This is a genomic window from Archangium sp., from assembly GCF_036277355.1.
GTDB lineage: Bacteria > Myxococcota > Myxococcia > Myxococcales > Myxococcaceae > Archangium.
This window is the reverse complement of the sequence record NZ_DASUNC010000122.1, coordinates 1-45594: the sequence shown is the minus strand read 5'-3', so window position 1 is coordinate 45594 and position 45594 is coordinate 1. Positions and strand designations below refer to the sequence as shown.

At 70.1% G+C, this 45594-nt stretch carries 35 protein-coding genes; 19 read left to right on the top strand and 16 right to left on the bottom strand.

The window, feature by feature from the left end:
* The first annotated feature begins 450 nt into the window (after positions 1-450).
* On the top strand, positions 451-2232 hold the full coding sequence (locus VFZ09_RS30425) for a serine/threonine-protein kinase (protein ID WP_329731205.1): 1782 nt from the start codon (positions 451-453) through the stop codon (positions 2230-2232).
* A 107-nt stretch (positions 2233-2339) separates the two neighbouring features.
* Entirely contained in the window at positions 2340-3281 is a 942-nt protein-coding gene (locus tag VFZ09_RS30420; RefSeq protein WP_329731204.1) for a DUF2381 family protein, read from the top strand.
* Positions 3282-3304: 23 nt separating this feature from the next.
* Here the strand turns inward: VFZ09_RS30420 and VFZ09_RS30415 are convergent, their stop codons facing one another.
* Positions 3305-4726, bottom strand: a complete 1422-nt coding sequence (locus VFZ09_RS30415) for a reverse transcriptase family protein (protein WP_329731203.1) — start codon at positions 4724-4726, stop codon at positions 3305-3307.
* 270 nt (positions 4727-4996) lie between these two features.
* A complete protein-coding gene (locus VFZ09_RS30410) occupies positions 4997-5731 on the bottom strand; it encodes a hypothetical protein (RefSeq protein ID WP_329731202.1) in 735 nt (244 codons plus the stop codon).
* 126 nt (positions 5732-5857) lie between these two features.
* Between VFZ09_RS30410 and VFZ09_RS30405 the strand changes: the two genes are divergently transcribed.
* Together VFZ09_RS30405 and VFZ09_RS30400 are read left to right on the top strand one after the other, a co-directional pair.
* Positions 5858-6784, top strand: a complete 927-nt coding sequence (locus tag VFZ09_RS30405; protein WP_329731201.1) for a transporter — start codon at positions 5858-5860, stop codon at positions 6782-6784.
* Between the two features lie 54 nt (positions 6785-6838).
* Positions 6839-8038 carry a tetratricopeptide repeat protein gene (locus VFZ09_RS30400; RefSeq protein WP_329731200.1) on the top strand — a complete coding sequence of 400 codons (1200 nt, stop codon included), beginning with the start codon at positions 6839-6841 and terminating at the stop codon, positions 8036-8038.
* Here VFZ09_RS30400 and VFZ09_RS30395 read toward each other — a convergent pair whose 3' ends face one another.
* Together VFZ09_RS30395 and VFZ09_RS30390 are read right to left on the bottom strand one after the other, a co-directional pair.
* Positions 8039-8935 carry a hypothetical protein gene (locus tag VFZ09_RS30395; RefSeq protein ID WP_329731199.1) on the bottom strand — a complete coding sequence of 299 codons (897 nt, stop codon included), beginning with the start codon at positions 8933-8935 and terminating at the stop codon, positions 8039-8041.
* 123 nt (positions 8936-9058) lie between these two features.
* A complete protein-coding gene (locus VFZ09_RS30390) occupies positions 9059-11926 on the bottom strand; it encodes an aldo/keto reductase (protein WP_329731198.1) in 2868 nt (955 codons plus the stop codon).
* A 37-nt stretch (positions 11927-11963) separates the two neighbouring features.
* On the opposite strand from VFZ09_RS30390, the gene VFZ09_RS30385 reads away from it, so the two are divergent.
* On the top strand, positions 11964-12593 hold the full coding sequence (locus VFZ09_RS30385; protein WP_329731197.1) for a hypothetical protein: 630 nt from the start codon (positions 11964-11966) through the stop codon (positions 12591-12593).
* Positions 12594-12602: 9 nt separating this feature from the next.
* Here the strand turns inward: VFZ09_RS30385 and VFZ09_RS30380 are convergent, their stop codons facing one another.
* Positions 12603-13445, bottom strand: a complete 843-nt coding sequence (locus VFZ09_RS30380) for an SDR family oxidoreductase (RefSeq protein WP_329731196.1) — start codon at positions 13443-13445, stop codon at positions 12603-12605.
* A 225-nt stretch (positions 13446-13670) separates the two neighbouring features.
* On the opposite strand from VFZ09_RS30380, the gene VFZ09_RS30375 reads away from it, so the two are divergent.
* The 4 genes from VFZ09_RS30375 to VFZ09_RS30360 all read left to right on the top strand — a co-directional run bounded on the left by VFZ09_RS30375 (position 13671) and on the right by VFZ09_RS30360 (position 17331).
* Positions 13671-14168 (top strand): hypothetical protein, encoded by a 498-nt coding sequence (locus tag VFZ09_RS30375; protein ID WP_329731195.1) that lies wholly within the window; start codon positions 13671-13673, stop codon positions 14166-14168.
* A complete protein-coding gene (locus VFZ09_RS30370) occupies positions 14144-14359 on the top strand; it encodes a hypothetical protein (protein WP_329731194.1) in 216 nt (71 codons plus the stop codon). The genes VFZ09_RS30375 and VFZ09_RS30370 overlap by 25 nt, the downstream gene beginning before the upstream one ends.
* 87 nt (positions 14360-14446) lie before the next feature.
* A complete protein-coding gene (locus VFZ09_RS30365) occupies positions 14447-15418 on the top strand; it encodes an ABC transporter substrate-binding protein (RefSeq protein ID WP_329731193.1) in 972 nt (323 codons plus the stop codon).
* Complete coding sequence (locus VFZ09_RS30360; protein ID WP_329731192.1) at positions 15415-17331, top strand: ATP-binding protein; 1917 nt, start codon at positions 15415-15417, stop codon at positions 17329-17331. Before VFZ09_RS30365 ends, VFZ09_RS30360 begins: the two co-directional genes overlap by 4 nt.
* Positions 17332-17348: 17 nt before the next feature.
* On the opposite strand, the gene VFZ09_RS30355 is transcribed toward VFZ09_RS30360, so the two are convergent.
* Both VFZ09_RS30355 and VFZ09_RS30350 read right to left on the bottom strand, forming a co-directional pair.
* Complete coding sequence (locus tag VFZ09_RS30355) at positions 17349-17942, bottom strand: YceI family protein (protein ID WP_329731191.1); 594 nt, start codon at positions 17940-17942, stop codon at positions 17349-17351.
* Positions 17939-18742, bottom strand: coding sequence for a DUF3108 domain-containing protein (locus VFZ09_RS30350; protein WP_329731190.1), 804 nt, complete (start codon positions 18740-18742; stop codon positions 17939-17941). The genes VFZ09_RS30355 and VFZ09_RS30350 overlap by 4 nt, the downstream gene beginning before the upstream one ends.
* A gap of 238 nt (positions 18743-18980) precedes the next feature.
* Here VFZ09_RS30350 and VFZ09_RS30345 point away from each other — a divergent pair, with 238 nt between their 5' ends.
* Entirely contained in the window at positions 18981-20264 is a 1284-nt protein-coding gene (locus VFZ09_RS30345; protein WP_329731189.1) for a porin, read from the top strand.
* 344 nt (positions 20265-20608) lie between these two features.
* On the top strand, positions 20609-22819 hold the full coding sequence (locus tag VFZ09_RS30340; protein WP_329731188.1) for a YfhO family protein: 2211 nt from the start codon (positions 20609-20611) through the stop codon (positions 22817-22819).
* Here VFZ09_RS30340 and VFZ09_RS30335 read toward each other — a convergent pair.
* Positions 22806-24977, bottom strand: coding sequence for a glycosyltransferase family 39 protein (locus VFZ09_RS30335; protein WP_329731187.1), 2172 nt, complete (start codon positions 24975-24977; stop codon positions 22806-22808). The two genes, VFZ09_RS30340 and VFZ09_RS30335, sit on opposite strands and share 14 nt — an antisense overlap.
* A gap of 25 nt (positions 24978-25002) precedes the next feature.
* Positions 25003-25263, bottom strand: coding sequence for a hypothetical protein (locus tag VFZ09_RS30330; RefSeq protein ID WP_329731186.1), 261 nt, complete (start codon positions 25261-25263; stop codon positions 25003-25005).
* A gap of 298 nt (positions 25264-25561) precedes the next feature.
* On the opposite strand from VFZ09_RS30330, the gene VFZ09_RS30325 reads away from it, so the two are divergent.
* The 4 genes from VFZ09_RS30325 (at position 25562) to VFZ09_RS30310 (ending at position 31045) form a co-directional block, all read left to right on the top strand.
* Positions 25562-26539, top strand: a complete 978-nt coding sequence (locus VFZ09_RS30325; protein WP_329731207.1) for a HAMP domain-containing sensor histidine kinase — start codon at positions 25562-25564, stop codon at positions 26537-26539.
* 5 nt (positions 26540-26544) lie between these two features.
* Positions 26545-27990: a sigma-54 dependent transcriptional regulator gene (locus tag VFZ09_RS30320; protein WP_329731185.1), complete on the top strand. Its 1446-nt coding sequence runs from the start codon at positions 26545-26547 to the stop codon at positions 27988-27990.
* Positions 27991-28263: 273 nt separating this feature from the next.
* Positions 28264-29010, top strand: a complete 747-nt coding sequence (gene mrpC, locus VFZ09_RS30315; RefSeq protein WP_043411430.1) for a Crp/Fnr family transcriptional regulator MrpC — start codon at positions 28264-28266, stop codon at positions 29008-29010.
* A gap of 154 nt (positions 29011-29164) precedes the next feature.
* Positions 29165-31045: a MutS-related protein gene (locus tag VFZ09_RS30310; RefSeq protein ID WP_329731184.1), complete on the top strand. Its 1881-nt coding sequence runs from the start codon at positions 29165-29167 to the stop codon at positions 31043-31045.
* A 42-nt stretch (positions 31046-31087) separates the two neighbouring features.
* Here VFZ09_RS30310 and VFZ09_RS30305 read toward each other — a convergent pair whose 3' ends face one another.
* The 3 genes from VFZ09_RS30305 to VFZ09_RS30295 all read right to left on the bottom strand — a co-directional run bounded on the left by VFZ09_RS30305 (position 31088) and on the right by VFZ09_RS30295 (position 36255).
* Positions 31088-32317: a hypothetical protein gene (locus tag VFZ09_RS30305; RefSeq protein ID WP_329731183.1), complete on the bottom strand. Its 1230-nt coding sequence runs from the start codon at positions 32315-32317 to the stop codon at positions 31088-31090.
* A 284-nt stretch (positions 32318-32601) separates the two neighbouring features.
* Positions 32602-33774: a thiolase family protein gene (locus VFZ09_RS30300; RefSeq protein ID WP_329731182.1), complete on the bottom strand. Its 1173-nt coding sequence runs from the start codon at positions 33772-33774 to the stop codon at positions 32602-32604.
* Between the two features lie 90 nt (positions 33775-33864).
* Positions 33865-36255 (bottom strand): 3-hydroxyacyl-CoA dehydrogenase/enoyl-CoA hydratase family protein, encoded by a 2391-nt coding sequence (locus tag VFZ09_RS30295; RefSeq protein ID WP_329731181.1) that lies wholly within the window; start codon positions 36253-36255, stop codon positions 33865-33867.
* Positions 36256-36373: 118 nt separating this feature from the next.
* Between VFZ09_RS30295 and VFZ09_RS30290 the strand changes: the two genes are divergently transcribed.
* From VFZ09_RS30290 to VFZ09_RS30275, 4 genes are all read left to right on the top strand, one after another.
* Positions 36374-38128 carry a M1 family metallopeptidase gene (locus tag VFZ09_RS30290; RefSeq protein ID WP_329731180.1) on the top strand — a complete coding sequence of 585 codons (1755 nt, stop codon included), beginning with the start codon at positions 36374-36376 and terminating at the stop codon, positions 38126-38128.
* A 720-nt stretch (positions 38129-38848) separates the two neighbouring features.
* Positions 38849-40450: a class I SAM-dependent methyltransferase gene (locus tag VFZ09_RS30285; RefSeq protein WP_329731179.1), complete on the top strand. Its 1602-nt coding sequence runs from the start codon at positions 38849-38851 to the stop codon at positions 40448-40450.
* A gap of 165 nt (positions 40451-40615) precedes the next feature.
* On the top strand, positions 40616-41056 hold the full coding sequence (locus VFZ09_RS30280; RefSeq protein ID WP_329731178.1) for a hypothetical protein: 441 nt from the start codon (positions 40616-40618) through the stop codon (positions 41054-41056).
* A 70-nt stretch (positions 41057-41126) separates the two neighbouring features.
* On the top strand, positions 41127-41285 hold the full coding sequence (locus tag VFZ09_RS30275) for a hypothetical protein (RefSeq protein ID WP_329731177.1): 159 nt from the start codon (positions 41127-41129) through the stop codon (positions 41283-41285).
* A 47-nt stretch (positions 41286-41332) separates the two neighbouring features.
* On the opposite strand, the gene VFZ09_RS30270 is transcribed toward VFZ09_RS30275, so the two are convergent.
* The 4 genes from VFZ09_RS30270 to VFZ09_RS30255 form a co-directional block, all read right to left on the bottom strand.
* Entirely contained in the window at positions 41333-41563 is a 231-nt protein-coding gene (locus tag VFZ09_RS30270) for a tyrosine-type recombinase/integrase (protein ID WP_414640764.1), read from the bottom strand.
* A 469-nt stretch (positions 41564-42032) separates the two neighbouring features.
* The gene (locus tag VFZ09_RS30265) at positions 42033-43892 is read right to left on the bottom strand and encodes a hypothetical protein (RefSeq protein ID WP_329731176.1); all 1860 of its coding nucleotides are present in this window, start codon (positions 43890-43892) and stop codon (positions 42033-42035) included.
* 207 nt (positions 43893-44099) lie between these two features.
* Positions 44100-44528, bottom strand: a complete 429-nt coding sequence (locus VFZ09_RS30260) for a transposase (protein WP_414640763.1) — start codon at positions 44526-44528, stop codon at positions 44100-44102.
* Positions 44438-45166, bottom strand: coding sequence for a transposase zinc-binding domain-containing protein (locus VFZ09_RS30255; RefSeq protein WP_329731175.1), 729 nt, complete (start codon positions 45164-45166; stop codon positions 44438-44440). The genes VFZ09_RS30260 and VFZ09_RS30255 overlap by 91 nt, the downstream gene beginning before the upstream one ends.
* Between the last annotated feature and the right edge of the window lie 428 nt (positions 45167-45594).

Below are 45594 nucleotides of genomic sequence, written 5' to 3'. Positions count from 1 at the left end.
CGCCAGAAGCTCGAGGAGTCCCAGGTCCTCGTGGGCAATCGCGTGTGGCTTCCCTTCGTCCGGGCCCGCAACTACATGCGCTCACGGCAGTCACTCCTGGACTACTCCCTCACCTGGCTCTACCGCGTGGCCGAGCGGCACCGCGGCTGAAGGGCGAAACGACACCGGGCTTTTCGGGGGTGCATGCGCAATGGCTCCCCCGCGTGCGCGCATCGGATGAATTGCTCATCCGTTCGCATAGGTGCTCACGATGGCCGGAATACGCAGAAGGTGGCCGCCCACGTGACACCGGGCCGCCGGACACCACTCGTTGACGTCAACGAGCAATGTAGACAGATGTGTGATACTTATTGACGTCAACGAGTGACGCGAGGCGAGGCGCTCCAGGCGTCCCGTGCGTTGGAGGGCCGCGTAACCTGCTAAGTTGAGGTCCTACGAGGTAGGCCCCGCATGTCCACACATTCTCCCTCCCCCAGCCCCGAGAACCCCGTCCCCCCGCACGGCGCGGGCGCCCAGCATCCCTTCGAGACGCCGCCGCTACCGCCCGGCACCCGCATTGGCGGAGACGTGGTGGAGGGGGTGCTGGGCCGCGGCGGCTTCGCCATCGTCTACCGCGTACGCAGCCCCGAGGGCCGACTGTTCGCCCTCAAGGTGCTGCCGCTGGAGGTGAGCCCGGAGCGCGCCGAGCGGGCCTGGCGCGAGCTGTCGCTGGGCATGCTCCTGCGCCACCCCAACCTCGGGCGCCAGGTGGGCGCGGGCCAGTGGCCCGAGCACGAGCCGCGCTACGTGTGGCTGAGGATGGAGTTGATTGAAGGCACCACCCTGGACGCGTGGGGACTGGCCCCCGGGCGCACCATGGGTGAGGTGGTGGACCGGGTGCTGGAGGTGGTGTGCGGCCTGGCGGTGGTGCACGAGGCGCGCGTGGTGCACCGAGACGTCAAGGAGGCCAACATCCTGGTGCACCAGCGCACGGGCCGTGCGGTGCTGGTGGACTTCGGTGCGGGCTACCACGAGGGAGACCCCACGCTGACGAAGGGGATGTTTCCCCCGGGCACGCTGCCCTACCGCGCGCCGGAGGCGTGGGCCTATGGCCGTGCACACGCGGGCGAGCCGGGCGCGCACTACCGGGCGGGGCCAGGAGATGACCTGTACGCGGTGGGCGTGGTGCTCTACCGGCTGCTGACGGGCCGCTTTCCCTTCCGGCCCGCCGAGCACGGGGGCGAGGACGTGGAGGCGGTGCTGCACCAGCCGCCCCTGCCTCCGCACCTCGTCAACCCGAACGTGCCCCGGGCGGTGGAGGACGTGTGCCTGCGGCTGCTGGCCAAGACGCCCGAGGCGCGCTACCCGGGCGCGGTGGCACTGCACGCGGCGCTGGAGGAGGTGAGGGCCCGCGCGGACGTGGACTGGAAGCAGGTGCTGCACCCGGAGCGGCGGCGGCCGGTGAAGCCCTGGGTGCGCTGGGGCCGGCTGTTGGCGGCGGTGGGCGTGGGGTTGGCCGTGGTGCTGGGGGCGTGGTGGCCCGGCTCCAGCCAGGAAGTGGCGCCGGGGAGGCCAGCGCCGGAACCTGTGCGGGCCGTGGCCGCGCCTCTGCCCGAGGCGCCTCCGCCCCCGGCCGCCGCCCCGCCGCTGGCGCCCCGAAAGGACAGTGCTCCCGTGAAGCAGCCGCCGCAGACAACCCCCGGCCCCCAGCTCGAAGCCGCCCCGAAGCGCCGGGGCACCGCCATGCGCAACGCGTGTCTCGGCCTCACCGGCGCCGCCTTGCAGTCCTGCGTGGGGGCCGCGCAGCAGGTGCCCCCCGAGCGCCCCGCCCCGCCTCCCCAGGCCTGCCCCGCCGGGGCCCTGGAGACCATGACGGGTACGCTTGGCTTCCGCCTGGGAGAAAAGAAGAGCGTGGAGTGGAGCGACGTGCGCGGCAGGTATGTGCGCGTGGACGAAGACACTCCTGCCTACCTCGCGGGCGACTGGGATGCGGGAGCCGATCGCTTTGGCTATGGAGGACGCTTCGCGCTGCCGGACAACACCCGGGTCTCCGGGCGGCTCTACGTCAAGGAGGGGCGGGTGTACGGCCGCTTCACCGAGGCACGCACGCCCAACGGGGTGACGTACCCGGTGTGCCTGGAGTTGCTGGACACGGACAACAAGGTGGGCCTCGAGATCGAGCCCGGCAGCCCGCCGGGCAAGATGATGGTGGACCCCGTTGCGCGGGTGCGGGTGGTGGACCGCTTCAAATAGGGGCGTCCGGGAAGCGGGACGGTGGTGGGCCGGACACGACCGGGCAGGAGGTATGGTAGAGCCCCACTCCCGCGGTTCTGTCCACGTCCTCGGGAGACTCCTGCCCCATGCCCGTGTTGTCCTCCGCTGCCCTGTTGCGACTCGCGTTGCTCGCTGCCCCCCTGGACGCCTCCGCACTGTCCGCCCCATCTGGCTGTGTGACGGGGACGCGCCACCTGGAGCTGACGGAAGACATGCACGGAGAGGCACTCGAGGTGTGCATCCACCCGGGCCTCACCACCAGCTTCCTCTTCGACGCGAAAGTGGGGCGCGTGGAAGTGGCCGGGCGGGAGCGTTTCCGGGTGATGGAGGATGAGGCGGGCCTCACACTCGTGCCCTCGCGAACGCTCATGCGCGGAGAGCGCGTACCCATGACGGTCTCCTTCCAGGACGGCGCGGCCCCGGCGGACGTCACCTTCTCCCTGGTGGTGCACCCCTCCGAGGCCGCGCGGCAGGTGGAGGTGACACGCCAGCCACGCCCGCCCGCCTCCTGCGGCGAGGGCGAGCAGCAGGCGCGGGCGGAAGCGCGACAGTGCCAGGAGGACAAGGCGCGCCTGGAGACGCGGTGCAGTGGGCAGGTGGGGTTCCTGAGCCTGCTCGCTCAGCAGCTGCTGGGTGAGGGTGGCATCACCGATAAGAACATCACCCGGAGCGTCACCTCGCCTCCAGGCAACACGCTCACCAGCGTCAGCGCACGCAGCTACCGCTCCGGCACGACACGCGCGGAAGGTGAGCGCGAGGTGGTGCGGCTGGCCGTGGAACTGGAGTTGCAAAACACCGGGAGCATGCCCTGGACGCTGGCGGGGGCGGTGCTGGTGGGGCCCGAGGGCGAGGAGTGGAAGGTGCTCGGCGCGTGGCAGCGGGAGCCCATTCTCCCGGGGAAGTCAGGCAGCATCGGGGTGGAGGTGGAGATGGACGAACAGGAGGCGCGCGGAACCTTCTCGCTGAAGCTGCGGAGCCAGGAGGCGAGCGGCGGAGGCGAGCGCTTCGACGGCGTGACCTTCCCATAGCGCCACCGGGCCCCGCCGGGCCCTCATCGCCCGAGCAGCGCCTTCACCTCGCCCTGCCAGCGGGCGCCCAGCTCCGGGTGCACCATGCGGACATAGGCCGCGTAGCCCTCCAGCCAGCGCTCGAAGTCCGGCCGGCCCCTGGCCTGCGAGGCCACGCCGTGCTCGCGGCAGTTGGCGAGGATGGCCTTGAAGCGCCGCCGCTCCTCGCGGGGGATGGAGACCTTCTGGTTCACCGTGAGGCCCGTCACCCGCTGGCGCGAGCCCTGGCGCATCACCCGCCGCTTGGCGCCATTCTCGGTGAAGCCCTCCTGCTGGAGGATGGCGTTGAGCCACCAGAAGAAGCGGCCGAGGCGCTCGGGAGGCGCGCGGAAGGAGAAGGACAGGTCGTCCGCGTAGCGGGTGTAGGTGGCGCCGAACTTCCCGGCCAGCGCGGTGAGGCGCGCATCCAGGCGCCGGCAGACGAGGTTGGCGATGGCCGGCGACGTGGGCGCGCCCTGGGGCAGCACGCCCGGCCACACCACCGTCCCATCCGGCAGCTTCGCGCGGTGCGTGGTGAGCCCGGCGAGCACCCCGGCCACCTCGTCCCCGTAGCCGTGGGACAGGAAGAGGCCCTTCACCCGGCGGTAGTGCACCGTGGGGAAGAAGTCCTCCAGGTCCACCCGCACCACCGCGGTGGCGCCCACGTGGGGCTCCGCGTTGCTCACCGTGGAGCGGCCCTCGATGAAGCCGTGCGCGGCCGGGTGCGGCGTCATGCGCGCGAGCACCTGGTCGAGAAGGGCCCGCTGCACCTCCTTGAGCGCCTGGCGCGGCGCCGAGATGCGGCGCACCCCGCCCGAGCGCTTGGGGACCTCGAACTCCACGTACCCCGAGCCCGCCTCCGTGCCCGGACGCATCAGCGCGTCCAGCGCGGACTCGTCCACGCCCACCAACCGCGCCACATCGGCCCGGGTGCGCAGCGCGGGCAGCTCGCCCGAGGTGGGGGGCGGACGCTTCACCCGCCGCCTGTAGCCATGAATCTGGTTCGCGAAGAGGCCGAAGTTCCAGCCCGTGGGGTTCCACCCGCCCACGGCACCATGGCGGTAGCGGGGGTCCCCCCGGAGATCCGGCGGCGCCACGTCCGCGAGCCCCAGCTTGCGTACCGCGGAGCGCGCGCTCTGGGCCACCCGGTTGTCGGGATCCTTCACGCGCTGGCGGAGCCACCGGGCCGCCGTGGTGCTGGAGAAGAGCAGCGGGAGCTGCCGCACGCCCTGGAGCCGCTCGCGCGGGTCCACGCTGCGCAGCCTGCGCTCGACGGGGGCCTGCCAGTGGCGGCTCACGAAGAAGCGCGCCACCTCGTACTCGGCCAGGTCCTGGTGACGCTCCAGCAGCTCGGTGATGCGCTCGAAGTTCGCGTCGGGGTCCGCCAGCAGGGGCTTGAGCTCGAGGAGGAGGCTGGCGAGGTTCATGCGCTGTACCCGGCGAGGAGGAGACCGGTGCTCCTGGAGCCGCCGCCACCTGCACGGCAGAGGCAGACGAGGTCGGGAGGCCCGCAGGCAGACCTCGTACTGCATCGTTCTTCAATGGGTAACGTCAGCAGCCGCGACGTGACATCGCGGACGGAAGGCTGGCTGCACGCGACCCCAGGAGCACCGGAGACAAGCTCACCACAACCCGGACGGGGTGGGAAGGACACGCGCCTGCTCGCCCCACTTCCCTCTCCTTCCGGCGGAGGGTGATCAGCGTCGCGAGCGGCCCAAGAGGGGCCACACCAACCCCAGCAGCGCCGCCGCGCACACCAGGGCCAGCACCCAGGCCGCGATCTGGAAGAACCCGGCCGAGCTCCGGGCCGAGGCCACCAGCTCCGCCTTCGTGCCACCGAAGACGCGGGTGGCGTTCACCTCCGGCGCCGCCCCTCCGCTCGCCAGCGAGCCCAGCACCACCACGTCCTGGCCCGCCTCGAAGCCCGTGTACCACTGGGTCCCCGTGGACGGCCGCGATGGATCCCACGCCCCCTCGTCCTTCTCGTCCCGCCACGAGGTGGGGCCCCGCTCGTCCAGCTCCCCGGGCTCCTTCGTGGCCGCCCCGAGTTGATAGTCCTCGTTGCGGATGCGGACCCGCCCCGAGCCCGTCTCCAGCAGCAGGGGCGGCGTCACGCGCTCCCTCACCCGCCAGCGCGTCCGCGCGCTGCTCCCCGAGGTGTCCCGGTACGGCTCGAAGTGCAGGTACGCCACGTACCGGCGCAACCGCACGGGGTTGTCGCTGGCCAGCCGCCCCCCCACCAGCACCGTCTCTCCCGGTGCCATTCCACCCAGGGTGGAAGCCTCCAGGACGGGGAGTGACTCCGCCTGTCCCGCCTCCTCCCGGGCCACGCGTGAGGAGTACCCCATGGCGACGGCGAGCGCGCCGGACACCAGGGCCGCGAATCCCAACGCCAGCCACACCCCCTTGGAACGCCTTCGGTTCGAGGTCATCCCGAGGACGATGCCATGCTCCCCGGAAAAATCGGCCGGAATCACGCAACTCCCGTGGCGACTCCGCGATAATGGGGTCAGCGTAGAATTCCGGGCCTTTTTCGTGGCTCCCGCCGGAGAACCTCCATGCCTCCCATCCGCCGCTCTGATTCGAACGTCTACAGCAATGCCCGCAGCAGCGGCATCGAGGTGAGCAGGCAGAAGGCGACGACGGGCAATGGCTCCTCCAAGAGCGCGGTGAAGGAGAACCGCGTCACCACCACGACGACCCGCTCCAACGAGCAGACGTCCACGACGACGAAGTCGAAGACGTACGACAACAAGAAGACCGGGACGCGCGACCAGTACGACTACAAGGGCAAGGACACCAAACCCACCCAGAAGGGCAAGGTCACCCCGCAGGGCACGACGACGCTCCTGTCCACCAAGGGCAAGGACTCCAAGCCCCTCTACGAGGCGGGCGGCGCCACCCTGGCCGAGGGCAAGGGCAAGCTGCCGGGCGGCGTGGACGTCAGCGGCAAGGTGACGGGCCCCAGCTTCAAGGTCGATGGCGAGGCGAACGTCCAGACCAAGGGCCTGAGCGGCGTCGACATCAACCTGAAGCTCGAGGTGGAGGCCAACCTCGTCAAGGCGGAGGGGTCGGCCGAGAAGGAGTTCAAGTTCAAGGTCAACGGAGAGGACATCTCCGTCAAGGTGAAGCTGGGCGCCGAGGGCAACGTCGGCATCGACGGCTCCATCAACCTCAAGGTGCACGTGGGCAAGGACGGCGTGTCCGTGACGGCCGGAGCCGAGGGCTTCGCCGGCGCCAAGGGCAGCCTGTCCGGTGAAATCACCACCACCATCAACGGCAATGAAGTGGCCAAGGGCAAGCTGGGCGTCACCGCGGCGGCGGGCGCCATGGCGGGCGCGGAGTTCGAGGCCGGCTTCACCCACTTCAAGGCCAAGGCCTATGCGGCCGTGGGCGTGGGCGTGGGCCTGGACGTCTCGGGCAACGTGAACGCGGGCAACCTGGCCCGCGAGGTCCCCGGACTGCTCACCACCTGGGACGACTGAGTCCCCCCAATCCCCTGATGCGTGCCCGGGGGAAGGGCTACAATGCCCGGCGCCATGAACCCTTCCGAGCACGCCCAGCCAGGTCTTCAGCTCCTCGCCCGACGCGATTTCGCCGCGGCGGTCTCCGCCTTCGAGGCCGCGCTCCGCTCGCAGCCCCAGGACGTGGACTGCTGGTTCGGCCTGGCCCGGGCCCAGCTCGCCCTCGGCCAGCCCGAGGCGGCCCGGAAGTCGCTCGCGCGCACGGTGGCGATCTCCCCCCAGCACCCGGCCGCGCGCGCCCTGAGCGCCTCCCTGGACGATGATGGGGACAGCCCCGGCATCCTGAAGGAGCTGGCCAGCCTGGCGCAGGCCCCGGGCGCCGGTTTCGCGGAGCACTACGCCCACGCCCAGGCCCTGCTGCGCCGGGGCATGGACGCCGAGGCCTCCCAGGCGCTGCGCGCGGCGCTCACCCTCCATCCCGAGAGCCCCCAGGCGTTGGTGGACCTGGGACAGGTGGCCCTGCGCCAGGGCCGCCCGGAGAAGGCCAGGGAGGCGTTCCGCGTGGCCAGCGGGCTCGCCCCCGGCGAGTGGATGCCCCGGCTGCTGCATGCCCGCGCGCTCATGGCCCTGAAGGACTTCGGCGCGGCCATGGGCGTGCTGACGGAGGCCGTGACCGCCCACCCCCGCGAGGCGCCGCTGCAGGAGGCGCGCTTCCAATGCGCCCTGGTGATGGGCGAGCCCCAGAAGGCCGTCGAGGCGGCGCGCGCGCTCGAGGCCCTCAAGCCCGGGGATGCCAACCCCCTCTACCAGCGCGGCCTGGCCCTGCTCACCATGGGGAAGCTGCCCGAGTCGGCCCAGGCGCTCCAGGAGGCCATCCAGCGCGCCCCCGAGGCGCTCGAGCCCCGGCACGCGCTCGCGCAGGTGCGCACGGCGCAGGGCCAGCACGCCGAGGCGCTCGCGGTGCTGGAGGAGCTGCACCGCACCGCGCCGCGGGCCCTGGAGCCCATGTTGGATCTGTCGCGCCTGTACCTGGCGGAGGAACGGGCCGCCGAGGCGGAGCGCGTGCTCCGCGTGCTGTCCGAGGAGCACCCGAAGGAGCCCCGGGTGGGCCTCAACCTCGCGCTGGCGCTCTTCAAGCAGGGCCGCAAGCCCGAGGCCCTGTCGGCCCTCGAGCCCGTGAAGGCCAGCAACGACGCGGCCCTGGTGGAGCAGGCCCGGAAGCTGGAGGCGCAGATCCACGGGGCGCCCATGCGGCCGCCCATCATCCGCGGCTGATCAGTCGCAGACGCCGCAATCGCGCTTGCAGCTGTCGGCGCGGTTGCCGGTGCCGCAGGACTCGTTGGGCCGCTGGCAGATGCCGTCCCCACACGTGGAGATGTCCTGGGGACGCAGCCGCGTGGTGAGCGGGTGGTAGGTGACGCCGTTGACGGTGCACCGGATGAAGTACGAGCCCGTGATGTCCGGCTGGCAGCGCGCGTGGCAGCTCCCCACATGGGTGAGCGGCGGGCACGCATTGCCGCTCGAGAGCGCACAGGCGCGGAGGCTGCTCTGCTCCGGGAACAGCATGCCCTGATCGTTGCCGGCGAACAGTCCCTCCCCGTTGAAGAGGTTGCCGAAGAAGCACCCCTCCCGGAGGGTGAAGCTGCCCCGCTCCGAGGCCGTGGTGGGAATGGACCGCCCCAGCGCATTGGTGCCCAGGATGGAGATGAGCACGGTGCGCCCGTACTTGTTGACGAGCGAGGCCAGGCACGCGGAGACGACCTGCTGCTCCTCCAGCGTCGCGGGCGAGCCGTTGGACCAGGCGGGTGCCAGCCCGAGGCCGCCGTTCCAGACATGGGTGGCCGTGCCATCCGAGTACGTCCGGGTCTGCCCGGCCGGGACGGAGCAATGGACCAGGTACTTCATGAACTGGTTGGACTCGGCCGGGTGCTGCTGGAACCAGGACGAGAAGCTGGCGCTGGACAGGCCGTTGAAGGCGAGCCCGTTGAAGGCGAGCCCGTTGAAGGCCAGGCCGTTGAAGGCGAGCCCGTTGAAGGCGAGTCCATTGCCCTCCTCGAGGGCCTGGGCCGCCGTGTGGGCAGGCGCCCCGGACGGGTTCACGGGTTCATCCACCGGGCCACAGCCTCCGGTGAGGACCAGCAGCATCACTCCGAGCACTTGGGTGGCTTTCATGGCGTATTCCCCTGGAGCCCGTGGGGGTGGGCTCCAGGAGAAGTGTCGCCGCGCGGGTTCACGTGGATGCTCCAGCACACACCGGCTCCGTTGCCCGTGAACAGTCGCCACGCTCTCGAATTCTCAGACGCCGGGTGACTCCTCGTCGAGCAGCGCCAGCAGGGTGTCGCGCGTGCCTCCCGGGGCCTGACGCACGAGGGCATTGAAGCGCTGGTTGCCCGCTCGTACGCGCTCGCCGTGGGCACGCATCGCCGCCAGCACGTCCGGCATCATCCAGGGGCGCTCGAGCACCTCCAGGTTCTGCCTCAGCTCGCGGTGGTTGCGCGGTGCGCTGAGGCACGCGCCCACTCCGGGCTGGGACAGCGCATAGCGGTAGCAGTCCACGGCGCTGGGGAGCGGCGTGTCCGGGGGCTCGCCCGGCGCGGGCCGCAAGAGGCGCCCGTAACAGGTGGCGGTGAAGGTCAGTACGCCCGTCCCGCGCTCGAGGGCCTCGGGGAAGAGCGCCGCCTCCGCGCCCGGGTGCGCGGCGCTGTGGCGCGTCATCACCACCGGCCACGGGTGCTGGCTCAGAGCCTCCCGTGCGAGCTCCCGGTGGTGGGTGGAGAAGCCGAAGGCACGGAGGCGGCCCTCGGCGCGCAGGGCCTCGAGCGCCTCGAAGTTCTCCGCGTCCAGCCGCTCGCGCGAGCGCACCCAGAACAGCAGGAAGACATCCAGGTGGTCCGTGCGCAGCAGGCGCAGCGCGGCCCGCACGTCCCGGCGGATGGCCTCGGCGCCCGAGTGGTACGTGCCCGCCACCACCACGAGCCCGTCCCTCCGCGTCCGGCCCGAGCGCAGGAAGCGCGTGAGCTCCGTGTAGCGCGGCTCCCAGAAGAACGCGTTCACCCCGGCCTCATGGGCCTCGGCCAGTGCGCTGACCGGCAGGCCGTGGGCACCCGAGAGCACGAGCGGCGAGACGCTCAACCCCGTCCGGCCCAGGAGCCGCCGGGAGGAGTGCAACGGGGACTCGGGTGCCGCGCGGACTGGCGCCTGCATCCGCTGCGAACGCGTGGGCCGGCGGCGCTCGATGTCGGGAGCCCGCGCGAGGGCCTCGTCGGGGAAGACGAGCGTCAGCGCCTCCAGGTGCGAGGCCACCCGCTCCGGCTCGGAGGCATCGCGCAACACGGCGCACAGGCGCTCGAAGGCGGCGTCATCCCCCTGGCGGAGCCACCACGTGTAGGCGGAGACACGGACGTCCTCGGCCCGCTCCGCCCCGGGGCCGTGCAGCAGGTCCGCCAGCCGCACGTCGAGCGTGTCACACGCCTCCAGCGCCGAGGCCGCCGCGGCCCGCACCATGGGCGAGGTGTCGAGCGACAGGCGCAGCAGCGCGCCCAGCTCCTCCCGCTCCCCCTCCGCCTGGAGCAGCCCGGCCGCGCGGGCGCGGATCCACGGGTCCGGAGACCCCGCTCCCAGGAGCGCCACGGCGCGCGAGTCCGGGGCGGACAGCGCGTGCCGGCGGGACACGAGGAGGTGCATCGCCGCGCGGCGCACCGGCAGGTCCGGGTCGCTTCCGCACGCGGCCCTCGCCGAGTCCGTGTCCAACACGGCGGCGCGGATCCACGGATCCTCGTGCCGGGAGGCCTCGCGCAGCTCCGCTTCGGAGAGCACCCCGAGCTCCAGGAGCGCCGCCAACGCCACCGCGCGGATGGACGGGTCCTCGTCCCCCGAGGCCCGGGCCAGCGGGAGCTCGTCCTCCAGGAAGGCCGCCGCCTCCGCCACCGCCCGGCGCTCGCGAGGGGAACGGGCGCGAGGCGCGAAGGCCACCAGCGCCCGGGCATGGGCCTCGAGCGCCTCCGGGGCCACCGGCCTCCGCTCCCACGCGGCGAGCACCTCCTCGCGCACCGTCTCGTCGGAGTCCTCGAGCGCGGACAGGACCAGGGCCCGGCTCTCCGGGTCATGCACGAGCCCCGAGAGCGCCGCGCGCCGCACCGCGGGCTCGGGGTGCCGGGCCAGGGGACGGACCCGCTCCAGCAGCCCCGGATGCGCCCTGCGCGCGGCCACCCATGCCGCCAGCCCCACCGCGCCCGGCCTCGGCGGCTCGTCGAGAATCCGGAACGCGAGCGCCACCTCGTCCACGTCGAGCCGCTCGAGCAGGGCCCGGACCTCGTCCGCGGCATGCGGGACACGCGGCTCGTCCAACCACCGCAGCGCGAGCCGCAGGGCCTCCGGCTCCCTCCGCTCGCGCAGCCGCCGCCGGGCCAGGGCCCGCAGCGGCTCGTGGGGATCTCCGAGCCACTTCACCAGCTCGGCCACGGGCACGTCCGAGGCGGGCATCCGCTCGAGCCGCGCCGTCACCACCGCCGGATCCTCGTTGTCGAGCGGCCCCGCCATTCCCTGGGACGGCCCGGGCGTGGGCAGGAGGGACTCGGCCGAAGCCGGAGCCGCCCCACCCCACACGCCCTCCAGGTACGCGGCGGCGGCCTTCACCGCGCCCTTCCGGGAATCGCTGGCCCCGGCGCGCACCCGCTGCCGCACGAGCGCGTCCGCCTCTCCCCACCAGGCCAGCGCCTGCACCGCCGCGTTGCGCACGCGCCAGAAGGGGTCCTCCAGCGCCTCCAACAGGAGCTCCAGGGCCCCCGAGCCCGCCACCGAGGCCGCGGCCCGGATCGCCGCGCGGCGCACCCACCAGACCGGCTCCTCGCGAAGGGCCCGGGGCACCCGTGTCAGCAGTACCTCCGAACCCAGCCGGGCCAGGGCGCGCCAGGCCCGGTCGCGCACACTGGCCATCGGGTCTCCCAGGGCCTCGAGCAGCGCCGGGACGAAGCGCCCATCCCGGAGCTCCCCCAACCGGCGCGCGGCGGAGGCGCGGACCTCGGCGTCCTCGTCCGTCAGCAGCGCCTGACGCAGGGCGAAGCGGCCCGGCGCGGCCGAGGTGTCCACGGCCTCCACCGCCTCGCGGCGCACCTCGGCGTTCTCGTCGAGCAGCCGCACCACGGCTGGATCCAACAGGCCCATGCCCTCGGACTCTACGCGCCCTGATAGAATCGGGGACATGCCCGACATGCTGGCGATCATCAGCAAGGCCGTGTTCGAGAAGGAAGCGGCCGGACGTGCCCCTGGCGAGGTACTCCCCACCGATCGCTACCGCAGCGCCAGCAAGCACCTGGAGCCGCTGCGCGCCGGAGGGCGCCTCTTCCTCGTCACCGTGCGGCCGCCCTCGGAGTCACTCTGGCTGGTGGCGGTGCTCGAGGCCCTGCGCTTCGAGGACGGCGAGTGGCGCGCCGCCCCCAACCGCGTGCCCATCACGGACGTCACCGCCCTCATTCCCCGCCTCCGCTTCGAGTCGGGCAAGGGCATCCAGGCCGCGAAGGGAGCCCTGGGCATGTCCCTGCAGACGCCTCGGACGCTGACGGCCGGGGACGTGGCGCTGCTGGAAGGGGGGCCGCGCATCAACCTCACGGCCCACGATACGCGGGGACCCCTGCCCTGCCTGTGCCGCCATTGCCTTCCCCGGAGCGGCGAGCGGGCCGAGTCGGGAGGCATGTCCTTTCTCCGCACCCGGGTGGAGGCCGAGGGCCGGACGCTCTTCTACTGGCTCCCCGAGGAGCTCCAGCCCGACACCGGGCGGGTCGCCGAGGCGGTCCAGAACATCCTCGTCCACCGTCTGCGCTCCACCGGCTGACGCCGCGCCTCAGACGGGCCGGCCCGGCAGGACGCCGAAATCACTCCGGGCGCTGCCGCCCACGCGCGTCATCCAGCGCAGCAGGCCCGGCGCGTGATCGAAGAGCACGTAGAAGACGCCCAGCGAGCGGGGCACGTCCACGATGGGCCTGCGCCGCCCGATTCCCTCCAGGATGGCCTCCGCCACCTCGTCGGGGCTCAGGGGCCGCACGAAGTCCGCCAGCCGGGGCATACGCGAGGAGGGCACGTGCTTGCCGAAGAACTCCGTCCCCGCCACCGTCCCCGGACGCACGAGCATCGCGTGCACCGGCGTGTTCCGCAGCTCCTCCTGCAACATCTGCGTGTACCCGCCCACCGCCGCCTTCACCGCCGCATAGGCCGCGGACGAGCTGCCCGCGAAGACGCGTCCCGCGGACGAGCCCACGTTGACGATGTGGCCCCGCCCCTTCTCCAGCATGGAGGGCAGCACCTTGCGCGTGGTGTACACGATGGCGTTGAAGCCCACCTCCATCGTCCGCTCCACGTCCTCCACGGACATGTCCAGCACGCTCTCCCACCGGATGAAGGCGGCGTTGTTCACCAGCACGTCGATGCGGCCCTCCTTCTCCAGCACCCCCTGGCACCACGCCTCCACTCCCTGCCGGTCCGCCACGTCGCAGCGGGCGAAGTGGAAGCGCCCGGGCCAGGGCAGCTCGGCCGCCCTCGCCGACGCCGTCTTCAGGTGCTCCTCGGAGATGTCGCACACGTACACCGTGCCTCCGGCCTCCGCGAGCCGCCGCGCCGTCGCCCAGCCGATCCCCTGGGCCCCACCCGTCACCAGGCACACCCGGTCCTTCAGGAAGTCCTTCGTCATGGCAACCCTCGTTTCACAAGCACCTTCCGTGCACCAGCCCCGCTCGGGGAAGGCACACGGGTTGCCAGCTATGCTGGAATTATCCAGTAATCCAGTAAAAAGCCGTGATTTATCCGGGTTCTCACGAAACGGGGTTGACCCGTTTCCACCCGGTGCGCGGGCGCTCCCAGCGGGCGTGGATCCGAGAGAAGTCCGAGGTCGTGGCATCCTCGCGCTCACGCCCCGATGAGACAGACCCCGGCCGCGGTGCTCCGTCCGCCCGATCCTCCCGGCCTCCCGGCGAGCGATGCCGCCTCCACCCCCGTGCCCGGTCTCCAGCCCTGGGTGCTGCGCCTGACACGGGGGGCCGGCACGGGCATCCGATACCCTCACCCCGTCCCTCTCCCGGAGGGAGAGGGGATATCGAAGCCGGGTGGGCACGAGCCCGAGCTGCTGCACATCGCCGAGCTCGACGAGCACCTGATTCCGATGGCCGAGCAGTACTTCGAGGCGCTCAACGGGAAGGCCAGCCGGCGCGCCAACGTGCGCGTGGACGTGATGGACGGCCGGCACGTCCTGAAGATGAGCCCCGACACGTACGACGTCATCCTGTCGGACGCGATGATGCTCGCGAGCGAGGACGGCCTGCGGCTCTACACCCAGGAGCACTTCCGCGAGGCGCGCCGGCACCTGCGGCCCGGGGGCGTGGTGCTTCGCACGTGCCGCTCATCAACCGGGACATGAATCCGGTGCTGGACTTCCTCCCCCGGGAGCCACCCGGGGAGAGCGCCGCCACCGTCGAGCGGCTCGTCGCCGGTGGGCCGGGCTTCATCTTCGAGCACCTGCACGCGGCCCCCGGTGGTCAGCAGGCCCTGGAGTCCCTGCGCGCCCGCGTCCAGCGGATACACGAGGCGGCCCCATCGGTTTCCCGGTGAAGCGGGCCTGATTGCCTGGAGGGCAGGCAGCCTGGAGGATCGTCGCGACGCGGGCGCTTTTCTTGATATCCTGGATCTGGACCCGGAATGAACGCACCCAGACCCCAGAGCTGGCTGCTCGCGGCACTGCTGCTGCTGTGCGCATGCACGCCCACGCCCGAGCCCCGGCTCCGGCTGGGCACGACGCCCTGGCCCGGCAACGAGCCGCTCTTCCTCGGCCAGAAGCTGGGACTGCTCCCCTCCGAGCGCATCCACCTGGTCGAGTACGTGTCCTCCGCCCAGCTCATGCGCGCGTTCCGCAACGGCGCCATCGACGCGGTGTCCACCACCCTCGAGGAGGTGCTGTCGCTCGAGCAGCTCGGCCATGATCCGAAGGTGGTGCTGGTGCTCGACGCCTCGCACGGGGCGGACTGCGTGATGGCCCGGCCCGAGCTGGAGTCGATCTCCGCGCTCCAGGGCCGGCGGATCAGCTCCGAGGAGTCGGTGCTCGGGATGTACATGCTCACCCGGGCGCTCGAGCAGGCCGGGCTGCGGCACGAGGACGTGCGGCTGGACATCCGCCCCCTGGAGACCCATGTGGCGGCATGGCAGCGGGGCGAGCTGGATGCGGTGGTGACCTTCGAGCCGTATTGCCAGCGGCTCGCCAGCCTGGGCGCCCGCAGGCTCTTCGACAGCTCCCGCCTCCCCGGGGAGATCATCGACGTGGTGGTGGTGCGCGAGGAGTTCCTCGAGGCCTGGCCCCAGCACGTGGACGCGCTGCTGCGCGGCTGGTTCTCCACGCTCGCCTGGAAGCAGCAACATCCCCAGGAGGCGATGCAGCGGATGTCGGGCCGGCTCGGCCTGGACCCCCAGCGCTTCCAGGAGGCCATGGCCGGCGTGCGGCTCATGGACGAGCCGTCCCAGCACACCCTGCTCACCGGCCCGCGGCCCGTCCTGCGGGAGACGCTCGAGCAGATGGGGGAGTTGCTGCGGCACCACCAGCTGCTTCCCGGGCTCCCAGGACGGACGGAGTCCTCGCGGATGCTCGAGACGGCGCCACTGACGCGGGTGTCGCCATGAGCGCTTCCGTCCCCACACGGCGCGCCGGGTGGCACCGGTTGCTGACCATGCGGGTGCTCGTCCCGCTGCTGCTGCTGGCGTATGCGTGCTTCTTCGGCCTCTACACGCTGGGGCGCGACATGGTCCACCGCGAGCAGCAGGTGGAGGAGCACGTGCGCGAGGACGTCACCCAGCGGATGACGCACCTGCAGGGGACGCTCGAGTACCTGCTGCGCACCGGACAGCTCGAGGCCGTGCGCGAGGAGCTCGCGGACCTGGGCTCCAATCCCCACCTGACGGTGGGACTGCTGCTCGATGACCAGCGCAACGTGCTGGCCGCCACCCGGCTGGACCTGCTCGGCCATCCGGTCTGGGAGGCCTGGCCGGAGCTCATCCGTCCGGGAGCCCTCGCCCGCATGAAGACCGCGAGGGTGCGGATGAGCGGGGACGTGCAGGTGAGCGAGGACGGCTCGCGGGTGGAGGGCTACTACCCCATCCAGCTCAGCCCCCAGCCCCTGGGGAGCCAGGTGGGCATCCTCTACCTCCAGCACGACCTGACGCAGCTCAAGGCCGCGCAGCGCTACCGGGCCGAGCGCTCCGCGCTCCGTTCGAGCCTGCTGCTGGTGCTGATCGCCGGGCTGCTGGGGCTCTTCTTCCACTTCGCGCTGGGGAGGCGCGTGCGGCGCCTGGAGTTCGTCGCCCACCAGCTCGCGGGGGGAGAGCTGAGCGCACGCGCCGGGTTGCGCGGGATGGACGAGATGGGGGCGCTGGGCCGGGCCTTCGACGAGATGGCCGAGCGCCTCAGCCAGGAGCGGGAGGCCCTGCGGCGCTCGGAGGCGAGCTTCCGCACGCTCATCGAGCGCACGCCGGACGCCGTCTTCGTCCACCGGGAGCGGAGGCTGCTCTTCGCCAACCCCGCGGCCGTCGCGCTGCTGGGCTACACGCGCGAGGAGGAGCTGCGGGGCCGGGCGGTGGAGGAGCTGCTCATGCCCGGGGAGCAGGACTCGCTCGCCGAGACGTCCCAGCCCGGCTCGGCGCGGGAGGTGCGTTTCCGGTACCGGGAAGGGCAGCAGGTGCTGGGCGAGGTGGTGACGTTCTCCATTCCCTTCGATGGGCAGCCGGCGGTGGTGTCCATCGCGCGCGACGTCACCGAGCGCAAGCAGGTGCAGGAGAAGCTGCGCACCACGGACCGGATGGTGTCGCTGGGCACGCTGGCGGCGGGCGTGGCGCACGAGCTGAACAACCCCATCTCCTACGTGCTGAGCAACCTGCGCTTCGCGGTGGACGAGCTGGGGGAAGCGGGCGAGGCGGGCAAGCCGCTGTCGGACGAGCAGTCGCGGGAAGTGCAACAGGCGCTGCGCGAGGCACTCGAGGGCGGCGAGCGCATGCGCAACATCGTGCATGACCTGAGGAGCTTCTCGCGCCGGGAGGACGAGCACTTCGGCCCGGTGGACATCCACGCGGTGCTCGACTCGTGCGCGAGCCTGGCGCGCACCACCATCCGCCACCGCGCGCAGCTGGTGAAGGAGTACGGGGAGGTGCCGCGCGTGCTGGCCAACGAGTCGCGGCTCGGGCAGCTGTTCCTCAACCTGCTCGTCAACGCGGGCCAGGCCATTCCCGAGGGGGACGCGAAGGCGCACAGCGTCCACGTCATCACGGAGCGGGTGGACGAGAGCTGGGTGGTGGTGTCGGTGCGGGACACGGGCGTGGGGATTCCGCCGGAGAACCTGCAGCGGCTGTTCAAGCCGTTCTTCACCACCAAGCCCGTGGGCGTGGGGACGGGGCTGGGCCTGTCCATCTGCCATGGCATCGTCACGGCGATGGGGGGGCGCATCGAGGTGTCCAGCGAAGTGGGCAAGGGCACCACCTTCCGCGTCTACATGCCCGTGGCCGACAAGGTCGGGAAGGCCAGCGGCCAGGCGAAGTCCGCCTGAGCGGTGGTGCCCGAGGCCTACTTCCGCGCGAGCGCGAGGTCGAAGCGGATGACCACCGCGTCACCCACCTTCATGGTGCCCAGCATCAGGGTGGGCGGGCGCACGCCCCAGTCCGTCATGCGCAGCAGGTACCGGCCCTGCACGCGCAGCTTGCCCTCGGGCGTGCTCGAGGCGCGGGCCACCAGGTCCACCGGCTTCGTCACCCCCGCCATCGTGAGCTCGCCGCGGATGCGCAGGGGCACCTGGCCGTCCTTTGGAGCGCTCGCCTCGTAGCCACTCATCCGGAAGCGGATGGTGGGGTGCTGCTGCTGCTGCAGGGCGTTGGACATGTGCTCGTTCATCGTCCCGTTGGCGCAGTCGAGCTTGCTGGTGGGAATCTCCAGCTGAGCCTCGCGCAGCGCTCCGGCCAGTTGCTCCAATGTGAGCGCACCGCCGGCCTCGCCCGGGGTGAAGCGGGCGTCCATCCCCTTCGCCTTGCAGGTGAAGCTGCGCACCGTGGACGTCCCGTCGATGGCCAGCTCGCCACCCGGCTGCAACTCCACGGCGGTCTGCGCGGCGGCCAGCCCCGGCCAACCCAGCGTCATCATCAACAGCGGAACAAAGCGTTTCATGGTTCGGCTCTCCTCTCGTTGTCCGGCGGGCGCGGCTCGAGCTCGAGGACCAGCTGCCCGGCGACGGGCACCTGCGACTCGATGCGCACCGGCAGCCGGCGTTCATCATCGGTGAGGTACAGACGCAGCAGGCCGCGGCCCCCGAAGCGCTCGGGGTCGCGCACCTCCATCTCCACCACCACGGTGGAAAACTCTCCGGCCGGGACGCGCAACGGCTCGCGCCGCAGCACGCGCACCACCACCGGGTTGCGCCGCGCATCGAAGTGCCGGTCCATCCGGTGCACGCGCCCGGGCGTGAGCTCCATGGTGCGCAGCGCATAGAGGAAGGACAGCTCGTCCAGCGGCTCCGGCGAGCTGCTCCGTCCCTGGGTGGTGGGCCGCACCCACCGCCCCTCGTCGGGGAAGATCTCCACCCGCTCGCGGACGGACTTGAGCGGGATGCGCTCGTCCACCTCGTAGCGCAGGGCCGCCATGCGCCGGGAGCTCAGCCACGAGCGCGAGTGGTGCTGGATGCGGAAGGGCCCCACGCTCGTCTCGAAGTCGAAGCGCAGCAGCACCACCGGCTCCTCACGCAACGGCGGGGCGGACTGAACGCGCAACCATCCCGTCCCGCTCCGCCCGTGCTTTCCCAGCGAAACCTGATAGGCGAGCACCTCGCCTTCCATGAAGGGCCGCTCACCACCCGCCTGGGCCTCCTGGGCCCGGACCGACGGAGCCAGTCCCCACGACAGCAGGAGAAGGAGCGCCGCTCGGAGAAGGCCCGCGGGGCGGCTTCTGCTCCATTGAGAGGGATTGGGCATCGAGGTCTCCATCGGGTACGCCCCACCCTCCTTCAAGCCATGTGCCGTGGCGGGTCACGGAGCGGAGCGGAGCGCCTCACGGTGCAAGACCTGCGCGGGCGGAGGGATCCGCGCAGATGATGCGGGCCCTTTCCCTCTCCTCCTCTTGGGAAGCGAGTTGGCGCGCGGCTTGCTCTGTCGTCGCGGCATGAGGCGGCCGGTTCAGTCGCCCATCAAGAACCCTCGAGAGGAAGACCCCATGAAGCTCAAGAATCTGGCAGCAACCCTTGCCGCTGCACTCCTTGGTGTGTCGGGCGTGGCCCAGGGCGCGGAGGTTCTCAAGACGGAGAACGCGACCATGAACGTGGGAGGCCGGCTGCAGCTGCTCGGCTTCGCCCAAAGGCTCGACGACGGCGCCCGGAACGACGAGCGGCTCTACCTCTTCCTCAAGCAGGGCCGGGTCATGCTCTCGGGCAACGTGGAGGACTGGCGCTACGGCGTGATGCTCGCCTTCGGTGGCGAGGACGAGATCAAGGCGCCGACTCCGGGCATCTCGCTGGGCCTGTTGGACATGTACGTGGACATCCCGGTGAAGATCCTCGGGAACTCGTACGTGAGGGTGGGCCAGTTCCGGGTGCCCTACGGCCGCGAGCGCCTGACGGAGTCGGGCACCCTGCTCTTCGCGGACCGGTCGATCCAGAACCTGGCCTTCCGGGTGGGCCGGGACGTGGGCGCGACCTTCCACACCCAGGCGGGCCCGTTGGTGGCGGGCGTGGGCATCTTCACGGGCGGCGGCCGGGGCATCCCCGAGCGCTACCTGCCGCAGACCCTCGGCACCCCGATGGTGGTGTTGCGCGCGGGCGTCGACACCGGCATCGGCGAGGACGTCTTCGCGACGCGCAACCTCCAGGCCATGCCCGACAAGCTGCAGATGGCGTTCTTCGTGAACGGCTTCTACATGAAGGACTCGCTGGTGGGCCACTCGACGGTGCTCAACACCCGGCCGGCGGAGAAGTCGCTGCTCATCAACGGGAACTGGAACCCGTTCCTCGCGCAGGCGCCGTTCACCCTGGGCAGGCTGTGGCAGGTGGGCGCGGACGCCGCGGCGCGCGCGCCCGTGGGCCCGGGTGTGTTGTCGGGCGAGTTGGAGGGCAACTTCGGCGTCTACCAGAATGACTACGGCGACATCCGGGTGGCGGGTGGCCGGGCGCAGGTGGCGTACCAGTGGAATCCGGTGCAGGTGGCGCTGCGGTACGCGCTCGTGCTCCCGGACGAGCGGTTCGCCGTGGGCAGCGCGCCCATCACCGGCAAGCGCGCCCTCCAGGAGGTGACTCCGGCGATCACCTACTCGTTCAAGGGCTTCGGGGCGAAGATCATCGCGGACCTGCCCATCCAGCTCAACACTCCGGTCATCTTCGAGGAGTCGGTGGGCTCGTACCTCCTCACCGATCAGCCGGATCAGACCAGCCTGCTCAAGAAGGGAGCGCCCATCTCGCGGCAGAACGTCATCGCAGCGCGGCTGCTGGTCCAGGCGACCTTCTGACGCGCATCCGCCAGTCATCTCCCCTCCAGTCATCTCCCCTCACCCCTTCAACAATATCCCCTCTCCCCTCGGGAGAGGGTCGGGGTGAGGGTATCTGTCCCCGTTCTCCAACCCGTGGCCCACCTCGTGGACAGGGGGTTCAACCTGGGATGCGTGGCACCCTCACCCCGTCCCTCTCCCGGAGGGCGAGGGGAAATGAGCGCGGTGTCAGCGCTTTTTCTCAGGGGCACGCCTTCGCGGACGTACCTGAAGGGGATTAGGCTGCCGGCGCGATGACGCCATCGGGCTCGACGCGCCGGACAGTCAGCGGGTGGCTCATCCCCGGATTGGGGCTCCTCGCCGGAATGGGTCTCGTGTACCGCCCCCTCCTTCAAGGGAAGGTGCTGGCCGGGCGCGACGCCTTCCGCATCTTCATCCCGGACTCGGCCTTCCTCCTCGAGGCGCTGCGGTCCGGGGAAGTGCCCCTGTGGAATCCCTACCCGCGGTTGGGGCAACCGTTCGCCGCGACGCTGTACTCGCAGGTCTTCTATCCGCCCCGGCTGCTCACCGTGCTGCTCGCGGGCCCGGAGCTCGGCCTCACCCTCCAGCACCTGCTCCATGTGGTGCTCGCGGCCGTGGGCACCTTCCTGCTGCTGCGTCACCTGCGCGCCTCCCGCCCCGCGGCCATGCTGGCCGCCGCCGCCTTCGCGCTCTCGGCCCCCTTCGCCGACCTGTCCGCTCAGCAGAACGTGGTCAGCGCCGCCGCGTGGACGGGCCTCCTCCTGCTGGCCTCGCGCCGCGCCGCGCTCCAGCCCTCTCCGCGCCGGGCCGCGCAGGTGGCGCTCGTCGCGGGCCTCGCCTTCCTCGCGGGCTCGCCGGAGACATGGTTGTGGCAGGCCCCGCTCGCCCTCGCCGTGGCGCTCGCCGCGCGGAGGGACGTGCGCACGCTGGTGGCCACCGGGACGGGGCTCGCCTGGGGATTCGTACTCGGGGCACTGGTGGCCCTGCCCGCGCTCGAGTTCGCCCGGAACTCCACCCGAGGCGCCGGACGGACGGACCAGCTCGAGTGGTCCCTCTCCTGGCCCCAGCTCCTCTCCGTGGCATGGCCCTTCGCCGAGCACCCGCGCTCGCGCTACTGGGAGGGGGACGACCAGTTCTTCATCCTCGTCCTCTTCCTGGGCACCCTCGTCTGCGCCCTGGCGCTCGCGGGCCTGGGACGCTCGCGGCGGGCCCTGCCCTTCGGCCTGGGGGCGCTCGTCCTCACGCTGCTCGCGCTCGGCGCGCACTTCCCCCCGGCGGCGCTCGTTCTCCAACTGCCGCCCTTCCACCTCTTCCGCTACCCGGTGAAGTACTTCGTTGGAGCGGCCTTCTGCCTCGCGGTGCTCGCCGCCTTCGGACTGGACGTGCTCGCACGCCGGGCCCGGAGGGGACGCCGCTCCCTCGTGCACGTGGCCGCGGTGGTGGCCGCGCTCTTCGCCGCCCTGCTCGTGGGCCCTCCCCTCGCCCGGCTCCCCGTCTTCCGCTCCGGCGTGGAGGCCGGACTGCCGTGGGTGGTGCTGGCGCTCGGCGCGGGTGCCCTCGCCCTCATCCTCCCCGCCGCCGGCCCTGGCCGGGGGCTCCGCGTCCGCCGGGCGCTGGCCGTGGTGGCCCTCGTGGAGCTGGGCGCCTTCCACCTGCTGCAGGGAAACACGGGCAGCGCATCCCTCGCTTCACTCCGCCGGGCGTCCCGGCTCGCCGCCGCCATTCCGCCCGGGTACGCGGGCCGCGTCAGCGTGGACCTCGGCTCGGACGAGCTCTCCGAGGTCTCCGTCACCCCGAGCGCCACCGCCGCGCCCCTGCCCGGCGAGGAGGGCTCGTACATCGCGCTCAGCCGGGACGCCCTGGTGCCCAACCGCTTCGTCGAGGAGCGGCTGCGCGTCTTCGAGGGCTATGGCGCGCCGGAGCCGCTGCGCATCGAGTCCCTCTACGAATCGGGAGCGCGCGCGGCCTTCGACCTGGCCGGGGTGGGCTACTACGTGCGCCGGGGCCCGCCGCCCTTCGAGGACCTGGTGCCCGTGCTGACATTGCCGGGACTGCCCACGCTCTACCGCTCGGACACCGCCGTGCCGAGGGCCTTCGTGGTGCACACCGCGCGCGTGGCCGGTGACGCCGAGGCCCAGGCGGCCTTCATGGACCCCGCGCAACCGCTGCGCCGCACCGCCCTGCTCTCCGAGGGCGAGCCCCTGGAGGGCCCCGGCTGCGAGGGCTCGACGGCCCGGGTGACGGAGTCCGGCCTGTCCCGGGTGGAGGTGTCGCTGGAGGCGTGCGGTCCGGGCTACCTGCTGCTGAGCGACTCGCACTATCCGGGTTGGGAGGCCACGCTGGATGGAGCCCCCGTGCCGGTGCTGCGAGCCAACGCCGTCATGCGCGCGGTCCGCGTGCCTCCGGGAACGCACGAGGTCCGCTTCGACTACCGCCCGCTCAGCTTCCGGCTGGGAGCGATGCTCTCCGTGCTCGCACTCGGCGCGCTGGCCCTGGCGCTCCGGCCTCGCGGGCCCGAGCGGCGAAGCGTGGAAGCCGGACTCACCGCGCGGTGAGATCCACGGCCACCTCCACCTCCTGCCCCTCGCGCACGGCCTGCTCGGAGACGAGGGCGGTGCCACCACCCCCAGCACAGTCGAGGCGGTAGAGCCCTCGGGCGAGCACATCGGCTTCACGGGTGTCTCGGGTGGTGGGGTACGCCACGCGCAGGGCGAAGGTGCCATCCGGCCCGGTGGTGGTGCGCGGCTCATACCGGAGCGTCTGGCCACGAGCCGTCTCCAGTTCCAGCACGGCCGTCACGGGAGCGCCAGGGCCGCAGCGGCCGCGCAGCACGGCACCGGGCACCACCTCGAACAAACGGGCGTACGGGAGCCCGGGCTTCTTCCGGCGCGACTCGGCCGAGTCATGGACGAGACGGAAGTGGCTGCTCGCGGCACGGTCTCCGGTGGCCAGCCCCGCGTGCTCGTGGAGCCAGGGCGAGACGGTGCCCTCCAGGGACTGACCGGGACGGCCGAGCAGCGCGTTGAACGGGGTGAGCAGGAGGTAGCGCGCGGTCAGCTCGCGGGCCCGGGCATAGGCCTCGTCCTCGGTGGAGGCGCCGAGGACGGCGGTGGCCTGGGCATTGGCGCGCTGGTGCACGGGCACCTGGGAGAAGGGCGTGGCCACCGCGGGGCGCTCGGCCCAGAGGACCAGCAGGTGCCCCATGTCGTACTGCGCGACGACGCCCCAGTCGGGGTGGACGCGCACGTCCCAGGGCGGAGAGGGCCGAGGGGTGTGCTCCCGCATCCACAGGAGCGTGGAGCGTACGGGAGCGATGGGGCTCGGCTCCGGGGAGGGCGGCCGGGGCATGGCCTCGCCGAGCAGGGGCAACCCCACGAGCGCGAGCACGGCCACCGAGGCCCGCCGCAGCAACGGACGCAACCCCCGCGGGACCCCCGCCAGCGAGGAAGCGATGAGCAGGGCCGCGCTCCCCACGAGGGCCTGGGTGAAGCGCGCCTGGAGGAGTGAGGCGGCGGTGAGCGAGAGCGCGACGAGGAAGACGGGGGCCAGGGACACCTCCCGCTCCCGCCACAGGCGCACGCCCGCGGCGACGAGCGCCACCGGAAGCAACAGGAGCACCGGCCCGAGCAGCTCGCGAGCGAAGTCCGGATCCTTCCAGAGGGGAATGGACTCCATGACGACGGCGAGCAGCGGATCCCCGAGCAGGAGGTGCTGGAAGGCGCGAACCCCCTCCGGGACGAGCGGCAGCGCACACGGCAGGGCGAGTCCGAGCTGGAGGAACCCACCGCGGCGGCGCTCGAGGAGGGAGGCGACGCCCGAGGCCCCGGAGAGCAGGGCCAGGGCGAGCAGGGGCTGGAAGGACGTGAGGCCGTGGTACGTGAGGGACGAGGGCTCGCCGAACAGCGCCACGCCGAGGGCCAGCACCGCGGCGGCGCCCAGGCCCATGGCGAACCCCACGCGGCCCATGCCGGGGCCCGGGACGTCCCGGCCCAGCAGGGCGGCCAACGGAAGAGCGGCGGCGAGACCCGGCAGCAACACGAAGCCGCTGGTGGTGAAGAGCGGCGCGAGCCCCAGCACCGCGCCCGTGACGGCACCGAGCATGACACTGCGCCGCGCCAGCGCCCGGCCCAGCAGGAGCGCGCAGAGGGCGGCGAGGGTGGGCTCGTGGACGTGGTGGTCCGCGGTGCCGAGCGTCCCGGCCATCACCGCGGAGGGAACCAGGGCGAGCAGCGCGAGTGTCCCGAGCGCCACGCCCCTCCCCCACCCTCGGCGGATGAGCAGCGAGAGCAGACCCAGCTCGAGCAGGGAGACGACGGGACCCACCCACGCGGCGGCGCGCTCGGGCTGCGCCGGACCCAGTGCGAGGAAGAGGGCCACGCCCCACGTATGCAACGGAGGCCAGATGATGGAGGCCCCGGTGGGGTGGTTGATGTACGGGTCGAAGGGCTCGAAGCGCGGAAAGGCGAGCTGCTGGAGCCGGGCGAAGCGGATGTAGTAGTGCGAGTCGGTGGGGACGAGCTCCACGAAGCCGCCGCCGAGCACATTCCGCCCGTCCGCGGTGCGGGCGGCGAGCGCGAGCGCGAGCAGCGTGGCCCAGGCCAGCCAGAACAGGGCGTTGCGCCAGGTGGGTCCAGTTCCCTTCAGAGGAGGCTCCCCGGAAAAAGCAACAGCCCCACGCGGCCTCGGAGGCCACGCGGGGCTGTGTGCGGCCACCGCATCACGCGGTGCCCACGGTGCTTCAGTCGGCCTGGTTGGCGCCGAAGTTGGTCAGCGACTTGCGCTGCAGCTGCTGCTTGGCGGTCTGGCCCGTGTTCTTCACGTCCTCGTTACCGGCCAGGGCCTCGGCGGAGGCGCCGAAGAGCTTGCGGATGTTGTTGCCGAACAGGGTGATGACGCCGATCGCCGCGATGGCGATCAGGGCCACGATGATGATGTACTCGGTCATACCCTGACCACGGCGCTTGCCCAGCTTCTTCAGGTTCTTCTTGGTGGCGATCATGGAATCTCCGGGGGTGGCAGGTGGCGGGGGTCAGCCACCAACGACGATGTGCAACCTACATGGGTCCCCACCGCACCTCCATCCGTCATCGGGAGGATGATCGCACTTCCCTCGGATTCCATGGACCCGCCGTCTGGCGGACTTCCATGACGGCCGAAATGTTACCTGGCGGACAGCCAGGCGCCCTTCAGGGCAACCCCCGGGGGGCCCAGAGCGCCAAGTATCGGATTCTAAAGGAGAACCCCAGCCCCCGGAGGGGACATCCGGGATGTCGATTCGTTATGTTTCGCACCTGCCCATGAACCTCCACTTGCTGCAAGCCGTCCAGATCTCATGGTCCCCCAGCCTGCGAGTGACTCGCGTCGTGGGAGATGGTGAGAGCGCGCTGCATCGCCCCGCCCCGGAGTTGATGGAGCGGCCGCTCCACGTGGTGCTGGGAACCACCCCGGAGAAGGTCCGGCAGTTGGATGCCCTGGCCCGCGAGGACCGGCGGGCCGTGGAGTTCCTCTATGGCTCGCTCGGCGGGGGAGATCCGGTGCCCCTGCGGCTGACGCTCGTCATGGAGGAGGGCGAGGCCAGCGCCGTCATCGTGGACCTGCGCACCCTGATGGAGGGCGCGCCGCCGGTGCAGCTCTCGGGGCTGGCCTCGCAGCTGAGCCACGAGCTGCGCAACCCGCTCAGCTCGGTGAAGATGGCGGTGCAGACGCTGGCGCGCAACACGGGCCTGTCCGAGAGGGACCAGCGCCGGCTGACCATCGCCAACCGGGAGATCCGCACCCTGGAGCGGATGCTCTGGCAGCTGTCCGAGTACGGCCGGGGCACCACGCCCAACCTGGAGCAGCACGCCCCGCGCACCCTCGTGCAGGAGGCCATGGCCATGGTGGCCCCGGAGCTGACCGAGCGCCGCGTCGAGATACAGATAGACGAGGCACCGGACGTGCCCAAGGTCCGGGTGGACGCGGGCAGGCTGCGGCCGGTGCTGGCCCAGGTGCTGCTCAACGTGGCCATGGGGATGTCATCGGAGGGGGGCACCGTGAAGGTGGCCATCCGCCCCGGCTCCGAGGGCCGGGTGGTGATGGAGCTCGTGGAGCCCGGCGGCCTGCAGCCCGAGGAGAAACGGGAATCGATCTTCAAGCCGTACGAGTGCCACCTCGCGCGAGGTGCCGGACTGTCGCTGGCGGCCCTGCGCCGCGTGCTGCAGCACCAGGGGGGTGACGCCTCCGCCGAGACGGCTCCCGGGACCGGCACCGTGTTCACGCTCACCTTCGCCGCCTGAGGAACATGGAGACGCTTCTCATCGTCGACGACGACCTCTCGCTGCTCGAGTCCTTGAAGATGCACTTCGAGGACATCGAGCACGATGGCGCTCCGCGCTACCAGGTGGTGACGGCCACCCGCGCCTCCGAGGCGCTCCGGGTCGCGCAGGAGGTCATGCCGGGCGTCGTCATCCTCGACATGAAGCTCCCGGACCGCACGGGCCTGGACATCATCGAGGAGATGAAGAGCCTGTGCGGTGACGCGCGCATCATCCTCGTCACCGCCTTCCATGACATGGAGACGACCATCCGGGCCATGAAGGCCGGAGCGTTCGACTACATCCACAAGCCCTTCCCGGACCTGACGGCCCTGGACATCGTGGTGTCCCGCGCCCTGGAGTACCGGCAGCTGTCGCGCCGGGCGGCCACGGTGAACGTGGAGACCGCGGCGGCGCGCCTGGGGGACATCGTCGGCACCAGCCCGTCCATGCAGCAGCTGGTGAAGGAGATCGGCAAGGTGGCCGCCAGCCGCGCCACCGTCCTCATCCACGGCGAGAGCGGCACCGGCAAGGAGCTCATCGCCCGCGTCATCCACAACTACTCCTACGACGAGCCCAAGCCCTTCATCGGCATCAACTGCTCGGCCATCGTGGACACGCTGCTGGAGAGCGAGCTGTTCGGCCACGAGAAGGGCGCCTTCACCGGCGCCAACGCCGTCAAGCCCGGCAAGTTCGAGATGGCCGAGGACGGCACCATCTTCCTGGACGAGATCGGCGACATGTCGCTGATGCTCCAGGCCAAGCTGCTGCGCGTCCTCCAGGAGCGCGAGTTCGAGCGCGTGGGCGGCGTCAAGCGCATCAAACTGCGCGCCCGCGTCATCGCCGCCACCCACCGCACCCTGGTGGACGAGGTCGCCTCCGGCCGTTTCCGCGAGGACCTCTACCAGCGCCTCAAGGTCATTACCCTGCAGCTCCCCCCGCTGCGCGAGCGCCGGGACGACATCCCCTCGCTGGTGCACCACCTGCTGGAGCGCATCAACGAGAAGGTGCACAAGCGCGTCACCCGGGTGCCGCCCGAGGTGTTGGATCACCTCATGCGCCTGCCCTGGCGGGGCAATGTGCGGGAGCTGGAGAACGTCCTGACGCGCGCGGTGGTGCTCGCCCCCGGCGAGGTGCTGCTGAGCGACAACCTGCCCGCGCTCGATACCACCGAGCCCGACCATGGGGGGGCCCCCGTCAACGGCCACCCCGTCCACGGCAACGGACACGCCCTGCCCGACTTCCTGGTCGCCCAGATCGATGACCCCAGCCGCATCCCCACCCTGGAGGAGGCGGAGCGGATGCTCATCGAACTGACCATGACGGTGACCAAGGGTCACAAGGGCAAGACGTGCCAGATCCTCGGCATCAGTCGCCCCACCCTGGAGCGCAAGCTCCAGAAGTACGGTGTGCGACAGGATCAGCCGGTTTGAGCGTCAAAGGACGCCTTCCGGACATTGTCACCCGGCCAACAACTGCCCGCACGAATTGAACGAAACGTTCACGTTGATCAGACTGTTTGAACGTTCTGTTTCAGGTTTCGGACACTCGGAAGGTGAGAAACGGGGAGTGTAGCGCCAAGTAGCCGTCATTGCAGGGTTTTTCAGGACTTGGGAGAAGCGTTCGGGTTGGCACAAAGCTTGGAAAGGGACTGTTCCGTCCGCAGCACAGCAACCCAACTTTCAACCGCCTGCAGGAGTGCCCACATGCACGGTTTCAATCGTCCCCTCGGTCCCATCGGCTCCAACGTCGTTGCTCCCATCCAGACCACCAGCTCCGGGATGCTCGTCACGGCCAACAAGCTGATCCCCGGCCAGGAGGCGATCGACTTCAAGGGCTACTTCAAGGTCGAGAGCTTCCCGCACAACTCGGTCATCTACCGCCCGGGCGACACGACGGACCGCGTGTACCTGCTCAAGAGCGGCCGGGTGCGCCTGATGCGGCTGGGCAAGAACAGCTCGCGCTCGGTGGTGAGCATCCTACGCCCGGGCGACCTGTTCGGCGAGCTGTTCCGTCCCGAGGGCACGCCGGTGGAGGAGATGGCGATCGCCTCCGGTGAGGCCGAGGTGTGGAGCATCGAGGGCCGCGACTTCCGCGCGCAGCTCGAGGCCCGGCCGGCCCTGGCGGTGGACGTGGTTCGCGCCTACGCCGAGCGCGTGCGCTCGCTGCGCAAGCGCGTGCTGGGCCTGACCTTCAAGGAAGTGCCGGCCCGTCTGGCGGACACCCTGCTCACCCTGGCCGAGGCCCACGGCGAGCGCTGCCCGCACGGCGGCGAGACGGACCTGCGCGGGATTACCCAGCAGGATCTGGCGGACCTGGTGGGCGCGTCCCGCTCGTTCGTGTCCACGCTCATCAACGAGATGAAGCGCGACGGCGTGCTGGGCAACGTGGGCCGCATCCTCTGCATCCGCGACCAGAAGGCGCTGCGCAAGCTGGCCTCGAAGGAGAAGTGATTCGGCCTTGGAGCGGTTGTCTTCCCGGTTGAGCGGGCACGACACCCGAGAGCCCCGGCAGCCACCCGTTCCCACGGGTCTGGCGCCGGGGTTCGCCATTTTCCGGGCCCCGCGAGCGTGTCCGGGCTTGCCCTGTCCGCCCGGGCGACCCAGCATGCGCGCGCCCGTGACCACTCCCCAGCCCGAGTCCTCCTCCCCGCATCGCACGTACACCGAGCGCCGCGCCGCCGCCGAGGCGGAGCTGAAGCGGTTGGACGATGTCAGCGCCCGCTACGCCAACCTGCGCGCCCTGGTGTTCCTCTCGGGAGCGGCGGTGGCGGGGCTCGTCCTGTTCCACCGGCTGCCGAAGACATGGTGGTGGGCGGCGGGAGCGGCGTTCGCCGGCTACCTCGTGCTGGCGGTGCTGCACCACCAGGTGTTCCTGCGCGAGGAGCGGCAGCGGCTGTACGTGCAGCTCAACGAGCGGGGGCTGGCGCGGCTGACGCGGGGCTGGCACGACTTCGCCGAGCGGGGGGAGCGCTTCCTGACGGGCTCGCACCTGTACGCGGCGGATCTGGACGTCTTCGGGCAGGGCAGCGTCTTCCAGCTCATGAACGAAACGGCGACGCGGGCGGGCGAGGAGCGGCTCGCGGCGTGGCTGTCCTGGCCGGCGCAGGCGGAGGCGGTGAGGGCGAGACAGGGAGCGGCGCGGGAGCTGGTGCCGCGGGTGGAGTTCCGCCAGGACGTGTGCGTGGAGGCGCGCACGGTGGCGAAGGAGAAGGCGGACCCGGGCCTGTTCATCCAGTGGGCGGAGAGCGGGCCGTCGCTCACGAGCATCCGGTGGGCGAGGCCGGTGGCGGTGGTGCTGCCGCTGGTGACGCTGACGCTGATGGTGCTGGGCAGCTTCGACGTGGTGCACGGGCGGGCGTGGTGGGCGGGCGTGCTGGTGCAGCTGGCGGTGGTGAGGGCGACGCGGGGTCCGCTGCGCGCGATGGAGGAGAAGATGAGCGCGGGCGAGCACGGCTTCGTGCGCTACGCGCCCATCTTCGAGCGGGTGGAGCGGGAACGTTTCGAGCACCCGGAGTTGAGGCGGGTGCAGGCGGGGATGCAGCACGAGGGAGAGCCGCCGGTCTCCACGCACCTGAAGCGCTTCAGCTGGCTGTACTCGTTCGTGGAGTTCAAGCGGCACCAGTTCCACCCCATCGTGCACCTGTTCACGCTGTGGGACGTGCACGCGCTGTTCGCGCTGGAGCACTGGAAGGCGCAGCACGCGGCGCGGGTGCGCGGCTGGTTCGAGGCGCTGGCGGAGCTGGAGGCGCTCTCGTGCCTGGCGGGGCTGGCCTTTGATCGACCGGGCTTCACGTGGCCGACGCTGGAGGCGGACGGGCCGAAGGTGAAGACGGTGGGGGTGGGCCACCCGCTGCTGGACGAGCCGGTGCTGAACGACGTGGAGCTGCCGGGGCCGGGAAGCGCGCTGCTGCTGACGGGCTCGAACATGTCGGGGAAGACGACGCTGCTGCGAGCGGTGGGGCTGAACACGGTGCTCGCGCTGGCGGGAGCGCCGGTGTGCGCGAAGGGCTTCTCGGTGTCACCGCTGCAGGTGCTGACGAGCATGCGGGTGAAGGACTCGCTGGAGCGGGGCGTATCGTACTTCTACGCGGAGGTGCAGCGCATCAAGGCGGTGCTGGACGCGGCGGCGGCGGCGAAGGGACACGCGATGTTCCTGCTGGATGAAATCCTCCTCGGGACGAACACGCGGGAGCGGCAGATCGCCTCACGGGAGGTGCTGCGGCTGCTGCTGGCGACAGGAGCGATCGGGGGGGTGACGACGCACGACCTGTCCCTGGCGAGCCTGGCGGAGGAGCACGGCGGGAAGGTGGTGAACATGCACTTCCGTGACCACCTGGAGAACGGAAAGATGGTGTTCGACTACCAGCTGAGGCCGGGGGTGGTGGACACGACGAATGCGTTGCGGGTGCTGCGGATGGCGGGAGTCCCGGTGGAGGACCCGGAACAAGCCAATATCCCCTCGCCCCCCGGGAGAGGGACGGGGTGAGGGTGCCCGTCCCCGTTCTCACACCCCGTGCGCCCCCCGAGGTCACAACCAGTTATCCGGAATACGCGAGCGCTGAAGGTCCCGCAGTCCCTCGGTGAGCAGAGGAGACAACCGCTGTGCCTCCAAGGGCCGGGGATTCCGCCGGCCGAGCTCCGCCTCGAAGGAGCGAATGAGCGCCAGCGCCTCCTTGCGGCCGAGCCGTGAGAAATCAGGAACCCGCAACCCGAGCGCCGAGAACCCCCGCTGGATGCTGGCCCGGTGCGTCTCCTGAAAACGAGCTGCGACATTGCCATAGAAGAGCAGCCGGAGGGTCTGATCCCGCGCGCGCTCGAGCCCGAGCCGCTCGGAGGCGGAAACCTCGGGCCGGCCCAGCAGGGCCTGGAGGGTGTTGTAGTGCTCCCGCAGCGGGCCGTGCTGGGTCTCGCGCACCACCACAGCCCCCTGGAAATAGCGCTCGAACGTCACCTGCCCCGCGGAGAACCGGGCACGCAGATCGGCGGGACTGGCGCGCACGGTGGCGGTCTGGTGCCCGCCCAGACGCGACCACACCGCGAGGTTCTCCCCCTTGCGCAACCCCCGGAGCACATCCGGCCGGAGCGAATCCACGGCGCCGCGAGTCGCCTTCTCCCAACGGGCCAGATGCGCCGTGGCGCCGGAGAAGGTACCGGGAGCACTGCCGTCGTAGGCCCACATCGTCCGGAGGTTGGGGAAGAGCTCCCCCCAGGCCTCCATCGTGGCCTCGCCACCGTTGTAGCAAGCGGCGAGGCACAGGTCCTCGACCCCCGCCGCCGCCCTGGGCATGGCCGCCGCGAGCCGGGCGAAGTCCCGCCGGGTGAGCACCCCGTTCACGAAACTCCCCTCCTCGCCCCACAGGCTCGTGCCCCCACTGTGCCCGGAGAGCACGAGGCGCGTGTGGATCACCCCACCCTTCTCCGCCCGGGCCCACACCTGGGCCAGCTGTGCCAGCTCGTCACGGGCGTCCTCGCCGGCACTGGCGATGGCCGCCGCCACCTGTTGCCCCTGGGCGAGCGGCAGCCCCAGGGTGGCCACGAAGCTCCGGATGCCATCAGGGGTCCGCAGATCATGGACCCGCATCGCGCCATCCGGGCCGCTGGCCCGCACCTGATCATTCTGGAAGGAGTCCCGGACGGTGGTCACCCGGGCGCTGGGGTTGGACTTCTGGAGGGCCTCGGCCTCCGCCTGGACGTGCGGGTTCATCCCGAGCACGAGGGTGTCATCGTTCCGCCGCGAGCCTACGCTGTTCGTGGTCATGCCCGCGGACAGGGCAAGTCACGGGCCACGGCGGCACGCCGTCATTCCGAGCCCTTGCGAGACACGGCCGCCCCGGAGGTGTCCCGAAGCGCGCATGACATCCGAGGCCCGAGACAGTTCATCCACTGCTCGCTGCCCGGTGAACCCACGATGCCAGTGAACACGAAGGCCCCTCCCGGCGTGAGCCCGGAGAGGCCTCGTGATGGATGGAACCCGGGGACCCGATACCCTCACCCCGACCCTCTCCCGAGGGGGAGAGGGAGGGATGGGGCGGTCTGGGATGACTACTTCGCCAGCTCGACGAGGGCCGCGGCGCCCATGCCGCCGCCGATGCACATCGTCACCACGCCGTAGCGGCCGTTGCGGCGCTTCAGCTCGCGCAGGATGGTGGCCACCAGACGCGCACCGGACACGCCCAGCGGGTGACCCAGCGCGATGGCGCCGCCGTTCGGGTTCGCCTTGTCCAGCGGAATCCCCAGCTCGCGGATGCAGTGCAGCGCCTGCGCCGCGAAGGCCTCGTTCAGCTCGAAGACGTCGATGTCCTCGACCTTGAGGTTGTTCTTCGCCAGCAGCTTCTTGACCGCGGGCACCGGGCCCACGCCCATGATCTCCGGCGGCACACCGGCCACCTGGTAGTCCAGGAAGTAGCCGAGCGGCTTCACGCCCAGCTGCTGGGCCTTCTCCTCGCTCATCACCACCGCGGCGGCCGCGCCGTCCGTCAGCGGCGACGCGTTACCGGCCGTCACCACGCCCTTCTGGTTGAAGGCGGGGCGCAGCTTGGCCAGGCCCTCCAGCGTGGTGTCCGGACGCAGGATGGTGTCCACCGAGACCGTCACCTGGTGCGCCTTGCCGTCCTCGTCGAAGACGGTGGTGGTGACGGGGAAGATCTCCTCCTTGAACTTGCCCTGCTCGCGCGCGGTGGCGGCCCGGCGCTGGCTCTCGTAGGCGAACTTGTCCGCGTCCTCGCGCGACACGCCGTAGCGCGAGGCGATGTTCTCCGCGGTGGCGCCCATGGAGGTGTAGACCTCCGGGTACTTCTCCATGATCTCCGGGTTGGCGCTCACCTTGTTGCCACCCATGGGGACCATGGTCATGGACTCGGTGCCACCGGCCACGGCGACCTGCATCATCCCCGCCTTGATGGCCTGCGCCGCCTGGGCGATGGACTGCGTGCCCGACGAGCAGAAGCGGTTGATGGTCATCCCGGGCACGGTGTCCGGCAGGCCGGCCAGCAGGGCGGCGTTGCGCGCCACGTTCATCCCCTGCTCCGCCTCCGGCATGGCGCAGCCGAGAATCACGTCCTCGACGTCCTCGGGCTTGAGGCCGGGGACCTGGGCCACGGCCTCCTTGATGGCGAGGGCCGCGAGCGTATCGGGCCGGGTGTCCTTGAACTCTCCCTTGTGCGCGCGGGTGAACGGGGTGCGCACCGCGCTGGCAATCACGACTCGAGCGGACATCTGTCTGTCTCCTCGCCCGGGGAGCGACCCCCGGGCTTTAGAATCTCGAAACTCAGTGGATGACTTGGAAACTGGCCTAACGCCGCCGCCTCAGTTGCGCAGCGGCTTGCCCTTCTCGAGCATGTGCATCAGCCGGTCCTGGGTCTTCTCCTCGCCGCACAGGCTGAGGAACGCCTCCAGCTCCAGCTCCAGCAGCCGCTCCTCGGTGACGAGCACCTGCGGGCTGGTGTCGCCGCCCGTCAGCACGCGCGCCAGCTTCTGGGCGATCTTCCGGTCGTGCGCGGACACCTGGCCATTGAGCTCCATGTCGTAGAGCATCATGTCGATGGTGGCGTAGCCGCTGGAGCCGGGCAGGCGGAAGCGCGTGGGGCGCGGCGCGCGGAAGCCCGCGTTGGCCATGCCGAGCACCCGCTGCTTGGCGTCCGACAGCAGGAAGTCGCGGTTGGCGCTGATGCCGTCGTTGGCGTTGAGGAAGCCCAGCTCGCGCGCCTCCTCGGCGCTGGTGGCCACCTTCGCGGTGCCGATGGACAGGAACACCTTCTTGATGAAGGGGAAGGCGTCGAAGTCCTTGTCCGCCGAGTACGCGCCGTACACGTTGCGCAGCAGCTGCATGGTGCCGCCGCCGCCGGGGATGAGACCCACGCCCACCTCGACGAGGCCCATGTACAGCTCGGCCGAGGCCTGGATGGCGTTGCCGCCCATGGCCGACTCGGCGCCGCCGCCGAGCGTCAGGTTGAAGGGCGCCGTCACCACCGGCACCGGGCTGTAGCGCATGCGCTGGTTGGCCGCCTGGAAGCCCGACGCCATCTTGCGGATGGTGTCGAACTCGCCGTTCTTCGCGCCCCACAGCAGCGCCATGATGTTGGCGCCCGCAGAGAAGTTCGCCCCATCGTTGCCGATGACCAGGCCCCGGAAGTTCTTCTCCGTCTCGTCCAGGGCCGTGTTCATCATCGCGATGATGTTGTCGTCGATGGAGTTCATCTTCGAGTGGAACTCCAGCAACGTCACCCCATCGCCCATGTCCCAGAGCGTGGCGCTGTCATTGCCGGTGATCTTCTTGTTGCCGCGCTTGAGGTACTCCACGCGCGCCGTGCGGGCGTTCTCCGGCACCACCTTCACGGACTTGCTGGGGATGTCCCAGTACGTGTCCTTGCCGTTCTCCACGCCGTAGAAGGACGTGCGGCCCTTGGCGAGCATCTCCTCCACCCAGGGCGCGGCCTTGAGGCCCAGCTCCTTCATCCGCTCCAGGCCCTTCTTCACGCCGTAGGCATCCCAGGTCTCGAAGGGCCCCAGGTCCCAGGCGAAGCCCCAGCGCATGCCGCGGTCGATGTTGACCACGTCATCGGCGATCTCCGGAATCCGGCGGCTGGCGTAGGCGAGCACGTCGAGGGTGATCCGCTCGGCGAACTTCGCGGCCTTGTCCTGGCCGTTGAGCACCGTGGCCACGCGCTCGCGCACGTCCTCCACTTCCTTGGCGGCGCCCAGCGACTCGTAGCGCACCTTGCCCTGCGGCCGGTACTCCAGCGTCTTCAGATCCAACGCGAGGATGTCCTTGCCGCCCGCGCTCTTGTCCTTCTTGTAGAAGCCGCCGCCGCTCTTGTCGCCGAGCATGCCCTTGGCGACCATCTTCTGGAGGAACTCGGGAGCGGCGAACACGTCACGCTCCTCGTCCTGGGTGAGCGTGTCGTAGCAGTTCTTCGCCACGTGGCTGAAGGTGTCCAGGCCCACGATGTCCGCGGTGCGGAACACGGCGGACTTGGGGCGGCCCATGGCGGGGCCGAAGATCTTGTCCACCTCCTCGATGGACAGCTCCGCCTTCTGCATCTCCGAGATGGTGCGCATCATCCCGTAGGTGCCCACGCGGTTGGCGATGAAGTTGGTGGTGTCCTTGCCGTAGACGATGCCCTTGCCGAGCACCTCCTCGCCAAAGCGGTGGATGCTCTTCACCACCTCGGGGTCCGTCTCCGGGCCCGCCACCAGCTCCAAGAGCTTCATGTAGCGGACGGGGTTGAAGAAGTGGGTGACGAGGAAGTTCTTGCGGAAGGCGGCGCCGCGGCCCTCCAGCATGCCCTTGATGGACAGGCCCGAGGTGTTGGAGCTGATGATGGCGTCCTTGCGCGCGTGCTGCTCCACCTTGGCGAACAGGGCCTGCTTGACGGCCATGTCCTCCTTCACCACCTCGATGACCCAGTCACACTCGGCCAGCCGGCCGAGGTCGTCCTCGAAGTTGCCCACCTCGATGGCCGTGAACACCTGCTCGGACACGATGGGGCTGGGCTTCTGCTTGCGCATGTTCGCCAGGGCGCCCTGGGCGAACTTGTTCTTGAAGGCCTTGGAGGCCGTGTCCTCACCCGGCGCCGCCTTGGGGGGAACGATGTCCAGCAGGAGGGCTCGCACGCCCGAATTGGCCAGGTGCGCGGCGATGCCGCTGCCCATCACGCCCGCGCCCAGAACTGCCACTTTGCGGATCCGCATCGTCATCGAAAGAGGCTCCCGAATTCAAAAAGGGTGGCACCAGACATTGCGCCGGTTGATTCAAAAGTCAACCGGCTCTTGAAGCCCCAGTCCCGGGCCGGTGGAGGGTAAGGTGCGAGCCCCCATGGCCCGACCCGATCCGCACTCGTACAACGACGACACCCAACCCGAGACCGAGCGCCTCACCTGGAAGGCGCGCGTGGACTTCCGCACGCGCCGGCTGCACGCGGAGGCCACCCTCACCCTGAAGGAAGCATCCGCCGGCCCGTTGGATCTGGACACGCGGGAGTTGGAGATCCGCTCGGTGGTGGACGCTCAGGGCAAGCCCCTGCCCTACCTGCTGTCGCCGCCCGAGCCCATCCTGGGCAGCCGCCTGAGGGTGGAGCTGCGCCCGGGGACGAAGCAGCTGACCATCCGCTACCGGACATCCCCGAAGGCGAGCGCGCTGCAGTGGCTGACGCCGGCCCAGACGGCGGGAGGCCAGTACCCGTACCTCTTCAGCCAGTGCCAGGCCATCCACGCACGCTCGGTGGTGCCGCTCCAGGACACGCCGCGCATCCGCATCCGCTACCAGGCGGAGCTGACGGTGCCCAAGGAGCTCAAGGCGGTGATGGCGGCGGGCTTCGTGGGGCGCGAGGAGCAGGGCGTGGAGGCGCAGGAGCGCTACGAGATGCCCCAGCCGATTCCGCCCTATCTGCTGGCCTTCGCGGTGGGGCGGCTGGCGGCGAAGGAGCTGGGGCCGCGCTCGCGCGTGTGGGCCGAGCCCGAGGTGCTGGAGGAGGCGGCCGAGGAGTTCGAGGACGTGGACTCCATGCTGCGCGCGGCGGAGGAGCTCTTCGGTCCGTATGACTGGGAGCGGTTCGACCTGCTGACGATGCCGCCGTCGTTCCCGTACGGGGGCATGGAGAACCCGCGGCTGACGTTCCTGACGCCCTCGCTGCTGGCGGGGGACAAGAGCCTGGTGAGCGTGGTGGCGCACGAGCTGGCGCACTCGTGGACGGGCAACCTGGTGACGAACGCAACGGCCGAGCACTTCTGGCTGAACGAGGGCTTCACCGTGTTCGCCGAGCGGCGCATCGTCGAGGCGCTCTACGGGGAGGACGTGGCCAAGCTGCACGCGGCGCTGGGCCGGCGCGTGCTGGAGGACGCGATCCATCACTTCAAGGCGCATCCGCGGCTCACCGCGCTGCGCACGCACCTGGCGGGCGTGGATCCAGACGAGGCCTTCTCGCAGATTCCCTACGAGAAGGGATTCCTGTTGCTGAGGGCGCTGGAGGACGCGGTGGGCCGGCCGGCGTTCGACGCCTTCCTGAAGCGCTACCTGGAGGCGCACCGGTTCCAGGCGCTGACCACGGAGCAGTTCACGGCGTTCGTGGAGAAGCACCTGCCGGGGGCGCTGGCGAAGGTGGACGCGGAGGCGTACCTGGACAAGCCGGGCATTCCGGGCAGCGCGCCGGTGCCGCGCTCGGAGCGCCTGGAGCGCATGGCGGGCTACAAGGGCAAGGTGCCCACGAAGGACGAGGTGGAGAAGTGGACGCCGGCGGAGTGGCAGCTCTACCTCCAGTCCCTGTCGCAGGGGACGTCGAAGGACACGTTCCGGCAGTTGGACGATCGCTTCCAGCTGACGAAGAGCCAGAACGCGGAGGTGCTGGTGTCGTGGCTGACGGTGTCGCTGCGGGCGGGCTGGGCACCGGCGCTGGGACGCACGGAGGCCTTCCTGGGCGAGGTGGGGCGCATGAAGTACCTCAAGCCGCTGTACGGGGCGCTGGCGAGCACCACCGAGGGCAAGGCGCTGGCGCGCAGCCTGTTCAACCGCTACGCCGAGCGCTACCACCCCATCGCCCGAGCCGCGGTCGAGTCCATCCTCAACCGCGCGTAGCCGCGAGGCTCTTGGAGGCGGTGGGTTCGATTCCCGCCGCCTCCACCAAAAGTTCCCCGCCGCTCTGAGCCGAGCCTACTCCTAACGAGGATGCGCGACTCGCCTTGGGGTACACGCCGGCCCAGGCCGTCCTCCCAGGAGGGGTGCGGCAGGGGACCTGGGCCTCTTGGCTGTCTTGAGCCTCAACACCACGCGGCCTGGGGTATCCCTCGCGCTGGGGCCAGACGCGCACCTGCCATGGGCAATCCCAGGTGCTCCAAAATCGCGCGCACCCCTCTCGCTTGCTTCACGACAGCATCGACACACTGCCACGGGTCCTCCACCCTTAATTGAGCGCGTGACCGTCACGCTGCCGGCTCACCCTCTCAAGGGAGTGAAGCTGCCGGTCGTCCGGTTCATTCGCAGCCAGGACGGCCGACGCTACATACGCCAGCACCCGCCGCCTGCCTCCACACCTGACGCAGGTGAACACGTCCACCGCGAATGTCCTGCGCAGCAGCCCCGCGAAAGTCTACTGGCGGCGTCCTCTCCTTCCTCCGCTCCTGCCTCGCTCCTGCCTCAGGCGCCACGCTCGCCTCCTCTGCTACTTCCTGGGGGCGCGTCACGCTCCTCTCCTCCGCTCCTGCTTGGGGGAGCACGCAGCCACGACGCGCCCTACGAGGTCTTGCTCCAGAAGCCCGGGTACGAATACTGTCATCCACAATGCACGCCGAGCCAACCGTGGATGCGAAGTTCGAGGCCCATTTTTCCCGTCTCGTACAAGATCGAAAGCCTTTCGAGCGGGGTGGGACGGCGATTGTATTCGGCAAGGCACGCAACGCGCGTACGGTGCTCGAGAACGGGGCGTCGAAGGTCTTTCTCTTCCTCGAAGAGTCTCATGGCCGGCTCACGTCGGAGGCGGAGCGGTCTCTCGGAGAGCTGGTCGGGTCGGGGAAGGTCACCGTGCTCCCCGGCTTTCGAGATGTATTCGGCAGCAATGTCGTCACCGAGTCCATCAGCGCCGTGGTCTTCTCGGCAACGCCCTGGGAGTGGTGTACGGAGGGACGCATTCGCAACATCTTGTCCTTCCTGGCTCCGGTGCTCCTCCCGACAGCACTCGTGGTGCGAGCGGGGAACGGAATCAGGCCTGACGTGATCATCGACTGGAGGAAGGAAGTCGACGCCGGGTTTGCCGCGCAACCGAGCGGACTATTGCACTGGCTCATGTGGCAAATACCCGCGCTCTACCGGTTCTCGGGCGACTGGCACCTTTCGGCTGGGGAGCCAACCCTTTCGGATGCGTTCGACCGCAGTCTTCTCCCTCGAGCCGGGCGTGCATACGATCTCGGTTGCGGAATAGGGAAGAACTCGCAGCTCCTGTGCCGGGCGGGCCTCGATGTCGTGGGCATTGACCGGGCGGATCTCGCGATTCGAGTGGCGTCTACCCATGCGGAGCGCGAAGGGATGAAGGTGCGGTTCGTCTGCGGTGACGTTCTGGACGGATCGTTTTACGACAAGCCCGCATCGCTCGTGGTCGACCGGGGTTGCTTCCACTGCCTTCTTCCCGCGCAGAGACTCCGCTATCTAGACAGGGTGTGGAATGCTCTGGAGCCAGGGGGCATGTTGTTCCTCCAGGTGTTCGCCGGCGAGTTCCAGGCCAGCATCAACGTGTCATCCTTCTCCGAGGCCGAGCTTCGGAGGCTCTTCGAGCCGGGCTTCGAGTTTCTCGAGGTACGTCGCGCTCCGTACGTTGGATTGCCCACAGGGTCCTATGTCGCAATCATGAGGAAGCGCGTTTCTCCGGCCTCCCCTCATTGGATCAGCGAGAAGGAGAGTGCCGAAATAGGTCTGGGCTGCTCAACGCTCGAAGAGCCCGGTGCTGAGCTGGTCAGGGTGATTCCCCCATGGCTCCACCCTTGGCTCTGGATGAAGCTGCGCTGGCCCGCGGGAACGCTCTGGGGGCGGATCGCGATCACCGCTCCCAGCTCCGTGGTTCTGGATGCCCTGGTGGAAGAGGCCTCCCTCAGAGTCTGGTACCATCAGGACTTCCGGATGAGCGCAGGCGCCGGTGTGTTCCAGGTCGACGGCGTTCCGCACGCCATGCGCGTTCATCGGGTTGACGATAGAACGGTGGAATGGCGATTCGAACAGCCTCACGGGTTGCGTGGCTCTTCCGTGCGGATTCAAGTGGGCGATGGTTCGAATGGCCGCTCCATCGTGAGCGTAGGCCACGCTTTGAACTCTGTTCGGTCAGGAAGGCCCTTCGTCAAATCTCCTGTGCTTGGCTGGCGGCACGCACTCGAGAGACTCAAGTCCCACGTGACCGCACGCGTTGATGCATAGGGGCCCGTGGTGGCGTGGTGGTGTCAAAGAAGTCGAAATGCGGGACTCGAACGCGAACGAGACTCGGCGTAGACGGGTGAACCTCGCGGCCTCCAAGTCTTTCCGAGGAGTTGCGGCTGGCCCGCGGGGTGCATCGACCTCGCGGACGGTGCGGAGGGAGAGGGGATGGGCTGGCCGCTGAGGATGTTCCAGGAGGAGGGCTACTACTTCGTCACATCCAGGTGCTACCAGGGACGGCTGCTGCTGCGTCCCAGCGTGGAGATGAACGAGGTGGTGGGGGGCGTGCTGGCACGAGCCGTCCAGCAGAGTGCGGGCAGCGTACGGCTGCACGCCTTCACCTTCGCCTCCAATCACTTCCACCTGTTGGTATGGGCACGGGGGGCCGCGCTCGCCTCCTTCATGCAGTACCTGCGCGCCAACCTCTCCAGGAAGGTGGGGCGCCTGGTGGACTGGAGTGGCGGCTTCTGGGAGAGGCTCGTGAGCTTCACTCAGCAGAACGGATTGCGCCTCCTTGAGGTCGGCGCGACTCGTCCGATCTGTCCCTCCTGCGCGGCTGCCATCGAGGGAGCAGGAGCGGTCCCCGTGACGCCGCTGAAGGTGCCGTGATCATGTTCCGCTTGGATTCGATCTCTCCCGATCTGGCCATGAGGAAGGCGATGAAACAAAGAGGCCGGATGTGCTTCGGCTCTTCTCGAAGGCTCGAGCAGCTTCCGCTCTCGGGTTCGCCCTCTCCGAGGACCCCGGACAGCTCCACGAGGCGCTCTACGAAGCGCTTGCGGCAGTGGACGATGCCACTGAAGTCATCCGGCCGGTGGCGGAGGCGCTCCAGAGCTGACCAAAGCCCGGGGAGGGTGTCAGAGGATTCGAGTCGGACGATGCGCTTTACGAATCGTCTGACACCTTCTCCGGTGTGACCCCTTCGGCTCTTCTGCCCGGAACGGCTTGGAGCTGGCGCACGGGCAGGTCGAGCTGCTGCACGGCGCTCTCCCGGGCCTCGGGCGCGAGGTGGGCGTACCGCATGGACATCTCGATGGTCGCATGGCCCATCAGCGCCTGGATGACCTTGAGAGGGACACCCCGCATGGCGAGGTGGCTGCCGTAGGTGTGCCTCACCCCTCCTGCTCCCTTCCCGTACGCCAACACCCTTAAGCCTGCCTCCACACCTCAAGCACGCGAACACATCCAGGGCTTTCCGTCCTGCGCAGCAGCCCGGCCTGGTCCAAACGGGGTGTGGGCTCCCTCCTCCGCTCCTCCACCGTCGCGGCAAAGGCGGGGCTCTCCTCCTCCAGCCCCGGCTCCGCCCCTGCTTGAGGGAACCTCGTAGCCCAGGGTGTGCACCAACCGCCCGAGCTCGGCGAGGTCCGCGGCGTGTTCGGTGTCGGAGACGCCGGGGAGCTGGACGCCCACCAACACGGCGAGAGGGCGCGGGGAAGAGGATGGCGACATGCCACCCTCGTATCACGTCGGGCCGGAACCGGCCCGAGCGCACCCGTCGCCGCGCTCGGGTCCCCTCCAGAGATGTGCCCGGCCGGGAGGAGGCCTGGCTTCCAGGCATCCTCCGGCGCCGCGAGGCTCCCGGGCGCTACGGCACGGTGAGCAGCCCACTGAGGGCTTCCGCGTAATAGTGCGGCCACTGGAGCAGGTACGGCGCGCTCTGGACCGAGTGGCCCGGCTGCTGGTGGGCGGTGATGCTCATGAAGTAGTGCTTGCCGGACCGCAGGAGACCGGGCGGAACCTGCACGCGGGTGCCCCCCGTCAGCACCCGTCCCACGCCGGAGCCGCGCGAGAGGCGACCCGTGGCGGGGTTGTAGACGAGCTCGGTGAAGCGGACCTCGTAGTGCGTCGGGGTGCCCACCGCGGGCGGCGTCCACGAGACGAGCGGCGTGGGATGGATGGACTGGTCGAGCCAGGCGCTCGCGCCGTCCAACTGGGGCTCGCGGACCGGGCTCACCCCCGGCACCAGCGGCTCGACCCGCGGGCCGCTCACCAGCTCACGGGTGACGATGCGGCCGTTGACGGTCGTTTGGGCCGTCCCGCCCTCCGGCTTGGAGAACGTGTAGGGCACGAAGAAGAGCGTCTCCGCACCGAGGAACTTCGCGTAGCTCGCCGGAAACGGGTTGCCGTAGACGAATTGGAACGAATGATCCGGCTGGCCGCCAGACGAGACGTACGACACGAGGTCCGGCGTGGACGCATAGGAGCCGTGGGCCGCCGTGGGGATCACGTCCAGGTAGAAGCTGTTGTAGTTGAGGAGCGCGTGGGGGTTCACCGCCGTGCGGTAGCTCCCGAACGAGCCCGGAGTGCCCTCGTCCACCTTCCAGTCCACCGCGTAGCTCTGGTCCTGCGGCACGGAGGAGAGCACGCCATAGACGTTCGAGGTCTGGCCGTCACGCACGGTCAGGCTCGAGGTGATGAAGACCCTCGCGACGGACTGATAGGTGAACCCCATCGAGACGCCGGCATCATCGACGACTCCCGCGTCATGCGTGGAGAGTTGGGTGAAGACGGCCGTGTCCCCCTTGGCCGCATCCACCAGCTTCGGGGGGAAGCCGTTCCCCGCGAGGCGCCCATAGTCGGTCAGCTGGTCGAACGTGGTGTCGCCGGGGTCGGGAATGGCCGGGCTGTTGAGGCCGCCATTCGTATCGTAGAAGTGCAACTGGATGAACCACGCACCCGCGTTCGACGAGTACATCTGGAGGTCGTCCGAGTTGCCGCTGTGATCGTTCTGCCACGGGCGCATGCCGGTCAGCGTGGTGTGCACCAGCGTCCCGGCGTCGCCGCGCTGCACGTCCGGGCGGCCCTGCTGGTAGGTGGACAGGTCGGGTTCGCGCTCCGAGGTGAGCACGTAGTCGTTGCCGAACCGCAGGTAGTAGCTCTGGAGCGGGACGCCCGGGATGGAGAAGGTGCCCGCGTCGGTGCCCGTGCCCGCGTAATAGGTGAAGCCGCCATCCTCCTCGGCGACGTACGCCCCCACCTGGGCGCTGGAGAGGTCGGACGGCCGCGCCACCTCCCCGGTGTCGGTGACGTAGTGCAACGTCCGGGTGCCGGCGACCTGGGGAGGCAGGATCTCGAAGGTCTCGCTGGTGGCGCCGTTCAGGCCCGAGGCGCTGGCGGAGAGCGCATAGCCGGTGCCCACCTTGTCGATGTGGAGGGAGAAGGTGGCCACGCCCTGGGTGGCGTTCACCGTGGTGGTGCCGAGCAGCTCGCCACCGGCCGGATTGGCCGCGAGGCCCAGCGTCACGGCGGCACTGGAATCCGAGAGCGCATTGCCCTGCGCATCCCGCACGGTGACGCTCACGGTGAGCGGGGAGCCCGCGGGGGTGTTCGAGGGCTGGGTGGTAAAGGCCAGGCTGGCCTCCTCCTCCGGCTGCGTCTGTTCCCCCGGGCATCCGAACAACACCAACGCGGCGAGCGCCAGCCCGCATATCGACTGCATCTTCATCTGTCCCCCCCTCTTGGGAAATGTCGGGCCGCACCATCTCAGGCCCGCAGTGGCGAGGTCAATGAAACCGTTGACGCAGCTTCGCGCCCAGCTCGGCGTATAGGCAGGATAGAGGCCGTGTTGAGGGGGAGGGCTGGTGCAGAGGGGCCAAGGAGGGCCGAGGACGACCCAGGTGCTCCAGAATCGCTCTCACCCCTCCTGCTCACTTCACGGCCCGCCAACACCCTTAAGCCTGCCTCCACACCTCGAGCACGCGAACACATCCAGGGCGAACGTCCTGCGCAGCAGCCCGGCCTGGTCCAAACGGGGTGTGGGCTCCTTCCTCCGCTCCTCCACCGTCGCGGCAAAGGCGGGGCTCTCCTCCTCCAGCCCCGGCTCCGCCCCTGCTTGAGGGAGCAGAAATGGACGCACTTTCGCGCCTGGGGCAAAGACGCCGTGGAACCTCGTCAGGTTTGCCCTCGGAGGAGGCACCAGGCTGGCCAGCCGGCGGAGCAGCGTAAGCCCGGTGAAGAGCAGATGCGTCGTGCCGTCCGGCAGCGGGCGCTTCATGCGGTAGGCGATGCGGCCATCCTCCGCTCGTGACAAACGCTCCAGTGCCAGCGCACCGCGTGCTCCGTAGCGGCATAGCCGCTCCAACCCGTGCCTGTCGTTCGCATGCAGGTGCGTATTGGCGTGCAGGGAGAATCCCTCCAGGAAGGCGCACCGGGGCTGTTTTCGGGGAGGGAGCCGCACATCCACCTCCGTCCAGCGCATCCGCTGCTGCAGGGAGTGCGCCTGAGCACCCGGTGCCGCACCACCCGCAGCAGTCGCTCCACCTCTGCTTGCGTGGGCGGAGGCAACGGCTCGAAGCGCACGCCGCCCTCCCGCGGCAGGAAAACACCGTCCGGCACCAGCGAGTGGAAGTGCGGTGTCACCTGCAACGCCGAGCCGAAGAACTGGATGAACGACACGGCCCCGACCTGCCCACGACGGATACCCTGCCTCCGCGCTCGCCGACGTTGTAGGGCGAACACCGCGCGCAGGAAGACGGTGAGGACGTCCGAGAGCAGTCTTACGTCCTTGAGCAGCACCCAGCGCACCCGATGCGGAAAGGACAGCGTCCACTGCCGGTAGGGCACGCGCGGCAGCACCTGCTCCACCAGATGCACCGCCGTCACCTGCGCCCGCTTCGCGCTACAGGAGGGGCACACCCCTCGTCCCTTGCACGAGAAGGCGACGAGCAGTTCGTCCTTGCAACTCTCGCAGCGCACCCGCGCGAAACCGTGCGCCAGCACTCCGCACTCCAGGTACCTGGCGAAGTCCCGCTCCACGTACCGGGGCAGGGCACACGCTACCGCCAGGCTCCCACGAGACTCCGCCAGGCCCGCTCTGGGAGTGGAGGCGGCAGGTTCGATTCCCGCCGCCTCCACTTTTTTACGCCGTGCTTATGGGTGGTTGGCATTGTGCAGGTCGACCCGTGCGGCGGCTGCCGACCAGTCGTTCAGCCACCCCAAGTAATGTGAATCAGCTGCGGGAGACCATGTGTGCGCGGAGGCGGAGCGCTTCCCCGAAATGGGAAAGATTGAGCCTGCCCCGGTTTTGTGGACACACCTCATAAGTCGGCTACACGGGAGGTAGTGTTCATGGAGCGAAGGAAGAGGCGGAGTTTCACCCCGGAGTACAGGGCCGATGCGGTCCGACTGGTGCGCGAGGGCAGCAAGAG

Excerpts from the sequence above, each read along its gene's own strand:
- VFZ09_RS30395 (WP_329731199.1), bottom strand. The coding sequence starts at position 8,935 with ATGAAAGCCACCCAAGTGCTCGGAGTGATGCTGCTGGTCCTCACCGGA.
- VFZ09_RS30320 (WP_329731185.1), top strand. The coding sequence starts at position 26,545 with ATGGAGACGCTTCTCATCGTCGACGACGACCTCTCGCTGCTCGAGTCC.
- VFZ09_RS30385 (WP_329731197.1), top strand. The coding sequence starts at position 11,964 with ATGCCCGACATGCTGGCGATCATCAGCAAGGCCGTGTTCGAGAAGGAA.
- VFZ09_RS30305 (WP_329731183.1), bottom strand. The coding sequence starts at position 32,317 with ATGACCACGAACAGCGTAGGCTCGCGGCGGAACGATGACACCCTCGTG.
- VFZ09_RS30390 (WP_329731198.1), bottom strand. The coding sequence starts at position 11,926 with ATGGGCCTGTTGGATCCAGCCGTGGTGCGGCTGCTCGACGAGAACGCC.
- VFZ09_RS30345 (WP_329731189.1), top strand. The coding sequence starts at position 18,981 with ATGAAGCTCAAGAATCTGGCAGCAACCCTTGCCGCTGCACTCCTTGGT.
- VFZ09_RS30410 (WP_329731202.1), bottom strand. The coding sequence starts at position 5,731 with ATGACCTCGAACCGAAGGCGTTCCAAGGGGGTGTGGCTGGCGTTGGGA.
- VFZ09_RS30400 (WP_329731200.1), top strand. The coding sequence starts at position 6,839 with ATGAACCCTTCCGAGCACGCCCAGCCAGGTCTTCAGCTCCTCGCCCGA.
- VFZ09_RS30330 (WP_329731186.1), bottom strand. The coding sequence starts at position 25,263 with ATGATCGCCACCAAGAAGAACCTGAAGAAGCTGGGCAAGCGCCGTGGT.
- VFZ09_RS30365 (WP_329731193.1), top strand. The coding sequence starts at position 14,447 with ATGAACGCACCCAGACCCCAGAGCTGGCTGCTCGCGGCACTGCTGCTG.
- VFZ09_RS30290 (WP_329731180.1), top strand. The coding sequence starts at position 36,374 with ATGGCCCGACCCGATCCGCACTCGTACAACGACGACACCCAACCCGAG.
- VFZ09_RS30405 (WP_329731201.1), top strand. The coding sequence starts at position 5,858 with ATGCCTCCCATCCGCCGCTCTGATTCGAACGTCTACAGCAATGCCCGC.
- VFZ09_RS30360 (WP_329731192.1), top strand. The coding sequence starts at position 15,415 with ATGAGCGCTTCCGTCCCCACACGGCGCGCCGGGTGGCACCGGTTGCTG.
- VFZ09_RS30265 (WP_329731176.1), bottom strand. The coding sequence starts at position 43,892 with ATGAAGATGCAGTCGATATGCGGGCTGGCGCTCGCCGCGTTGGTGTTG.
- VFZ09_RS30310 (WP_329731184.1), top strand. The coding sequence starts at position 29,165 with ATGCGCGCGCCCGTGACCACTCCCCAGCCCGAGTCCTCCTCCCCGCAT.
- VFZ09_RS30375 (WP_329731195.1), top strand. The coding sequence starts at position 13,671 with ATGAGACAGACCCCGGCCGCGGTGCTCCGTCCGCCCGATCCTCCCGGC.
- VFZ09_RS30295 (WP_329731181.1), bottom strand. The coding sequence starts at position 36,255 with ATGACGATGCGGATCCGCAAAGTGGCAGTTCTGGGCGCGGGCGTGATG.
- mrpC (WP_043411430.1), top strand. The coding sequence starts at position 28,264 with ATGCACGGTTTCAATCGTCCCCTCGGTCCCATCGGCTCCAACGTCGTT.
- VFZ09_RS30380 (WP_329731196.1), bottom strand. The coding sequence starts at position 13,445 with ATGACGAAGGACTTCCTGAAGGACCGGGTGTGCCTGGTGACGGGTGGG.
- VFZ09_RS30425 (WP_329731205.1), top strand. The coding sequence starts at position 451 with ATGTCCACACATTCTCCCTCCCCCAGCCCCGAGAACCCCGTCCCCCCG.
- VFZ09_RS30420 (WP_329731204.1), top strand. The coding sequence starts at position 2,340 with ATGCCCGTGTTGTCCTCCGCTGCCCTGTTGCGACTCGCGTTGCTCGCT.
- VFZ09_RS30355 (WP_329731191.1), bottom strand. The coding sequence starts at position 17,942 with ATGAAACGCTTTGTTCCGCTGTTGATGATGACGCTGGGTTGGCCGGGG.
- VFZ09_RS30300 (WP_329731182.1), bottom strand. The coding sequence starts at position 33,774 with ATGTCCGCTCGAGTCGTGATTGCCAGCGCGGTGCGCACCCCGTTCACC.
- VFZ09_RS30415 (WP_329731203.1), bottom strand. The coding sequence starts at position 4,726 with ATGAACCTCGCCAGCCTCCTCCTCGAGCTCAAGCCCCTGCTGGCGGAC.
- VFZ09_RS30350 (WP_329731190.1), bottom strand. The coding sequence starts at position 18,742 with ATGCCCAATCCCTCTCAATGGAGCAGAAGCCGCCCCGCGGGCCTTCTC.
- VFZ09_RS30340 (WP_329731188.1), top strand. The coding sequence starts at position 20,609 with ATGGGTCTCGTGTACCGCCCCCTCCTTCAAGGGAAGGTGCTGGCCGGG.
- VFZ09_RS30280 (WP_329731178.1), top strand. The coding sequence starts at position 40,616 with ATGGGCTGGCCGCTGAGGATGTTCCAGGAGGAGGGCTACTACTTCGTC.
- VFZ09_RS30325 (WP_329731207.1), top strand. The coding sequence starts at position 25,562 with ATGAACCTCCACTTGCTGCAAGCCGTCCAGATCTCATGGTCCCCCAGC.